The following is a 55712-nucleotide window of genomic DNA, read 5'->3' as shown; positions in this document are numbered from 1 at the left end:
GGAATGCCTGGCAGTCTCAGCCGCATTTCCTGGGGAGATGCGCGCCCCCAGCCGTATTTCCCTAAGGAGATGCGCGCCCCCAGCCGTATTTCCCTAGGGAGATGCGGACGAAGGGGGTCAGACGTCACCTGCGGTAGGTGAAGAGGGCCGCGACGGCGGCCCCGACGAGCGCGCCGAGGAAGAGCCCCAGGACGCTCATGTACCCGAGCGCGGCACCCGGGTCGTAGGTGATGTCGAAGCCCTCGTTGCGGTTGGGGCCCAGCCAGGAGACGACCCCGAAGACGACGAAGCCGATGACCGCCCCCGTCACGACGAAGGGGATCGGCTTGGGGTTGCTCCGGGGACGCTTGCTCACCCCACCATCGTAGGTTGGGCCCATGACCGACCCGCGCCCGCATGCCGACGTCCCCGGCATGAAGCTGCCCACGCCGCGCACACCCGACCCTGCGAGCGCCCCCGGGCTGCGGTGGGGTCTGCTCGGGGCGGGGTGGATCGCCGAGCAGATGACCATCGCGCTGCAGGGCACGAGCCAGCAGGTCGTCGCCGTCGGGTCCCGCGATCTGGGGCGGGCGCAGGCCTTCGTCGCCGCGCACGCGCCCGGTGCCCGCGCGCACGGTGACTATGCGTCGCTCGTCGCCGACGACGAGGTCGACGTCGTCTACGTCGCGAGCCCGCACAGCGAGCACCTCGAGCACGCCCTGCTCGCGATCGGCGCCAACAAGCACGTGCTCGTCGAGAAGCCCATCGCGCCCACCGCGGCCGAGGCGGCCCAGATCGCCGCCGCCGCCGGCGAGGCGGGCGTGTACTGCATGGAGGCGATGTGGACACGCTTCCTGCCGCACATCGACGTCCTGCGCCAGGTGCTCGACGCCGGTCTGCTCGGCGAGGTGAGCACCGTGCTCGCCGACCACTCGATCCAGCTGTGGCCCGACGGCCCCGAGCGCCTCGCCGACCCCGACCTCGCCGGGGGCGCCATGCTCGACCTCGGCATCTACCCCCTGTCCTTCGCCTCGCTGTGCCTCGGCGGCATCACGTCGGCGACGGGGCTGGGCTCGCTGACCGACCGCGGGGTGGACCGGCGCCTCGCCTGGGTCGCGCAGGGCCCCACGGGAGCGGTCGCGTCCCTCGCGACGGACATGTCGGTCTCGTCGCCGACGACGGCCTCGGTCAACGGGACCTGGGCCCGTCTGGAGCTCGACACGATGTTCTACACCCCGACGACGATGCGGCTCGTCGGCGCCGACGGGGTCGTCCTCGACGAGATGGTCGGCGACCCGATCGAGCAGCACCGCGGCCTGCGGCACGAGGCGACGGAGGTCGCGCTGCGGGTCACGGCCTGCGAGACCGAGTCGCCGGTCATGCCGCTGGAGGAGTCGGTGCACCTCATCGGTGTCGCCGAGGCGCTGCTGGCCTCCCTTCGCCCCGCATCTACCTAGGCACATACGGAGGACATGCGCATTTCCCTAGGGAAATACGGAGGACGTGCGCATTTCCCTAGGGAGATGCGAGGGGGAGGTGGGCCGAGAGGTCCGTGCGCTGCCCGCTGACCCTGACCCGCCCCGCGGCGACGCCCTCGGCCCAGTCGAGCTCGCCGGTGGCCAGCTCCAGCCAGGTCTGCGCGTCGGTCTCGACGACGGCCGGCGGGGTGCCGCGGGTGTGGACCGGCCCCTCGACGCACTGCACGGCGGCGAAGGGAGGCACCCGCACCTCGACGCTGCGCCCGGGCGCGGCGTCTGCGAGCTCGGCGACCGTGTGCCGCACGGCCGTCGCCACGACGGCGCGGGGCAGCGTCGCGCGATCGTCACTGGCCGACCACGCGGCGAGCGCGGCCCACCCTTCGTCCACGGGGATCCGACGTCGTCCAGCCACGGGACCAGTCTCGCACCGCCTACCGTTCACCCACTGGCCAGCCTCCGGCCCCGTCTCGTCATGCGAAGGCCCCCGAGCTCGGGCACAGTCTGCTGGTGAGGCCCACCCCTTGCCGGGCCCCGCCACACCGTTGTGCTCTGGGAGGAACCCCGAATGACCCTCAAGAACAAGGGCGCGTCCCTGCTCGTCGGAGCGGGTGCGGTCGCCGCACTCGTCGCGACGTCCGGTGCCGCGCACGCCGCCGACCCCGTCGAGCCGGGAGCGATCGACCCGTCGCTCACGACCGTCAACCTGCTGAACGTCAACGACTTCCACGGTCGGATCGACGCCGACGGCACCGGCAAGAGCGGCAAGGCCTTCGCCTGCACCGTCGTCACCACCCGCGCCGAGCTCGGCGAGGACAGCACCGCGCTGCTGTCCGCCGGCGACAACATCGGGGCCTCGCCCTTCACCTCCGCCTCGCAGGAGGACAACCCGACGATCGCCTTCCTCAACGCCCTGGGCCTGCGCGCCAGCGCCGTGGGCAACCACGAGTTCGACCGCGGCTTCTCCGACCTCACCGGTCGGGTCGACCAGGCGGCGGACTTCGAGCTGCTCGGCGCGAACGTCTACGAGCGCGGCACCACGACGCCGGCGCTGTCGGAGTACGAGATCGTCGAGGTCGGGGGGATCAAGGTCGGCGTCGTCGGCGCCGTCACCCAGCAGACGCCGACGCTCGTCTCCCCGCAGGGGGTCGCCGGCCTCGACTTCGGTGACCCGGTCGCCGCGGTCAACCGCGTGGCGGCCCAGCTCAAGGACGGCGACGCGACCAACGGCGAGGCCGACGTGGTCATCGCCGAGTACCACGAGGGCGCCACCGAAGGCGATGCCCTGAGCACTCTCGAGGACCAGGTGGGCGCCGGTGGCGCCTTCGCCAAGATCGTCGAGGACACCACGGCCGAGGTCGACGCGATCTTCACCGGCCACACCCACAAGCGCTACGCCTGGGACGCCCCCGTGCCCGGTGGCGACGGCACCCGGCCGATCATCCAGTCCAACTCCTACGGCGACACCCTCGGCCAGCTGCAGCTGGGCATCGACCCCGAGACCGGTGAGGTCGTCGAGTACTCGGCGACCAACGTCCCCGTCGCCCCGGCCACCGAGGAGTGCGCCGGCGACCCGACGTACACGACCGCCGCGGGCATCGTCGACGACGCGGTCGAGGAGGCCGACGAGCTCGGCAAGGTCGTCATCGGCGAGGTGAGCGACGACATCACGACCGCCCACAAGGACGGCAACCGCGACGACCGGCTGCGCGAGTCGACGCTCGGCAACCTCACCGCCGACATCTGGCTCGACGCCCTCAACCAGCCCGGGCGCCCCGGCGCCGACATCGGCATCATGAACCCCGGCGGCCTGCGCGACGAGCTCACCTACGAGCCGACCGGCGACGAGGAGCCCGGCGAGGTCACCTACGCCGAGGCCGCCGCGATCAACCCCTTCGCCAACACGCTGATGACGGTCGACCTCACCGGCGAGCAGTTCACCACCCTGCTCGAGCAGCAGTGGCAGCCCGAGGGCAGCTCGCGGCCCTTCCTCAAGCTCGGCCTCTCCGACAACGTCACGTACACCTACGACCCGGACGCCGCTGCCGGCAGCCGGATCACGTCGGTGAGCATCGAGGGCGAGCCGATCGACTCGGCCGGCACCTACACGGTGGCGTCCGGTTCCTTCCTCATCGGCGGCGGCGACAACTTCTCGGTGCTCGCCGAGGGGGCCGACCGCAAGGACACCGGCCTCATCGACACCGACGCCTTCGTCAACTACTTCTCCGCCCGCGACGTCGTCGACCCGGACTTCCGCAAGCAGGCTATCGCCGTGAGCGACGCGCCGAGCGAGCTGACCGAGGGTGACGAGGTCTCCTTCACCGTCTCCGACGTCGACCTGACCTCGCTGGGCGCGCCCGACAACACGGAGGTCGAGGTCTTCGTCGGCGACACGTCGGTCGGCACCTTCCCGGTCTCCTCCGAGTCGATCGACGGCACGCCGACGCGCAAGGGCAGCGCCGACGTCAGCTTCACCGTGCCGGACGGCCTGGAGGCTGGGGCGGCGACGCTGCGCATCGTCGCCGCGCCGAGCGACTCCCAGGCGACCCTGCCGGTGACGGTCGTGACCGACGACGAGCCGACCTCGACGACGACCTCGACGTCGAGCACCTCGACGAGCTCCACGTCGAGCACCTCGACGAGCTCGAGCACCTCGGGCACCGGGACGAGCACGAGCGGCACGACGACCGCGACGGGCACGGCCACGTCGACCGACGACGGTGGCGACGCCACCGGCCCGGTCGTCGAGACTGACCGCCCGGGCGGCCCGATGGACACCGGCGTCGTCGGCTCGGGCCTCGGCCTGGCGCTCCTGGCCGGCATCGCGCTGGCGATCGTGAACGCCCGCCGCACCGCCTCGCGTCGCCACTGACGCACAGCCCGAAGGGGGTCACGGCCGCTGGTCGTGGCCCCCTTCGGTGCCCTTCGAGACGGCGCTGGCGCGCCTCCTCAGGGACCGTGGACGCGAGACGGCGCTGGCGCGCCTCCTCAGGGCCCGTGGACGCGAGACGGCGCTGGCGCGCCTCCTCAGGGACCGGTGAGGACAGGCGGCGCTGGCGCGCCTCCTCAGGGACCGTGGACGCGAGACGGCGTGGGAGGGTGGGGCCATGGCGGAGGTGGAGCTGGTCCTCGACGAGCAGGGCGGGGTCACCGTCATGCGCGACGGCCACCCGCAGAGCCATGTCGACGTCGACGACCCGGGGCACCTCGTCTTCGAGTACGTGCAGCACATCGCCGCCGTGCTCGACGCGGTCCACCCGGACCCCGACCCGATCGGGGTGACCCACGTCGGCGGCGCTGGCCTCACCCTCCCGCGCTGGGTGCAGGCGACCCGGCCCGGCTCCCCGCAGATCGTCATCGAGCCCGACGAGGCGCTCACCGCGCTGGTGCGCGCCGAGCTGCCGCTGCCGCGCGGGCACCGGATCCGGGTGCGTCCGCAGCTCGGGCGACCCGGGGTCGAGGCGCTCCGGGACGACGCCGCCCACGCCCTCGTCGTCGACGCCTTCGACGCGGGCCGGGTGCCGGCCGACCTGCAGACCGTCGAGTTCTTCGAGCAGGTGGCGCGGGTCCTGCGGCCCGACGGCGTGCTCGTCATGAACTCCCCCGACGAGCCCGGCTGGCGACATCTGGCCGACGTGGTCGCGGGAGCACGGGCCGCCTTCGGTCCCGACGGGTCGCTCGCGCTCGTCGCCATGCGCGATGTCATCAAGGGGCGCCGCTACGGCAATGTCGTGGTCGTCGCATCCCACCGGCCGCTCGACGTCGACGAGATCACACGGCAGGTGGGGCGCTGGCCCTTCCCCTCCGGGGTGCTCGCCGGGGCGGAGCTGGCCCGACGGACCGCGGCCGGGCGGGCGCTCACGGACGGGACGGCACGCCCTTCGCCCGCAGCGCCGGCCCCGGGGGGGCTGGCGGGTGCGCTGACCTCAGCCCACGCCGGCCAGACGGCTGACGACCGACGGCAGGTCGACCATGTCGCTGATGACCGCAGCAGCGTCGTCGAGCCAGCCAGTCGGGGTCATGTCGCTGTGGTAGCCGACGACCGGCATGCCCGCGGCGACGGCCGCCTCGACGCCTGCGCGGCTGTCCTCGACGACGACGCACCGGTCGGGGGCGTAGCCCATGGACTCGGCGGCGAGGAGGAAGACGTCGGGAGCCGGCTTGCCGCGCTCGACCTGCTCGGCGCTGAAGCGCGCGGACTCGGGGAAGAGCCCGTCGAGGCCGGTGCGCGCGAGCTTCGTGGCGATGGCCGCACGGAGCGAGCCGGAGGCGACACACACCTGCAGGCCGAGCTCGCGGATGGCCGCCGCCGCCTCGGCAGCACCCGGGACCGGCTCCAGTTGCTCCTGGCTGCGGGCGAACTCGGCCCGCCACGCGCGCTCCCACTCGGGGTCCGGCACGGCTCCGGTCAGCTCGGTCAGAGTGACTCGGTTGTCCTTGTAGGCCTTGCCGACGAAGGTCTCGACGGCATCGGCCTCGGTGAAGTCGACTCCGGCGTCGCGCATCATGCCGGTCCAGGTGCGCACGTTGAGGCGCTCGCTGTCGACGAGCACGCCGTCGCAGTCGAAGATGACGAGCCAGGGCGTGTCAGGCATGGACGGTCACCGGCTCTCGACGACGTCTGCAGCTGTACCCATGACCCCACGATATCGGCGAGGTGCGATGAGGTGCTCGGCCTGTCCATTCCCCCGCTGTGCCGTATGAGCGGGATATCTTTTCGTCATGTTCCATGCGCGTCCTGCCGTTCGCAGCGCAGACCTGGCCGGGCGCGGCCTGTCGCTGATCATCAACCGCGTCTACGGCCAAGGCGCGCCTCGTCCGCTGCATCCGCGCGGGCAGAGCAGTCGCGCGACCTGGCAGGTCACGGCGCAGGGGTTAGCCCCCCTCGGCGTCCCGGTGCTCGACGGAGGAACCCGTGACTGCGTGGTGCGCCACAGCCGCGCAGTCGGCTTGCCCGGCACGTTGCCGGACATCGAGGGTTTGGCCATACGGCTCGAGGGCCAAGACGGTGGCGACCTTCTCCTGGCCGGTACCGGGAGCGGCATCCTCACCAGATATGCGCTTGTCCCCCGCAGGAGGGACGGCGTGTGCTCCACCTTGCTGCCCATGCGTACCCCGACCGGTGCTGTGCTGCTCCGGGCGTCGCCAGCGCCCGCCGACAACGCCACGTGGCATCTGTCATGGGCGCGTCCAGCGGGCACCTGGCACACCTTCGGAAGGCTCACCCTCCACGCCGATGCAGTCCCTCCGACCCCTTTCGACCCGATCAACGGACTCCCCACGGGTCTCAGCCAGTACGACGTCGTCGCCCGGCTACGCAACCCGGCCTACATCAGGGCTGCCATGCAGCGCAGTTCCCCGGCCGGGTCCCCCCCACCACCGCCGCAGAACTCGACTGATCGCCGCCCGCCAACGAGCCGACGGGACGCTGGATCAGTCGACTGGGGTGCCGACGCAGGCCAAGAACTTGCGCACTGGAGGCCCCGAGATGGTTTGCGCCAGGCTCGAGCCCAGGGCTGCTGGCCGCCCTCGCACGGCCAGACTGCTCTCGAGAAGCATCTCGGTTCCGCCTCCTCGACGCTCCGTCAGAGTGAGGACGACGACCAGATCGGCGTGGCCGAGTCCGCGTGACTCATGTCCGCTGGAGCTGATCTCGGCACGGTGATGCGCCGTGTCCCGCACGGTCATGCTCCCCTCGGCCACGCCACCTGTGCGACGAGCAGCGCGCCGAGCAGGAAGAGCCCCAAGAGCGCGGCGCCGAGCACCAGTCCTTGCACGATCCCTCTGCTGGTCTGCCCGTCGCGCTCTCAGGCTCTGCCCACGTGCAGGGGCTCAGAGACCCAGGCGTTGGTCACGGTCCCGATGACCAAGGTCACGGCGACAGCCCACCGACGGCGCGTCACCGCCTGCACGCTCTCGCGATGGTCACGAGGGACAGGGGTCAGCAGGGCGGCCGAGACAAAGGCCCGCACGTCGTCGAGTGGATCGATCATGTGCAGCCCCACGTCGCGAAGACCGTCTGATCTCCGGGTCGAGCTCACACCTTGTGCGTCCCGTCGCACCACGGCAACCGGCCCGAGTTCCCACATCTGCACACCGCCACGACGGGTCGGCTCACCGCGTGGGCGGTGCCGTGCGCGTCGACGATCTCCTGCGCCCCGCGCACCAGGACCGGCCCGCCCGGGCAGGGCAGGATGTCCACATGAGCGCCGCAGTCCTCCGCTCGCACATCGCCGGCACGCGTGATCTCCACCCCGTCAGTCACGCCGCGCCCACCGCCGGCTGGAGCAACGCAGAGCGCGAGTCACGCCAGGCACCCACCGCGGCCTGAGCGACTCGACCCTCGAGATACAGCCCGCTGAGGAACCCGTAGAGCACCTTCTCCGTGCCGGCGGGGTCAGCGGCGGCCACCGCCGTGCACATCTGCCGGATCGCGATCTGCTCATGAGCGGCATCTGCCTCGACATGCTCACCGAAGTAGCGGTGGGCCTGCGCTGGCAGCTTCAGTCGCCGCGCTCCGGCGACGTACTCCTGGCAGGGCAGGGAGCTCGTGGTCTCGATGAAAGCCAGATGACCGGCCACCGCCCCGACCCATTCGCGTCGCGACGCCCACCACCCGAGCGCGGTGTTGGCGGCCAGCACCTCGCAGGGCCACGCGTCGCAGTAGTCCCCGTACCGATCCGACAGCTCCACCGACCGCATCGCCTCGGCGAAGATCCTCGAGTGCTGATCACTCAACCGGCCGTTGCCGTACTCGTCGAACTGGATCTCCAGCAGCGGCAACTTCGCCTCGTCGGGCAACCGCGGGATCGCGAAGGTGTGCGGGTCGCCCTCCTTGAGCTGATATGCCGACTTCAGGATCAACATCTCGCGCCACTGCTGATGACTCATCTCCCGCCGCGCAAAACTCGCGATGGACGGCGCCTCGGTGAACTCCGCCCGCGGAAGGTCGAACAACGTCCTCACCAGATCGTCCGTGGCTGAGGTCAAGTGCCGCGCCACGACGGGAGCAACCACCCGACTCAGGTCAGACTCCAGAGCATCCTCGAGAGCCAGACGCAAGGCCACGACGTCGGGGTCGACCTCGCACCTGGCGTCCACACCCGCGAAGCCGTGGCAACTCAGCCCCTGCGCCACCCACAGCGCCATCAGGCGGTCGTCGTCCGAGAGGATCCCGCTCCCGCGGACCACCTCGTCCGACGGCTGTGGCGTGGCGCTCGCCGCCTCGGACCACCCCAGCCGCTGCACAAGCCACTGCGACACCGGACCCCGCTGACGGGGCAACCGCGGCGCGGTCGGCGAGACGAGGGAAGCCATACTGACCAACCACTCTCATTGAGGGGACGGTGGATCCACTTGATCCTAGGGGCCCGTCCGCGGCTGGAGCCACCGGCGATGCGTACTCACGAGGACCGAGCACGCAGCGGCCCCCCGGTGCGCAGGTGCGCGGTGGCTCTCAGCCGAAGTAGCGCGCCATCGTCCCGGTGTGGGCGGCCCGCATCTCCTCGACCGGCAGGTCGAGCACGTCCTTGACCCGCAGCCGGTCGCCGTCGGTCGTGCCGAGGCGCGCCAGCGGGACCCCGTGGGCCTCGGCGATGCCGACGACGGCCGCCAGGTCAGCCTCGGAGCGCACCGTGACGACCACCCGGGCGGTGGACTCGGAGTACAGCGCGGTGAAGGCGTCGATGCCGTCGCGCTCGAGGACCGGGGCCAGGTCGATCGAGGCACCGGTGCCACCGGTGAGCGTCGACTCGGCGAGGGCCACGGCCAGACCGCCGTCGGAGAGGTCGTGCGAGCTGGCCAGCAGGCCGCGTCGCACGGCGTCGACGAAGAAGGAGGCGAGCGCCTTCTCGGCCGCGAGGTCCACGCGCGGCGGGGTGCCGCCGAGGTGGCCGTGCAGCGCGTGCGCCCACTCGCCGCCGTCGAGCTCGTCGCGGGTCTCGCCGAGCAGGAGGACGATCTCCCCCTTCGCGGCGAAGCCGGAGCCGACGGACGTCGCGACGTCGTCGATGACGCCGAGCACACCGACGACGGGCGTCGGGTGGACCGCGGTCTCGCCGGTCTGGTTGTAGAAGGAGACGTTGCCGCCGGTCACCGGGATGCCGAGCTCGAGGCAGGCGTCGAAGAGCCCGGCGATGGCCTGCTGGAACTGCCACATGACGCCGGGGTCCTCGGGCGAGCCGAAGTTCAGGCAGTCGGTGACGGCCAGCGGCAGGGCGCCGGAGGTCGCGACATTGCGGTAGGACTCGGCGAGCGCGAGCTGCGCGCCGGCGTAGGGGTCGAGCCGGCCGAAGCGGCCGTTGCAGTCCGTCGAGACCGCGACACCCAGGCCCGACTCCTCGTCGACGCGGACCACGCCGGAGTCGTGCGGCATGGCGCGCTTGGTGTTGCCCAGGACGTAGCGGTCGTACTGGTCGGTGACCCACGACTTGTCGCAGATGTTGGGCGAGGCGAGCAGCGCGAGCAGGTCGGCACCCAGGTCCGCGGGGCGGGGAAGGGAGGAGCTCGCGTCGGCCTGCACCGCGTCGAGCCACTCGGGCCGGGCGATCGGACGCTCGTAGACCGGACCGTCGTGGGCCACGGAGCGCGGCGGCACGTCGACGATCGTCTCGCCGTGCCAGGTGATGACGAGCCGGTCGCCGTCGGTGACCTCACCGAGCACGGCGGCCTCGACGTCCCAGCGGGTGGTGATCTCGAGGAAGGCGTCGAGCTTGTCGGGCGCGACGACGGCCATCATCCGCTCCTGCGACTCCGACATGAGGATCTCCTCCGCGCGGAGGGTGGAGTCGCGCAGCGGCACCTTGTCGAGCTCGATCTGCATGCCGCCGTCGCCGGCGGAGGCCAGCTCGGAGGTCGCGCAGGACAGGCCGGCACCGCCGAGGTCCTGGATGCCCTCGACGACGCCCGCGGCGTAGAGGTCGAGGCAGCACTCGATGAGGACCTTTTCGGCGAAGGGGTCACCGACCTGGACGGCGGGCCGCTTGGCGGGGCCGCCCTCCTCGAAGGTCTCGGACGCCAGGACCGAGACGCCGCCGATGCCGTCGCCGCCGGTCTTGGCGCCGAAGAGCACGATCTTGTTGCCCGTACCGGAGGCATTGGCGAGGTGGAGGTCCTCGTGGCGCAGCGAGCCGACGCACAGCGCGTTGACGAGCGGGTTGCCCTGGTAGCACTCGTCGAAGACGATCTCGCCGCCGATGTTGGGCAGACCGAGGGAGTTGCCGTAGCCGCCGATGCCCTTGACGACGCCGGGCAGGACGCGGGCGGTGTCGGGGTGGTCGATGGCACCGAAGCGAAGGGGGTCCATCACCGCGATCGGGCGGGCGCCCATCGCCATGATGTCGCGGACGATGCCGCCGATGCCGGTCGCCGCGCCCTGATAGGGCTCGACATAGCTCGGGTGGTTGTGCGACTCGACCTTGAAGGTCACCGCCCAGCCCTGGCCGATGTCGATGACACCCGCGTTTTCGCCGATGCCGGCGAGGGTCTTGCCCAGGGGCGTCTCGGAGGGCAGGTCACCGAAGCGCTTGAGGTGGACCTTCGAGGACTTGTAGCTGCAGTGCTCGGACCACATGACCGAGTACATCGCCAGCTCGGCGCTCGTCGGGCGACGGTCGAGGATCTCGCGGATGTGCTCGTACTCGTCGGCCTTGAGGCCGAGCTCGGCCCAGGGCTGCTCCGTGTCGGGGCTGCCCTGCGCGACGGCGACGGTGTCGAGGTTGCTGACGGTCACGCGGACACCACCTGCTCGAGGACGGACGTGAAGAAGGTGCGACCGTCGAGGCTCGGGCCGAAGCCCTCCTCGACGGCGTGCTCGGGGTGCGGCATGAGGCCGACGACGTTGCCCCGCTCGTTGGTGATGCCGGCGATGCCGCGGGAGGAGCCGTTGGGGTTGTCGCCGACGTAGCGGAAGGCGACCTGTCCCTCCCCTTCGAGCCGGTCGAGGGTGGTCTCGTCGGCGACGAACTGGCCGTCCTGGTTCTTCAGCACGATGCTGATCTCCTGGCCGGCCTCGAAGCCGGAGGTCCACGCGGTGCTCGTGCTCTCGACGCGCAGGACCTGGTCACGGCAGAGGAACTTGCGGTGGTCGTTTTGGATCATCGACCCGGGGAGCAGGTGCGACTCGGTAAGGATCTGGAAGCCGTTGCAGATCCCGAGGACCGGCATGCCGCCCTTCGCCGCAGTGATGACCTCCGTCATGACCGGGGCGAAGCGGGCAATGGCGCCGGCGCGCAGGTAGTCGCCGTAGGAAAATCCGCCGGGGACGACGACCGCGTCGACGCCGTGGAGGTCCGCGTCTCCGTGCCACAGGGCGACGGCCTCGCCGCCGCAGAGGGTGACGGCGCGGCGGGCGTCGGCGTCGTCGAGGCTGCCGGGGAAGGTGATGACGCCGATCTTCACGCGCCGGCCCCGGTGATCGGCGCCTGCTCCGGCTCGTCGCTCGTCAGCTCGTGGACGCTCACGACGTCCTCGATGACGGGGTTGGACAGGAGGGTCTCTGCGGCCTCGCGGGCCTGCGCGAGGTGCGCGTCGGTGACGTCGCCGTCGACGGACAGCACGAAGCGCTTGCCCTGCCGCACGTCGGTGAACTGGTCGATCCCCAGCCGGGGCAGCGCCCCGCGGACCGCCTGGCCCTGGGGGTCGAGGATCTCGGGCTTGAGCATGACGTCGACGACGATGCGTCCCACAGGGTGTCTCCTGGTGCGAAGGGGGTGGTCCGCTCGCGAGTCTAGTTGGCCCGGACACCTCGCTCCCCTGCGGTGCTATCCCCGGCAGGATGGAGCCATGAGCAGCCGCTACGCCGACCTCGTCCGCCTCCTGCTCCGGCATGCCCGGGGAGACCTGCTGGCCGGGGCGCAGGTGGACGGGCTCGGCGGTGGCGACGACCTGCCCGAGGGGTCGGACGCACGGGCGCGGGCCTTCGCCGAGGACCTCGAGTCGATGGGGCCGACGTACATCAAGCTGGGCCAGCTGCTTTCGACACGCTTCGACATGCTGCCCGCGGCCTACACCGACGCGCTCACCCGCCTGCAGGACACGGTCGAGCCCTTCCCCGTCGCGCAGGTGCACGAGATCGTCGAGGAGGAGCTCGGAGCGCGGATCAAGGACGTCTTCGCCTTCTTCGACGAGGAGCCGCTCGCGGCGGCCTCGCTCGGGCAGGTGCACCGGGCGACGACCCGCTCCGGGCGCGACGTCGTCGTCAAGGTGCAGCGCCCCGACGTGCGCGAGACGGTCCGGGGCGACATGGACGTCCTGGACACCGTGACCGGATTGGTCGACAAGCACACGAGCGTCGGCAGCTCCTACGGCCTCAACCAGCTGCTCCACCAGTTCCGCCGGTCCCTCATCGACGAGCTGGACTACCGGCGCGAGGCGCGCAACCTGCTGCGCTTCATCGACCTGACCGGCGGTCACGACCGACTCGTCGTTCCCGAGCCGCTGCTGCAGCTGACGACGACCCGGGTGCTGACGATGGACTACATCGAGGGCCGCAAGGTCACGGACCTGGGGCCGCTCGCCCTCCTCGACCTCGACGCGCGGCCGATCGTCGAACAGCTCTTCCACTGCTATCTGCAGATGATCCTCGACGACGGCGTCCTCCACGCCGACCCGCACCCCGGCAACCTGCTCGTCACCGACGACGGACGGCTCGCCCTGCTCGACCTCGGGATGGTCGCGACCGTCCCGCAGCGGGTGCAGGCGCACGTCACCAAGCTGCTGCTGGCGATCCACGACGGCGACGGCGAGGAGGCGGCGGTCGTGCTCGGCGACATGGGCCACGCCCTCGACGACTACGACGCCGCCGGATTCCGCGACGACGTCGCCCACCTCGTGAGCGAGGCGGTGACCACGGGGTCCGACCTCGAGGCAGGCCGGCTGCTCGTCGAGCTCTCGCGTGTCTCCGGGGTGCACGGGCTGCGCCCGCCGGCCGAGATGGCGATGATCGGCAAGGCCCTGCTCAACCTCGACCAGACGACCTCGCACCTGGACCCGGACTTCTCACCCGCCGACGCGATCCGGGACAACGTCTCTGACATCTTCGCCTCGTCGCTGAAGGTCTCCCCCGGCGGTGTGCTCGCGGCAGCGATCGAGGCCAAGGAGTTCACCGCGCTCCTGCCCAAGCGGGCAAACCGGATCCTTGACGCGCTCGCCCGCGGCGAGATGCGCGTGCACGTCGACGCGATCGACGAGCAGCGACTCCACCTCGTCCTGCAGCGCATCGCCAACCGGCTGACGCTGGGGATCATCATCGCGGCCACGATCATCGGCGCGGCGATGATGATGCGGGTCGAGACCGAGTCGACGGTCCTCGGGTTCCCCGTGATCGCGATGCTCTTCTTCACCATCGCGGTGCTCGCGGCGATCCTGCTCGGGGTCCACATCGTGCTCACCGACCGCAAGGTGGCCCAGCAGCACCCCGAGCCGCAGGAGCGCTAGCCCCACCGCCTCGCCAGCTCACGTACGACCGTCAGGTTGCGGTTGGTCCACACGCCCATCGCCCGGTCGTGCGCGGCGGGCAGCTTCACCTGGTGGTAGCGGTCCTTGCCGTCGAGCACGAGGTGGACGGCCCGGCCGCGGACGAGCGTGGCCTCCCCTTCGCCCTCGTGCGTGAGCAGCTCGACGGCCTCCGCCGATGGCTCCTCCCGCATGAAAGTCACGTAGTGCGCCGCCACGTCGAAGGGCGCCCGCCCGGCCACCTCCTCCGCGTCCGCGACGACGGCCACCAGCTCGGCCGGCGCGAGCACCACGGTCGGCACCTCGAAGCCCCGGTCGGCGAGGAAGGCCTTCTCCAACGTCGACTCCACCGCCGAGGTCGACCGCTGCCGGCTCGTCAGCCGGACGTTGCCGGTGTTGAGGTGCACGGCGACGTCGCACGCGCCGGTCTCCTCGACGACCCGCTGCAGGTCAGCCTTGGGGAACGTGCGCTTGGCGCCGAGGTTGATCGCGCGGAGGAAGGCGACGTAGGTGGCCATCAGCTGAAGCGCTCGCGCAGCTCTCGCTTGAGGATCTTGCCGCTCGGGTTCTTCGGCAGGGCCTCGAGGATCTCGACCCGCTTGGGCCGCTTGTAGCTCGCGAGCACCTGCGTGCAGTGGTCCTGGACCGACTCGGCGGTCAGCCCCGACCCCTGCTTGGCGACGACCGTCGCGGTGACGGCCTCGACCCACTTCGGGTCGGGCACGGCGAAGACCGCCACCTCGGCGACGTCGGGGTGGGCGTAGATCGCCTCCTCGACCTCGCGGGAGGCGACGTTTTCACCACCGGTCTTGATCATGTCCTTCTTGCGGTCGACGATCGTGATCCTCCCTTCGTCGTCCGCGATGCCGAGGTCGCCGGAGTGGAACCACCCTCCGGCGAAGGCCTCGGCCGTCTTCTCCTCGTTGCGCCAGTAGCCCGCCGCGATGTGCGGGCTGCGGTGCACGACCTCGCCGATCTCACCGACGGGCACCTCGTGGCCGGCGTCGTCGACGAGCCGGGTCTCGACCATGAGCACCGGCCGCCCCGCGGAGCCGGCGTGCGACAGCTGCTCGTGCGGCGGCAGGATCGTCGCGACGGGGGCGAGCTCGGTCTGGCCGTAGAAGTTCCACAGGTGGACGTCGGGCAGCCGCTCCCGGATCTCCTTGAGCACCTCGACGGGCATGGGTGAGGCGCCGTAGTAGCCCTTGCGCAGGCTGCTCAGGTCGGTCGTGTCGAAGTCGGCGTGCCGCAGCAGCGAGATCCACACCGTCGGCGGGGCAAAGTACTTCGTCACCCCGTGCTCGGCGATCTTCGCCAGCACCGTCGCCGGGTCGGGCGCGGGCAGGATGATGCTCGTCGCCCCGAGCATGATGTCCGGCCCGAGGAAGCAGTCGAGCTGCGCGCAGTGGTAGAGCGGCAGGGTGTGCAGGTCGACGTCGTCGCCGGTCATGCCGCCGTCGACGATCGCGCTGAGGTACTCCGCCTGCAGCGCGCGGGAGGTGAGCAGCGCTCCCTTCGGCCGGGACTCGGTGCCGGAGGTGTACATCAGGCGGATCGGGTCGTCGTCGGCGACGAGCGGCGGCTGCCAGCCGGTCGCGTCGGTGGCGACGAGGTCGGCGAAGGGGGTCCACCCGCCACGTGCGTCGCCGGTCACCACGCGGGTGCCGATCTCGAGCCCGCTGGCGTCGCTCGCCGCGTCGGCGGTGGCGACGAACTCCGGCTGGGTCAGCATGGCGACCGGCTCGCTGTTGCCGAGGATGAAGCCGACCTCGTCGGCGGTGAGCATGAAGTTGATCGGCACGAGGATCGCGCCGAGCCGCGCTGCCGCCCAGGCGATCGCGGCGAAGTCTGCGCTGTTGCGGCTGAGCAGGGCGACGCGGTCGCCCTTCGTCACGCCGCGCTCGGCGAGGCCCGCGGCCACGGAGGTGACGATCGCGTCGAGCTCGCGGTAGGTCCAGCGGACGTCACCGTCGATGATCGCGACCTTGTCCCGGTGGCGAGCAGCGCTGCGGCGCAACACCTCCCCGAGACCGTTGGCACGGGCGATGGCCATCTCCGTCGTCATCGACATGACGGCAGTCTGCCCACCGGAGGGGGTGAGCACCACCCCCGACCCGCTCAGACGGAGAAGGTCTGCCCGGTGAGCCGCTCGTAGGCCTCGACGTACTTGGCCCGGGTCTGCGCGACGACGTCCTCCGGGAGGGCAGGGGGCGCCTCGCCCGAGCTCTTGTCCCAGCCGCTCGCCGGCGAGGTCAGCCAGTCACGGACGTACTGCTTGTCGTAGCTCGGCTGCTGCCGGCCCGGCTCCCACTGGTCGGCGGGCCAGAAGCGGGAGGAGTCGGGGGTGAGCACCTCGTCGGCGAGGACGATCTCGTCGCCGCGCATGCCGAACTCGACCTTGGTGTCGGCGAGGATGATGCCGCGATCGGTGGCGATCTCGTTGCCGCGCTGCAGGATTCGCACGGTGAGGTCACGCACCCGCGAGGCGAGGTCCTCGCCGATCTCGGCCACGACGCCGGAGTACGGGATCGGCTCGTCGTGCTCGCCGACGGGTGCCTTGGTCGACGGGGTGAAGATCGGCTCCGGCAGGGGCGAGCCGTCGACGAGGCCGGCCGGCAGCTCGATGCCGCTCACGGCGCCGGTCGCCCGGTACTCCCCCAGCCCGCCCCCGGTGAGGTAGGCGCGGGCGACGCACTCGACGGGCAGCATCTCGAGTCGCTCGACGAGCACCGCGCGGCCGGCGACGGCCGCGGGGACGTCGGTCGAGACGACGTGGTGCGGGACGAGGTCGGCGAGCTGGTCGAACCACCACAGCGACATCTGGGTCAAGACCGCCCCCTTGTCGGGGATCGGGGTGTCGAGCACGAAGTCGTAGGCCGACATCCGGTCGCTCGCGACGAGCAGCAGCTGGTCCTGGCGCGGCTGGCCGTCGGTCCCGACCGGCGCGTACAGGTCGCGCACCTTGCCGGAGTAGACGTGGGCGTAGCCGGGGCAGCTCGAGGGGGGGCGTCGCTCGTCATGGGGTCATCTTGGCAGCGGCCCGGCTCAGCCGCGGCGGCGGGCCAGCCGGCGGGCGCCGGCCGCGCCGAGCCCGGCGGCCAGGAGCACGGCCCCGAGCGGGAGGAGGACGATCTCGTTGGCGATGCTGTACAGCGGGCTCTGGAGCGTGACCGGCCCCTCCCGCCCCAGCCTGGCGACGAGGCTCGCGCCCGACCGAGTGGTGACGTAGAGGCCGACGGCGAGGGTCGCCAGGCCGGCCACGGTCGTGCCCGACGACGACCACACGGTGAGCGCCGCCCACAGCGCGGCCGCGACGAGCAGCGCGACGACCCCGGCGACGAGCTCGCCCCAGCCGCGCTCGAAGCTGACCCGGTAGGCCAGCGCCGACCGGGCGACGAGCAGCGCCCCACCGACCGTCAGGAGCCACGGCAGCACCGCGGCGAAGGGCGTGACCACCCACGCGACGAGGCGGCCGCCACCCCCTTCGGTCCGGTCCTCGGCGCGCTGCGCGGCCGTCGTGGCGGTCGTGGTCTCCGGCTCCCCAGTCATGCGGACATGCTCCCACCAGCGGGCCCGCCGAAGGGGGCTCACGTCCCGCCCCGCAGCCCCTGCGGCCACCGCCGGGAAGCGCAGCGTCGGAACGCTCACCCCGGCACGCGCCGCGGTCTCGCCAATGGTCAGCAGCTCGCGCGTCCATGCCCTCGAGCTAGCGACTTGACCTCAAGCGCACGTGAGGTCAGAGCCTGTCGGCATGAGGACGACACCGCCGTGCCAGGTCGAGCCCGAGTTGTGGTTCTCCGAGGGGCTCGAGGAGGCCAAGAGCAGGTGCCGGGGCTGCCCCCGCAAGGACGTCGCCGCCTCAGGCGTGGATCTCGCCGCGGGAGGCGCGCAGGGCGATGTCGGTGCGGTGGTGCCCGCCCTCGAGCTCGACGAGGTCGACGGCCGCGTAGGCCCGCGCCCGCGCCTGCTCGAGGTCCTCGCCGAGCGCGACGACCGAGAGCACACGACCACCCGACGAGACGAGCCGGCCGTCGTCGGCCCAGGTCGTGCCCGCGTGCAGCACGTGCACGCTCTCGGCGAGGTCACCGGCCGCGATCTCCTCGAGGCCACCGATCTCAACGCCGGTGCGCGGCGCCGCCGGGTAGCCCTCGGCTGCGACGACGACCGTCACGCTGGCCTGCGGGCTCCACCGCAGCGGGTCGTGCTCGTCGAGACGACCGTCGGCCGCCGCCGCGAGCAGCACCGCCAGCGGCGACTCGAGCCGCGCGAGCACCGACTGGGTCTCCGGGTCGCCGAAGCGCACGTTGAACTCGATGACCCGCGGCCCCCGCGAGGTCAGCGCCAGGCCGACGTACAGCACCCCGACGAAGGGAGTCCCCCGCCGCGCCATCTCGTCGACGACCGGCTGGGCGACGCGGGCGACGACGTCGTCGACGAGCCCCTCCGGGGCCCACCCGAGCGGGCTGTACGCGCCCATCCCGCCGGTGTTGGGACCCTCGTCGCCGTCGAAGATCCGCTTGAAGTCCTGCGCCAGGTCGAGCGGCACGACGGTCGAGCCGTCGCAGATGCAAAAGAGGCTGGCCTCGGGGCCGTCGAGGTACTCCTCGATGACGACGCGGGCGTCGTCCCCCTTCGCCAGGCAGGCCAGTCCGTGCTCCATGGCCGCGGCGCGGTCCTCGGTGACGACGACCCCCTTGCCGGCCGCCAGTCCGTCGTCCTTGACGACGAAGGGGGCCCCGAAGGCGTCGAGCGCCGCGGCCAGCTGCTCCTCGCTCGTGCACACGTGCGCCATCGCGGTCGGCACCTCGGCGGCGGCCATGACCTCCTTGGCGTAGGCCTTGCTGCCCTCGAGGCGAGCGGCCTCGGCACCCGGGCCGAAGCAGCGGATACCGGCCTCCCGCAGTGCGTCGGCGACACCAGCGACGAGCGGCGCCTCCGGGCCGACGACGACGAGGTCGACCTCGTGCTGCTCGGCGAGGGCGACGACCGAGGCCGGATCGGTCGCGTCGACCGGCACGTTGAGCGCCAGCGCGTCGGTGCCGGGGTTGCCCGGGGCGGCGATGACCGCGGCCACGGTGGGGTCGAGGGTGAGTGCGCGGACGAGAGCGTGCTCGCGGGCGCCGGATCCGATGACGAGAACCTTCACGGGGGTGAGCCTACGGCCCGGAGGACGGAGAAGGGGCGCAGCTCTCGGCAGGCAGGGGGTATCTGCCGTGAGCTGCGCCCCCGGGGTCGCGGGTCCAGACATCAGGGGGGACACCGACCGCGCGACCGTCGACCGAAGCCGACGGGTTGATACTGACACTTCGTTGAGGGTGAAATCAAGACAGGCGAAAAAACTTCCGCGCCCGGCCGACCAGAGGTCGCGAGAGCACCCCCGCGAGGACCTAGACTGGATCCTTCCGCCGATCTGGAGGGGAGCAGGACGACACGTGACCGACACCCACGTCGACGCCGTGGCTGCGGAGATCGCCATCGAGCAGCAGCACCTGGACCGCGTCCACACCGAGCTGGCCAAGGCCGGCCAGCGAGCCGACCTCGTCGCTGTCGACGGCCTGTCCCGCGGCCGTACCGACCGCACCGGCGACGTCCGTGACGAGGAGATGTCCGGGCTCTTCGAGCGGGACGCCCTCGTCTACAACGCCGCCCGTCGCATGGCCCACCTCGAGCACCAGCACGAGGGCCTCGTCTTCGGCCGACTCGACCTCGAGCACGCCTCCGGCGCGGGCACCGAGCGGGAGATCCGCTACATCGGTCGCCTCGGCGTCCGCGACGACGACTACGAGCCGCTCGTCATCGACTGGCGCGCCCCCGCGGCCTCGCCCTTCTACCGGGCGACCCCCCGTCGACAACCACGGCGTCATCCGCCGGCGCGTGCTGCGCTGCCGCGGCGAGCAGGTCATCGGCGTCGAGGACGACCTCATGGTGCCCGAGGCCCCCGACGACCTCGTGGTCGTCGGCGACGGTGCGCTCCTCGCCGCCCTGACCCGCACCCGCGGCCAGCAGATGCGCGACATCGTCGCCACGATCCAGACCCACCAGGACGAGGCGATCCGGGCGAGCGACCGCGGCATCACCGAGATCAGCGGCGGCCCCGGCACCGGCAAGACGGTCGTCGCGCTGCACCGCGCGGCCTACCTCCTCTACGCCAACCGACGCCGCTACGAGTCCGGGGGCATCCTCGTCATCGGCCCCTCCTCGGCCTACACCGCCTACATCGAGCGGGTCCTGCCTTCGCTCGGCGAGGACTCGGTGACCCTGCGCTCGCTCGGCGACGTCGTCGACGTCATCACCGCCGTGCGGCAGGAGGCTCCCGAGGTCGCCGCGATCAAGGGCTCGCTGCAGATGCGCACGGTGCTCAAGCGACTGGCCGCGCGCGCGGTGCCCGGCGCCCCCACGAGCCTGCGCGTCATGGTCGGTGGCCTGCCCGTCCACCTCGACGAGCGGGCCCTCACCGACATCCGGCGCCGCGCGCTGCGCGACCGCACCCGCAACCAGGCGACCAAGCACGTCCGCGAGCTGCTCGCCGAGGCTGCCTGGCGGCAGGTGCGCGAAGGGGACCGCGACGAGTTCCTCGACGCCTTCGACGAGTCGCTCGCCGTCGACGACTTCGTCGCCCGGTGGTGGCCCCAGGTCGACCCCCGCGAGGCCCTCCTCTGGCTCGCCGACACCGAGCTGGCCTACGAGGTCTGCCGGTCGGTGCTCAGCCAGGGCGACGCCGCCGCGCTCGCCCACGCCGCCCGCGAGACCCTCGAGCTCGGCACGTGGAGCGTCTCCGACGTCGCGCTCGTCGACGACCTGTCGGTGCGGCTGGGGCAGGTCGAGCAGCCCGAGGCGGAGGAGCGCTCCTTCTACGAGATCGAGGAGCTCGACGGCGTCGAGGAGCTGCGCGCCATGGGCTCGGCGATCCGCGCCCCCGAGATGGCCCACTCCCTCACCCCGACGACGGCCCGCGAGCGGCTGCTCACCGGCACCGTCGGGCGCCCGGGCGAGTACGCGCACGTCCTCGTCGACGAGGCCCAGGACCTCTCACCGATGCAGTGGCGGATGATCGGCCGGCGCGGCCGCCGCGCCTCGTGGACCGTCGTCGGCGACGTCGCGCAGGCCTCGTGGCCCGACATCGCCGAGGCCGAGCGGGCCCGCGACGAGGCCTACGGCACCCAGCCCCGGCAGTCCTTCCACATGACGACCAACTATCGCAACGCGCAGGAGATCTTCGACTACGCGCGCGAGGTCATCCTCCCGGTCGTGCCCGACGCCGACATCCCCGATGCGGTCCGCGAGACGGGGGTCCGGCCCGTCGAGGTGACCTTCGGCGACGCCATCGACACCTCGCGCCCCGACGTCGGCGCCGTCGCGGCACAGGCCCTCGACGCCCTCGCCGCCGAGGTCGACGGGTCGATCGCGGTCATCACGCCGCAGCGTCACGCAGCAGCCGTGCTGCCGCTCGACGGCACGCACGACGGGCGGGTCATCGTCATCGACCCGCTGTCGACCAAGGGCCTGGAGTGGGACGCGACGCTCGTCGTCGACCCCGACGCGATCGTCCAGGAGTCCCCGGGCGGCGCCCGCGTGCTCTACGTCGTGCTCACCCGCGCGGCCCACCGGATGTCGGTGCTGCGCCCGACCGACTGAGGAGCCGCGGGCGAGGTCAGGGCTGCTCGTCGTGGAGCCATCGCAGCGCGCCCGTGAGGGCCCGGCCTCGCGGTCGACCCCACCAGCGGGCGTCCTGCAGCGCCGCGCGCGCCGCGAGGTGGCCGCAGCCGCCGTGCACACCGCCGCCGGGGTGGGTCGCCGCGCTGCCGAGGTAGAGCCCGCCGACGTGGGTGCGCGGCCCACCGAGACCGGTGACGGGTCGCCACAGCGCCTGCTGGAAGAGCTGCTGCGTGCCGCCGCCCACCGCACCCCCGACGAGGTTGGCATCGGCCCCCTCGAGATCGCCCGGGGTCTGCACCCACCGCCCGACCTCGTGCTGCGACCACCCCGGGGCGAGCGACTCGAGCAGCCGCTCGCAGCCCTCGACGGTCGCGGCCACCGCCGCGGCAGCGGCGGGCCGGTGCCGCGGCAGGTGCGTGTAGAGCCACAGCGCCTCGGTGCCCTCCGGCGAGCGCGAGGGGTCGATCGTGCTCATCTGCCCGACGAGGGCGAAGGGAGCCCCCGGCACCTCTCCCGCCTCGAGCTCCGCCGACCAGCGGATGAGGCCGGGCACGTCGTGGCCGACGTGGAGCACCCCGGCGCCCCGCGCCTGCGGCGCGGTCCAAGGCACCGGCGCGTCGAGGCGCAGGTTGAGCTTGAGCGTCGGCAGGTCCCAGGCGAAGCGCGCCAGTCGTCGGCGCAGCCCGGCCGGGACGTCGGCCGGGTCGAGCAGGTCCTCGTAGAGGCGCTGCGCGCTCGTGTCGGCCACGACCGCACGACGCACCCGCACGCGCCGCCCGTCGGACAGCTCCACACCGTGCACGCGCCCACCGGCCACGACGACCCGCCCGGCGCCGACCCCCCGTCTCGACCCGGGCACCAGCCGCCTCGGCCCGGAGCCGGAGCGCGCGGGCCAGCTGCCGGGTCCCTCCCCGCGGTGAGGGGAAGCCGACGTCCTGGCACAGCATCGTCATGAGCCAGCCGTAGAGGCCGCTGCCCGGTGCCGTGGGTGGGATGTCGGCGTGCATGGCATTGCCGGCGAGCAGCTGCGCGGCGCCGGCGCCCCCGAAGTGCTCCCGTGCCAGCTGGTGCACCGGCAGCAGCGCCATGCGGGCGAGATCCGGCGCCTCACGCAGCCCGATCCGGGCGACGAGGCGGGCGGCGTCGGCGACCGGGGGCCAGCGGGTGAGCAGGGCGCGGATCAGTGGCTCGCGCACCCGCTGCCACTGCTCGACCATCTCCAGCCAGGCGGCCCCGTCGCCCGGGTGCCCTCGGTCGAGGTCGGCGGCGGTGTCGAGCGGGTCGGCGTGCAGCGCGATGCCGTCACGGTCCCGGCCGGCGAGGTGCGCCAGCGGCCTCGGTGCGTGCGCCCACTCCAGCCCGTGGTGCTCCAGACCGAGGTCGCGCAGGACCGGTGAGGCGAGGGCCAGCGGGTGGCAGGCGCTGAACTCGTCCTCGACCCAGTCCCCGTCGACACGGCTGGCGACGGCCCCACCGACCTCGTCGCGCTCCTCGACGACGAGCACGTCCCAGCCCGCATCGGCGAGCAGGGCGGCGGTCACGAGGCCGTGGTGACCGGCGCCCACGACGACGGCGTCGACGGTCTGCATGCGGCCCCCTTCGTCCTATCCGGTCAGCCCGATCATGCCAGCGGGTCCGGCACGACCCCCGCAGTGCCCGTCAAGACGGCGCCGGGGCGCCTCCTCAGGGACCTCTCTCCGGGGGTCGCGTCGTGGAGTGTCGGTCAGCCGCTCTTGCGGCGGAACATCTGCTGGGTCGCGCTGGTCTCGGCGCGGTGTGCGTCCTCGACCTTGCCGTGCGCCCCGTGGGGCGAGACATCCGCTCCGCCGTGCGTCTGCTTCCGCTCCAGCGCCTCCCGGAACTTCGCCTTCACGTCCTCAGGAGCGCTCTCGTGCTTGCTCATGGGGCCTCCCTTCGTCGCCGGCCGTGACCGCGTGCGCGGCCCCGTCCCACCACCATGGTCCAGATGTCGGCCGCTGGCAACGGCTTTTTGGGACCGAGCGTCAGGCGTCGAGCAGCGAGTGGCCCCGCGTGCCCTGAGGAGCGAGGCCGTCCACGGCCGAGCGTCTCGAAGGGCAGGAACCGGCGGGTCAGGCGTCGAGCAGCGGGTGCCGCTGGATGATCTCCTCGCGGCCGGGGCCGACCCCGATCGCCGAGACGCGCGCACCGACGAGCTCCTCGACCCGCAGGACGTAGGCCTGGGCGTTGGCCGGCAGCTCCTCGAAGGTGCGGCACGCGGAGATGTCCTCCCACCAGCCGTCGAGGTACTCGTAGATCGGCGTCGCGTGGTGGACGTCGGACTGGTTGACCGGCATCTCCTCGACGCGCTCGCCGTCGATCTCGTAGGCGACGCAGATCGGCACCCGCTCGAGGCCGGTGAGCACGTCGAGCTTGGTGACGACGAAGTCGGTGACGCCGTTGATCCGCGTCGCGTAGCGGCCGACGACCGCGTCGAGCCAGCCGGTGCGGCGCGGCCGACCCGTCGTCGTGCCGTACTCGTGGCCGGTCTTGCGCAGGAACTCGCCGTCGTCGTCGAAGAGCTCGGTCGGGAAGGGTCCCTCGCCGACCCTCGTCGAGTAGGCCTTGAGGATCGCGATGACCCGGCTGACCCGGGTCGGCGGGATGCCCGAGCCGGTGCACGCCCCGCCGGCGGTCGCCGACGACGAGGTGACGAAGGGGTAGGTGCCGTGGTCGACGTCGAGCAGGGTCGCCTGACCGGCCTCGAGCAGGACGTTCTTGCCCTCGTCGAGCGCCTTCTCCAGCTCGAGGCTCGTGTCGACGACCATCGGGCGCAGCCGGTCGGCGTAGGAGAGCAGCTCGGCGACGACGGCGTCGACGTCGGCCGCGCGGGTGTTGTAGATCTTGGCGAGCACCTGGTTCTTGAAGTCGAGGGCCGCCTCGACCTTCTGCCGCAGGATCCCCTCGTCGAAGATGTCCTGCACGCGGATGCCGACACGGTTCATCTTGTCCGCGTAGGTCGGGCCGATGCCACGACCGGTCGTGCCGATCTTGCGCTTGCCGAGGAAGCGCTCGGTCACCTTGTCGAGCGTCCGGTTGTACGGCGCGATGAGGTGCGCGTTGGCACTGATGAGCAGCTTGGAGGTGTCGACGCCACGGGCGTCGAGGCCGTCGAGCTCCTGGAAGAGCACCTCGAGGTCGATGACGACGCCGTTGCCGATGACCGGCACGACGCTCGGCGTGAGGATGCCGGAGGGGAGCAGGTGGAGGGCGTACTTCTCCCCCTCGATGACGACCGTGTGGCCCGCGTTGTTGCCACCGTTGAACTTCACGACGTAGTCGACGTCGTTGCCCATCAGGTCGGTGGCCTTGCCCTTGCCCTCGTCGCCCCACTGGGCTCCGATCAGCACGATCGCCGGCATCGGGTCCTCCTCGCCCGCCGTGCGGCGGGTGTCGACAGCACGTCAGCCGCGGGGTCTCCCGCGGCTGCTCACGGGGTCAGTCTACTAAGGCGTGCTCTCGAGCCGGCCGTCGCGCTCCAGCGCGGCCCCCAGCTGGAAGCGGGTCCCGACGCCGTACTGGTCCATGAGGGCGGCGACCCGACGGCGCACCGTGCGCAGCCCCACGTGCAGCGTGCGGGCGATCATCTCGTCCTTGGCGCCGAGCGCGAGCATCCGGATCAGGGCGTCGTCGCTGCTGCGTTCGGGCACCTCGATCTCCGGCGAGAGGCTCCACATGAGGTCGAACCACGCTCCGAAGCAGGCGACGAGGCCGGGATTGCGGATGACGGTGTACGGGCTCGTCGGGTCGCCCCAGACCGACAGGGTGATGACGGCCTCGTCGCCGAGGACGATGAACTCGGTGCCGACGAGGTCGGAGACCCGCTGCTGCTGCCCTGCGCCGCGCTTGGCGGCCAGCTCGGATCGGGCCAGCTCCGTGGTCAGGCACGAGGGGTGGATGAGGACCCGCTGCTGCTGCCCCTCGACCGCGCGCGAGCGCTCGTGACGGCCGTTCACCTCCTCTCGCCCCGCACCGACCGCCAGATCGAGGATGACGTTGTCCGTCCGGTCGACGCTGCCCGCGATACGGTCGATCATCGGCGCCGCCATCTCCTGCGTCAGCACCTGGACGCCGGGGTCCTCGCCGAGGTTGATGTTGTGCATCCGCGCCCGCAGGGTCATCAGGGCGTCGCCGATGTCGATGAGCTTTTCGCGGCCCTGCTCGATGCGGATGGTGTCCTCGGCGAGATGGCGCTCCAGGCGCAGCAGCGGCTCGTCCTCGGGGACGGAGGGTGGCGACATGATTGGCATGTTACTGCCAGTGGCCTCCCCATGCCGTCTTCTGGCGACGTCGTGGGGCACAATGGCTCTGCGCAGGGGCGCTGCCAGGGATCAGGGGACCGACGGCAGCGCCCCGCGCCTCGCTTGATCCGGACACGGGACACCGGACCCCACGAAGGGCGTCACGACCACGGTCGTGACGCCCTTCGTGCGTTGTGTTGGGGTGAGGGTCAGCCGAGCAGGGCCCGCGCCGCCTCGAGGGAGGAGTCGGTGAGGAAGGTGCGGCAGCGCGCCTCCTCCTCGGTCTCACCGATCTCGCCGGCCGCCTGCGACAGGGCCGCGAGCGCCCGCAGGAAGCCGCGGTTGGGCACGTGCGCCCACGGCACCGGGCCCTGGCCCTTCCACCCGGAGCGACGCAGCGCGTCCAGACCACGGTGGTAGCCGGTACGGGCGTAGGCGTAGGCCTCGATGGAGCGGCCGCCGTCGAGGGCGGCCTCGGCGAGCACCGCCCACGGCAGGGAGGACGAAGGCAGGTCCGCCGCCACCTTCGCCGCGTCCTCACCCGCCTCGATCCGCGCGGTCGCCGGGTCCTCGGGCAGCTTCGTCTCGGGGATGCCGAGCAGGTTGTCCACCATCAGGCCTTCACCGACGTCCCGGCCGAGCGGAGGTTTTCGCAGGCCTCGACGATGCGGGCGGCCATGGAGGCCTCGGCCTCCTTGCCCCACGCGCGGGGGTCGTACATCTTCTTGTTGCCGACCTCTCCGTCGATCTTCAGCACGCCCGAGTAGTTCTCGAGCATGAAGCCGGCGACCGGGCGCGTGAAGGCGTACTGGGTGTCGGTGTCGACGTTCATCTTCACGACGCCGAAGTCGACGGCGTCGCTGATCTCCTGGGCCGTCGAGCCCGAGCCACCGTGGAAGACGAGGTCGAGCGGGCGCTCGCCGTGGTCCGTGCCGTACTTCGCGACGATCGCGTCCTGGCACTGCTTGAGGATCTCGGGGCGCAGCTTGACGTTGCCCGGCTTGTAGACGCCGTGGACGTTGCCGAAGGTCAGGGCCGTCATGTAGCGGCCCTTCTCACCGAGGCCGAGCGCCTCGACGGTGGCGAGCGCGTCCTCGGGGGTCGTGTAGAGCTGGTCGTTGATCTCATTGGCGACACCGTCCTCCTCGCCACCGACGACGCCGATCTCGACCTCGAGGATGATGTCGGCGGCCGCGCTCAGCTCGAGCAGCTCCTGCGCGATGGTGAGGTTCTCGTCGAGCGGGACGGCCGAGCCGTCCCACATGTGCGACTGGAAGATCGGCAGGCCGGTGGCGTCCCGGCGCTCCTTGCTCGCGGCGAGCAGCGGCCGGACGAAGCCGTCGAGCTTGTCCTTGGGGCAGTGGTCGGTGTGCAGGGCGATGTTGACGTCGTAGTTCTTCGCCACCTCCTGCGCGTAGGCGGCGAGCGCGAGCGAGCCGGTCACCATGTCCTTGATCGTCGGGCCGGAGAGGTACTCGGCGCCGCCGGTGGAGACCTGGACGATGCCGTCGCTGCCGGCCTCGGCGAACCCGCGGATCGCAGCGTTGAGCGTCTGGCTGGAGGTGACGTTGATCGCCGGGTAGGCGAAGGACCCGGCCTTCGCGCGGTCGAGCATGTCGCGATAGACGTCGGGAGTGGCGATGGGCATGGCGTGGAGCCTCCTGGCGCGGTGATCGGTGGTCTTGGCGCCGATCCTCGCAGATCACCCCCCGCCCGACCACGCACCCTTTGCTAGGTTCGGTCGCGCGACCGGGGGGGGACGCGCCCCTCGCCACGTCACGACGAAGGGGAACCACGTGCACTTCCGTACCCGACGCCGCCTCGGGGCCGCTGCCGCCACCGCCGCCGTCCTCCTGACCGCCGCCTGCGGTTCCGGCTCCTCCGGGGAGGAGTCCTCGACCTCCCCTTCGTCGTCGTCGGGCGCGGCCACCTCCTCCGGGGACGGCGGCGAGGCCACCGGATCCAACACGATCGTCGTGGACGGCACGACGATCGAGGCCCCCTGGAAGCCCGCCTGCCAGCGCAGCGACGACGGCACCAAGGGCGCGATCGACCTGCTCGACATGCCGAGCCTGGAGGAGGTCGAGGAGTCGGGCGAGATCGACAGCACCATCGTCGGCGCCGACTTCGACCTCGACGGCGACGAGGCGACGCTCACGGGCTTCCGGGTGACCAACGGCTTCCAGGAGGACCTCATCGCCGACCGCTTCGGGGACCTCGTCGGCAACCAGGACGACATGACGATCACCTACTCGGACAAGGCCGTCCGCGTCGAGGGCACCGCCCAGGGCGAGGTCGACGGCACAAAGCGCGAGGACATCCCCTTCGTCATGGACGTCGGGTGCACCACCTGGATGGGGCTGACCAATGAGGGCGACGTCGCCCCGCCGAGCTGATCGCGGACGGGTCCTTCCTCAGGGCGCGAGCCGGCTCATCGGCGGGCGCCCGGGGAGCGTCGGGAGTCCTGCCAGGCGATGATCCGCTCGAGCGCCTCGGCGATGGCCTCGGGACCGGCCGCCAGTGACAGGCGCACGCAGTGCGATCCCTCGACCGGGTCGAAATCGCCGCCGGGTGTCACCGCGACCCCGGTCGCCTCGAGCAGCGCCGACGCGTACTCCCGGGCGTCGGCGAAGCCCGCGAGCTGGTCACCCAGGTCGGCCCAGTAGTAGAAGGCACCGTCGGCCGGCGCCGCTGCGCCCCAACCGAGCTCGGGCACCCGCTCGAGCAGCAGCTCGCGTGCCCGGCCGAAGTCGACGAGCGCCGCCTCGCACTGCCGGTAGGACTCCTCGGAGAAGGCCGCCACCGCCGCCTCCTGCGCCGCCGCCGGCGGGCAGAGCGCGATGTTGCCGGCGAGCGCGTCGACCGCCGCCCGCAGGTCCTGCGGCACGAGGAGCCAGCCGAGACGCCACCCGGTCATGCCCCAGTACTTGCTGAAGGAGGAGACGACGATCGCGTGCTCGTCCACCTCGCGCGCGCAGACCCCCTTCGCGTCGGGACCCTCGCCGTAGGTGACGCCGTGGTAGATCTCGTCGCTCACCAGGCGCACGCCGTGGGCGGAGCACCACGCGGCGATCGCGGTGAGCTCGCCGCGGTCGAGCATCGTCCCCGTCGGGTTGGCCGGCGAGGCGAGGACGAGCCCCGCCAGGGGTGAGCGGGCGTGCTCGACCTCGAGCTGGGCGACGGTCGGCTGGTAGCGCTCGGCGGGACCGGTCGCGATGTCGACGACCTCGCAGCCCAGGCCCGCGAGGATGTTGCGGTAGGCCGGGTAGCCGGGCCTGGCGAGCGCGACGCGGTCGCCGTGGTCGAAGGCCGCGAGGAAGGCCAGGACGAAGCCGCCCGAGCTGCCCGTCGTCACCGCGACCTCGGTCGGGTCGACGTCGAGGCCGTACCAGCGGCGGTAGTGGCCGGCGATCGCCGCGCGCAGCGCCGCGGTACCGAGCGCGGGGGTGTAGCCCAGCGGCCTCCCTTCGGCATGGATCGCGGCCGCCGCCGCCTGGACCGGCCCGGGCGCGCCCTGGCTCGGCTCCCCCGCGCACAGCGAGATGACCTCGCGACCCTCGGCGCGCATGCGGGCGACCGTGGCGAGGACGTCCATGACCTCGAAGGGAGCGACCGCGGACCGGGAGGAGGGGGCGAAGGGAGAGGTCATGTGGTCATGGTCGCACTGTGATACAGGCCACGTGCGGGTGTACTGTCGCCCGGCCACACCTTCCAGAGAGGACCCCCGTGTCGGAGACGACCTACCAGCTCATCGCCACCGGCGTGTACTTCGCGGCGATGCTCGCCATCGGCTACTACGCGTACACCCGCACCCGCAACATCGACGGGTACATGCTCGCCGAGCGTGGTCTCCACCCGGCTGTCGCCGCCCTGTCGGCCAATGCCGCCGACATGTCCGGCTGGCTGCTCATGGGCCTACCCGGAGCGATCTACGCCTCCGGCCTCATCGAGAGCTGGATCGCCATCGGTCTGACGATCGGCGCCTGGCTCAACTGGAAGTTCGTCGCCCCACGGCTGCGCGCCTACACCGAGATCGCCGGCGACTCGATCACGATCCCGAGCTACTTCGGCCGTCGGCTGCGCGACCGGACCAACGTCCTGCGCGTCGTCGCCGCGCTCGTCATCCTCGCCTTCTTCACCTTCTACGTCTCCTCCGGCATGGTCGCCGCCGGCAAGTTCTTCGAGAGCTCCTTCGGCTGGACCTACCTGCACGGCGTGCTGCTCGTCGCGGCGATCACCCTCGTCTACACGCTCTTCGGCGGCTTCCTCGGGGCGACGCTCACCGATGTCGCGCAGGGCCTGCTGATGTTTGCTGCCCTCGTCGCCGTGCCGATCGTCGCCGTCTTCAAGGTCGGCTCGCCGGGCGAGATCGCCGACGGGGCCCGCGCCGTGAACCCCGATGTCTTCAACCTCTTCGCCGGCGACGACGGTGCCGGCCTGCTCGCGCTGAGCATCTTCTCCACGGCCGCGTGGGGCCTGGGCTACTTCGGCCAGCCGCACATCATCGTGCGCTTCATGGCGCTGCGCACCCCCGCCGACGCCCACTACGGCCGCATCGTCAGCACGACGTGGATGATCATCACCGCGCTCGGCGCGATCACGACCGCCCTCATCGGCATCGCGTACTTCAACGGCCCCGACCCGGCCAAGCAGATCGACGACCCGGAGACGGTCTTCCTGCTCCTGTCGCAGATCTTCTTCCACCCGCTCGTCGCGGGCTTCGTCCTCGCGGCCGTGCTCGCCGCGATCATGTCGACGATGTCGAGCCAGCTCGTCGTGTGCTCCTCCGCGCTCGTCGAGGACCTCGTCAACCTCACCGGCCGCAAGGCCTCGGACAAGGCGCTGCTCGTCTACGGCCGCATCGGCGTCCTCGTCGTCGCGCTCGTCGGGCTCGTCCTCGCGCTCGACCCCGACTCGGCGATCCTCGAGCTCGTCGCCTTCGCCTGGGCCGGCTTCGGTGCCGCCTTCGGCCCGATCGTCCTGCTGTCGCTCTACTGGCGCCGCCTGACCGCCCACGGCGCGCTCGCCGGCATGATCGTCGGTGCCGTCACGGTCTTCGTCTGGGGCAACATCGACAGCCTGAGCGACCGGATGTACGAGATCCTCCCGGGCTTCCTGCTCAACCTGCTCGTCGCCGTCGTCGTCTCGCTGGCCCAGCGGACCGACGAGCCGGGCATCGGCGAGGAGTTCGACCGGATGGAGCGCGACCTCGCGCGCGATCGGGGCGACATCGACCTGACGGCCGCCCCGTAGCCGGGCCCGGCCCCTCGAGACGGTCGCTGCGCGACCTCCTCGGGGAGCGTGGGCCCGGGGTGAGTATCGGGTCCCGGGGACCTGAGTACTCGCGCGGATCCCCCCTTCGTCGCGGGTCGGGAGTCTGGTCGGCATGGACACGACGACGATCTCCCGCCTCGCGGCGGCCACGCCCGACACCCGCAACCGGGTGGTCGACCTCTACCGTGCCGTCGCCATCGGCGTCGTCGTGCTCGGTCACTGGCTCATGGCGGCCGTGGTCGTGCGCGACGGCGAGCTGGCGATGGCCAACACGCTCGACCTCGTACCGCCCCTCCAGGGCCTCACCTGGGTGCTGCAGGTCATGCCGCTCTTCTTCCTCGTCGGCGGGTACGCCAATGCGACGTCGTGGCGCTCCGCGCGGGCGAAGGGGGACACCTGGGCGACGTGGCAGCGCGCCCGACTGCGCCGGCTGATGACGCCGGTGCTACCGCTGCTCATCGCCTGGCTGGCCATCTGCTCGGTCGGGGTCGCCGCCGGCGTCTCCCCCGACCTGCTGCGCACCGCGAGCCAGTCGGCGCTCGTGCCGACGTGGTTCCTCGCCGCCTACGTCCTCGTCGTCGCCGTGGCACCGGTGACGCTGGCGCTCTGGGAGCGGTACGGCTGGTGGAGCTTCGTCGGCGGCATGGCCGTCGCCGCGGTCGTCGACCTCGTCTCGATCTCGACCGGCTCGATCCTCGTCGGCTTCCTCAACTACCTCTTCGTGTGGGCGAGCGTCCACCAGCTCGGCTACGCCTGGCGTGACGGCGCCCTCGACGGCGCCCGCCGCCGGCTCGCTCTGTCGGCCCTCGGCCTCGCCGCCGTCTCAGCGCTCGTGTGGGTCGGCCCCTACCCGGTCGGCATGGTCGGCACCGGGCAGCCGGTGGAAAACTCCTACCCGGCCCGCGTGACGCTCCTCTTCCTCGGGATGTTCCAGATCGGGCTGGCGCTGCTCGCCGAGCGCCGACTCCAGGCCTGGCTGCAGCGACCGGCCGCGTGGCGGGCGACGATCGCCGTCAACGCCCGGATCATGACGCTCTACCTCTGGCACATGACGGCGATGCTCGGCCTCGTCGGCCTGTCGCTCGCCCTCGGCGGGCGCGGCCTGCACCTCGAGCCGGCCACCGGCGCCTGGTGGGCCACCCGACCGGTGTGGTTCGCGGTCTGCGGCGTCGTCACCGTCGCCCTCATCGCGGTCTTCGGCCGGCTCGAGGACCCGAGCGTCGACCTGCGGCCCGCCCCCCGCGTGTGGCGCCCCCTCGTCGCGACGGTCGCGGTCTGCGGCGGCCTGGCCGTCATGGCGAAGTCGGGCATCGTCTCCGCCGACGGCGTGCACTGGGTCTGGCCGGTGCTGCCGGTCGCGGCCCTGCTCCTGCTGCGGATGGTGCCGCTGCGCTCGCTCGCGCCGCGGGCCTGACCCCGGTGCCCCGCGGCGACCTCAGGGAGTCGTGGGGCGCTGGCCGAAGGTGTGCCGCCGCACCCAGGCGTGCATGGCGATGGCTGCCGCGGCGCCGGCGTTCATCGATCGGGTCGAGCCGAACTGGCTGATCTCGAGCACGACGTCGCAGGCGGCGAGCATCTCCGGGGAGATGCCGGGGCCCTCCTGCCCGAGGACGAGGACGCAGTCGCGGGGCAGGTCGTGGGTCTCGATCGGGACCGAGCCCGGCACGTTGTCGATGCCGACGACGCGAAGGGGGGTCCCACCTTCGCCCGCCGTCGCCGCCCACTGCGCGAAGGCCGCGACGTCGGGGTGGTGGTGCTCCACCTGGTAGCGGTCGGTCACCATCGCCCCTCGCCTGTTCCACCGCCGCCTGCCGACGATGTGGAAGGCCGCGGCGCCCAGGGCATTGGCCGTGCGCACGACGGAGCCGATGTTGAAGTCGTGCTCCCAGTTCTCGATCGCGACGTGGAAGGCGTGCCGCCGCGTCGCCAGGTCGGCGGTGATCGCCTCGTGCGACCAGTACCGGTAGCGGTCCTCGACATTGCGCCGGTCGCCCTCACCCAGCAGCTCGGGGTCGAGCCGCGGGTCCTGCGGCCACGCGCCCTCCCACGGCCCCACGCCGTGGCTCACAGCCGGCGCGAAGGGAGCGCCCGTAGCCTTGTGTCGATCATCCGGGGTGCTCACGGGCCCCCACCGTAGACGTCACCGCCTCGGAAGGGCCGCATGAACACCATCGTCGAGTGGGTCCTCGACCTCATGGACCGGATCGGGGGGCCCGGCATCGCGCTCGGCATCTTCCTCGAAAACGTCTTCCCACCCATTCCCAGCGAGGTGATCCTGCCGCTCGCGGGCTTCACGGCCGCCCAGGGGCGCTACTCGATCGTCGAGGCAGTCCTGTGGGCGACCTTCGGCTCCGTGGCCGGGGCGCTCCTGCTCTACGGCATCGGCGCGGCCCTCGGCCTGGATCGGCTCAAGGTCATCGCGCACAGGATGCCGCTCGTCGACGTCGCCGACATCGACAAGACCGACGCCTGGTTCAGCAAGCACGGGCCCAAGGCGGTCTTCTTCGGCCGCTTCGTCCCCGGCATCCGCAGCCTCATCTCGATCCCGGCCGGCATCGACCGCATGCCCGTGACGAAGTTCCTCGGCTACACGACCGCCGGCTCGCTCATCTGGAACACCCTCTTCGTGTGGCTCGGCTACCAGCTCGGCGACCGCTACCACCTCGTCGAGCAGTACATGGACCCGATCAGCAAGGTCGTCTACGTCCTCATCATCCTCGCCGCCCTCGGGGTCGTCGTGTGGATGTGGCGGCGCTCGGTGCGCCGGCGCCACGACCCGGACGACCACATCGACGTCGAGACCCTGCAGTAGCCCCCGAGCCTCGGAGGGAAATCCGCTGGGCGCTGTCGGTGCCGCCCCGTAGCGTTGCCAGCATGACCTCCCCCGTGATCGAGGCTCGCGGCCTCGTCAAGACCTTCGGCGACGTCGTCGCCGTCGACGACGTGAGCTTCGAGGTGCCTCGCGGCACCGTCTTCGGCCTCCTGGGGCCCAACGGCGCCGGCAAGACGACGACGGTGCGCATGATGACGACGCTGGCCACCCCGACGCGGGGGACGGCGACCGTCGCCGGCCACGACGTCGTGCGCGAGCCCGACGCGGTGCGGGCGAGCATGGGCCTGACCGCCCAGGGGGCGACCGTCGACGACCTGCTGACGGGGCGCGAAAACCTCCGGCTCATCGGCGACCTCTACGGCCTGCCCGGGCGCGAGGTGCGACGCCGGGTCGAGGACCTCCTCGAGCGCTTCTCGCTCACCGAGGCGGGCGACAAGGTCGTCAAGGACTACTCCGGCGGCATGCGCCGGCGCATCGACCTCGCGGTCAGCCTCATCGCGCACCCGTCGGTGCTCTTCCTCGACGAGCCGACGACGGGTCTGGACCCGCGCAGCCGGGTGGAGCTGTGGGAGGTCCTGCGTGACCTCGTCCGTGAGGGCACGACCCTGCTGCTCACGACCCAGTACCTCGACGAGGCCGACCAGCTGGCGGACCAGATCTGCGTCATCGACCACGGGAGGATCATCGCCCAGGGAACCCCGCTCGAGCTGAAGAACCAGTCTGGGGCGACGAGCCTCGTCGTCACCGTCTCCCGCCACGACGAGGTCTCCCGCGCCGCGGAGCTCGTCCGCGGCGCCGTCGGCGAGGTCCACGTCGACGCGGACGCGCGGCGGCTGACGGCGCCCGGTGCGGGTGTCGCCGACCTGACCCGCATCGCCGGCGCCCTCGACGGCGCGGGCATCGAGGTCGACGACCTCGGCATGCAGCGGCCGAGCCTTGACGACGTCTTCCTCTCCCTCACCGGTCACGCGGCCGAGGAGGCCACCAACCAGGAGGCACCGGCATGACCGCCCACGCAGAGGCAGCACCCGCGGAGGCCGTCGCCCCGCGACCGACCGGCGCCGGTCGGGTCCGGCAGATCACCACCCTGGTCCGCCGCAACCTGACCCACATCAAGCGGCAGCCCGAGATGCTCACCGACGTGACGATCCAGCCGGTGATGTTCGTGCTGCTCTTCGCCTACGTCTTCGGTGGCTCGATCCAGATCCCCGGCGTCGACTACAAGCCCTGGCTGCTGCCCGGGATCATGGCCCAGACGATCGCCTTCAGCGCCTTCATCGTCGCCATCGGGCTCAACACCGACATCGGCAAGGGCATGGTCGACCGGCTGCGGTCGCTGCCGATCCGTCGCTCGTCGATCCTCATCTCGCGCAGCATCGCCGCGCTCATCCACTCGAGCATCGGCGTCGCGGTCATGTCGGTCACCGGGCTCTTCATCGGGTGGCGGCTGCACGACGGCGTGGTCAACGCGCTCATCGGCTACGGGCTGCTCCTGCTCTTCGGCTTCGCGATGATCTGGATCGGGATCCTCGTCGGGTCGGCCATGCGATCGGTCGAAGCGGTCAACGGTCTGATGTTCACGACGATCTTCCCGATCACCTTCCTGTCCAATGCCTTCGCGCGGACCGACGTCATGCCGAGCTGGCTGCGCACCGTCGCCGAGTGGAACCCGATCTCAGCCCTCAGTCAGGCGATGCGTGACAACTGGGGCGTCGCGGGTCAGCCGCTGCGCGCCGACGCCCCGTGGCCGCTGCACCACCCGGAGCTGGCCACGATCATCTGGTCCGTGGGCATCACCCTGGTCATCGCGCCGCTCGCACTGCGGGCCTTCAACGCACGGACGACCGACTGACCCGGCCGCGCGACCGGGTTGCCGTAGAGGGCTCAGCCCGCCCCGGGTCAGCGCGACCGGCGGCCGAGGACCAAGGTCGCCAGCTGCGTGCGTGAGCGCACACCGCTCTTGCGGTAGATCCGCGTCAGCGTGCCCTCGACGGTCTTGACGCTCAGGTGCAACCGCTGGGCGATCTCCCGGTTGCTCGCGCCGTCGGCGACCAGCCCGGCGACCTGCTGCTCGGTGAGGGTGAGCTGGGCCAGCGGGTCGGCGCCCTCGGGCTCCTCCGGCTCCAGCGAGTGCAGGGCCGCGCCCTCCGGGAAGCGGGCCTGCACCCAGGCGGCCCACGGGTCTGCGTGCAGTGGCCGCAGCACCTCGCGGGCGCGGGCCGCCGCCTCGAGGCTGCGGCCCGTACGCCGGGCCCGACGCTCGATGTGCGCCAGGGCCACGAGCGAACGGGCCTGCTCGATCGGCAGGCGACGCTCCGCCGCCGCCGTGGCGGAGCGGGTCACCAGCAGCCGGGCACCGTCGAGGTCCCCCTCGGCAGCCGCGATCTCGGCCTCGGCGCGATCCGCGGCGATCCCCGTGCCGGGGGCACCGAGACCCACCTCGACGGCCGACCGGACCTCGGCGAGCAGCGCCGCCGCCTCGTCGGTCTCCCCGACGAGTGCGAGCGCCGTCACCGCATCGGTGTGCCAGCGCAGGGCGGTCACGTCGCGGATGCCGCTCGCCGCGTCGATCCGCCGCAGCTCGCGGTACGCCGCCACGGCCGCATCGAGCTCGTCGAGGTGCAGACGAGCCAGCCCCAGCTGGGCCAGCTGCCGGCGCAGGTAGCGCTCGTCCCCCTGCTCCCGAGCGAGGTCCACGCCACGCGAGCTGATGAGGGCCGCCCGCTCGAAGGTGCCCCCGACGAGCTCCGCCAAGGCCTCGATGTACCAGGTCGTCGCGACCGGCGTGTGGAAGTGTGAGGCCGCACGGGTGGCCCGCGCCGCCAGTTCGAGTGCCTCCCGGCCCCGACCCTGGCGGGCGACGACCTCGACGAGGCTGCGCAGCACGTGCACCGTGTCGTACCCGGCGTCCGGGCCGACCCCCGCCAGCAGGTCGACGAACTCGGACCGGGCGCGGCGCAGGTCGTCGTCGTGGAGGGCGAAGCGGGCGGCGATGTAGCGCGGGGAGGTGTGCACCTGGCCCGGGCGGGGCGGTCCGGCGAGCGAGGCCGCCTGCTCGATGAGCTCGCGGGCACTCCCTTCGCCGAGGGACCGGCTGACGGAGGCGGCCACCGTGAGCGCCTCGACCTCGATGTCCGGGCGGCCCGCGCGCCCCGCCAGGTCGACGGATCGCCGCGCCAGGTCGAGCGCGGTGCGCAGCTCGTGCGTGCCGAGGAGGATGCGGGCGCGCTGGAGGAGCACCCGCGCCTGCAGCTCGGGGTGGCGCTCGGAGGCGTGCAGCGCGGCGATGAGCACCTCGTCGGGCGAGCTGTCGTCGAGCTCGAGCAGGGCGAGGTCGGCCCGCACTCGCTGGTGGGGCTCGGTGAGTTCGGCAGCGCCCTCGATGGCCCGGTGCAGCACACGGGTCTCCTTGCCGATCACCGCGTTTTCGAGGCAGCAGGTGAGCCACTCGGCCCGCTGCGGGGTCCCGGCGTCGGCGGCGAGCAGGTAGAGGTGCGCCGCGAGGTCGTGCTCGCCACGCGCTGCGGCAGCCGCGGCGGAGGAGGCCAGGTCGGCCGGCCGCGTCGACGGATCGCCCGCCAGGGCGCGGTGGTAGCGGGTCAGTGCCTCGCTCCCGGCGTGGTCGGCCAGCTCGCGGTGCAGCCGGACGAGCTCGTCGCTGTCGACCGACTCGAGCAGGACGTCGGCGAGCGCCCCCGGCGTGAGACGCAGGTAGTCGTCCTCGTCGACGACGAGGGCCAGGGCGCGGGCCGTGCGGATGCTCTGCGCGGCTTCCCGGCCCCCGAGGCGGATGAGCACCTCGACGGTCGGCTGGTGCATGACCGCGATCCGTCGCAGGGTGGCGAGCACCACCTCGGACAGCGGCTGCACCCGCTCACGAGCCCGCGCGTACTCGGCCCGGGAGACGGTCGACGGCGAGAACTCGTCGGCGGTCGCGGCGATCTCGTGCGCGATCCCGGGGTTGCCACCGGACTCGCGGTGCGCCCACAGGGCGGTGTCGGTCGGCACGCCGACGGCGGCGAGCATCTCGACGGTGTCGGCCCCGGCGAGCGGCTCGAGGTCGATGTGCAGCACCGGCACCTCGCGCACCTGGCCGGGGGTGGGGACGAAGCCGGCGCTCCCGACCGGCTCGCCCGGCCCCACCCCGAGGAGCATGCCGACCGCGCCGGGCCCGAGTGAGCGCCCCGCGGCCACCCGCAGGGCGGTGAGGCTGGACTCGTCGAGGTGCTGGGCGTCGTCGACGACGAGGACGAAGGGGGCCCGCGACGCCCGCGCGGTGAGCAGCTCGGTCAGTGCATCGGCCAGCCGGCTGCCGGGGGCGTCGGCCCGGGCCTCGGCGTCGAGGAGCACCGTCCGCATGCTCGCGGGCAGCTCGTCCAGGACGTCGTCCTCGAAGGCCTGCGCGATGAGCGTCGCGCCGTGGCCGGCGACGCCCGGGCGCTGCAGGCGCACGGCGACGACCTGGGGCAGTCCGGCGGCGACGAGGTCGAGGAAGGTGCTGCGTCCCATGCCCCGTGGGCCGTGGACCGCGATCGCCTGTCCGTCGAGGACGCGCGCGGTGACGGCGGCGACCAGCCGGGCACGTCCGACCGGGGCGGGGACTCCGCCCAGGTCGTGCTGCGCAGCGAGATGCACGCGAGCTCCTCCGTCGTCGGACCCCTCCAACGTAGCCCGCAGGCCTGCGCGGGCTACACCGCGGGTCGGTCGAGCGGGTGTCACCGGGGGGAGATGACCTCGGTGCCGAGGAAGGGTTGCAGCGCGCTCGGCACCCGGACCGATCCGTCGGCCTGCTGGTGGTTTTCCAGGATCGCGACGATCGGGCGAGTGCTCGTGATGGCGGTGCCGTTGAGGGTGGCGACCGTCCGGGTGCCACCTCCGTCGGCCTGACGCTCGCGGATGCGCAGCCTGCGCGCCTGGAAGGTCGTGCAGTTGCTCGTCGACGTCAGTTCGCGGTAGCTGCCCTGGGTGGGGACCCACGCCTCGCAGTCGTACTTGCGCGAGGCGGGACCGCCGAGGTCGCCGGCGGCGACGTCGATGACGCGGTAGGGCAGCTCGAGGGCCTCGAGCACCCGCCGCTCGATGCGCAGCAGGTTGTCGTGCTCGGCCTGGGCGTCCTCGGGCCGGCAGAAGACGAACATCTCGGTCTTCTGGAACTGGTGGACCCGGAAGATGCCGCGGGTGTCCTTGCCGTAGCTGCCCGCCTCGCGGCGGTAGCAGGTCGAGGTCGCGGCATAGCGCAGCGGGCCGTCGCGCAGGTCGAGGATCTCGTCGGCGTGGTAGCCGGCGAGCGCGACCTCGGAGGTGCCGGTGAGGTAGAGGTCGTCGGCGGGCAGGTGGTAGACCTCGTCGCCGTGCGCGTCGAGGAAGCCGGCGCCGGCCATCGTCTCGGCGCGCACGAGGTTGGGGACGACGAGCTGGGTGAAGCCCTCCTCCGCGGCGATCTGCTGGGCCAGGCTCATGAGAGCGGTCTCGAGCCGGGCGCCGATGCCGGTGAGGTAGTAGAAGCGGCTGCCGCTCACCTTGGCCCCACGCTCCATGTCGATGGCGCCGAGCAGCTCACCGAGCTCGAGGTGGTCCTTGGGCTCGAAGCCCTCCGCGGCAAAGTCGCGCGGGGTCCCGACCTCCTCGAGCAGGTCGAAGTCCTCCTCGCCGCCGGCGGGGACTCCCTCCTGGATGACGTTGCCGATCTGACGAAGGGAGGTGTCCAGCTCCCCCTTCGCCGCCTCCGCCGCGGCCTCGAGCTCCTTGACCCGGGCCGACAGCGCCGCGCCCTTGTCCCGCAGCGCGGCAGCCTCGGCCTCGAGCTCGGCCACGAGCGTGACGTCCTCGCCGGCCTTCTCGGCCTTCTTGAGCCGGCCCATGAGCGGGCCGAGCTCCTTGCTCGCCGCCTTTTGCTCCGCGCGCGCTGACTCGAAGGCACCGATGGCCTCGCGGCGGCGCTCGTCGGCCGCGAGGACGGCGTCGACGAGGGACTCGTCCTCGCCACGGGCGCGCTGGCTCGCGCGGACGGCATCGGGCTGGTCACGCAGGAACTTGAGGTCGATCACGTGACGCAGGATATCCGCGATGGGCCGCGGGCCCTCCCGCCCTCGTCGGGCGCGAGCGCGACGCCACCGCGACGGCGTGGGTCGGGTAGCGTCACGGCCGTGTCGGACTGGACCCTCTTGGCGCTCGCGCTCGCCCTCTCGCTGGCCCTCGTCGGCGTCATCATCGCCCTCGTCCTCGCCGGCCCCGGCGCGGCTCGCGCCCGTCACGCGCGGCCACGCCCGACCCGCGGCAGCTTCCGCCGCGACGGCGCGCCGGAGCGCCCTCGCCGCGCGGCGATCATCATCAACCCGACGAAGTTCGACGACGTCGCGGCGACCCGCCGTGAGCTGACGGCGGCGAGCGCCGCGCTGGGCTGGTCCGAGCCGCTCTACATCGAGACGACCGCCGAGGACCCCGGGACGGGGCAGGCCCGCGAGGCCCTCGAGGCCGGCGTCGACGTCGTCTGCCCGCTCGGTGGCGACGGCACGATCCGCGCCGTGGCGGTCGCCCTCGCCGGGACCCGGACCCCGATGGGGCTGCTGCCCCGCGGCACCGGCAACCTGCTCGCCCGCAACCTCGACATCCCCGTCGCCGGCGACCTCACCGAGGCCCTGCGCGTCGCCTGCAGCGGGCGCAACAAGGCGATCGACGTCGCGTGGCTCGAGCTGGACCCCGCGGAGGAGGCGGCCACCGACGACTCCGGCCAGGCCGAGGAGCCGGTCGAGGGCCCACCCGTGGACCGGCACCCCTTCCTCGTCATGGCCGGCATGGGCTTCGACGCGGCGATCATGGGCAACACGAGCGAGCAGCTCAAGGCGCGGGTCGGCTGGTCGGCCTACTTCGTCACGGGCATCAAGAGCATCTTCATCCAGCGATTTCGCGTCCGGTGGAGCATCGACGGCCGGGAGCAGCGGCCGGTGCTCGCCCGCACGATCCTCTTCGGCAACTGCGGCACCCTCACGGGCGGCATCCAGCTCATCCCCTCGGCCCGTCTCGACGACGGCCTCGTCGACGGGATCGTCGTCGCGCCCAAGACCCTCGTCGGGTGGGGCTCGATCGCGGTGCGGGTCCTCGGCCGCTCCGACAAGGCGGGTCAGGAGCTCATCCGCACGAGCGGTGCCGAGTACACCGCGGTCGTCGACGAGCCGCACCCGGTACAGGTCGACGGCGATGTCATCGGCGAGGCATCGCGACTGCGGGTGACGGTCGACCGGCAGGCGCTCGTCGTGCGGGTCTCGGGGGTCTGAGCCCCGGGCGGGCAGGCCTCTGGCGAAGGGGGTCAGCGCGCGGGGACGACCTGCGCCATGACCTGGTCGACAAGGTCGTCGGGCGCGGCGGTGAGGTCGAGCTCTAGGCCGTCCTCGTCGGGCTCGAGGTCCTCCAGGGTGTCGATCTGCGACTGGAGCAGCGAGGCGGGCATGAAGTGCCCCTTACGCCCCGAGAGCCGCTCGGCGATGACCTCCGCCGAGCCGTCGAGGTGCGCGAAGACGACCCGGTGACCGGCCCCGAGGGCGGCCACGTCGGCGCGGAGCACGTCGCGGTAGACCCGCTTGAGCGCTGAGCAGGTGATGACGGTGTCCTCACCCCGCGCCGCGTGCTCGGCCATCCAGGCCGCGAGGTCGCGCAGCCACGGCCACCGGTCCTCGTCGGTGAGCGGGATCCCCTGCGACATCTTGTCGATGTTGGCCTGCGGGTGGAAGGCATCGGCCTCCGCGAAGACCCAGCCGGTCCGCTCGACGACGCCCTCGGCCACGGTGCTCTTGCCGCTGCCGGAGACGCCCATCGCGACGACGTGGACGCTCATCACAGCACCAGACTCAGCGCGAAGGCGAGGACGAAGCCGATGCCACCGATGAGGGTCTCCATGACGGTCCACGTCTTGAGCGTCGTCTTTTCGTCCATGCCGAGGAAGCGGCCGACGAGCCAGAAGCCCGAGTCGTTGACGTGCGAGAGCACGGTGGCGCCACCGGCGATGGCGATGACGACGAGCACGAGATCGATCGAGGTCAGGCCCGACGAGGCCTCGATCGTCGGGGCCATGAGACCCGCGGCGGTCGTCAGCGCGACCGTGGCGCTGCCCTGGGCGACGCGCAGCGCCGCGGAGACGACGAAGGCGGCGACGATGACCGGCAGCCCGGTGGACTCGAGGGTCTCGGCGAGCGCCTGGCCGATGCCGCTCGCGCGCAGCACACCACCGAACATCCCACCGGCACCGGTGATGAGGATGATGGCGCAGACGGGGGCGAGGGCGTCGTTCATGATCGTCTCGACGTCGGCCATCGAGCGGCGCCGCCAGCCGAGGACGACCATCGCGAAGAGCGTCGTGATGAGCAGGGCGATCGGCGTCTTGCCGATGATCCGCAGCGCGGCCACCCACGTCGCGTCACCGTCGACGACGCCCTGCGTCGCGAGGGTGTTGAGGCCGGTGTCGACGAAGATCAGCACCATCGGCAGCAGCAGCACGGCGAGGACCAGGCCGAAGGAGGGCAGGCGGGTCTCCCCCTTCGTCTCGGGGACGGGGCCACCGGAGAGCAGGTCCGGCACGTCGACCATGTAGCGGCTGCCGGCCCACACGCCGTAGAGGTAGGACGCGAGGAACCACGTCGGCAGGCCGACGAGGAGGCCGAAGACGAGGAGCAGGCCGATGTCGGCGCCGACGAGGTCGGCCGCGGCGACCGGGCCGGGGTGCGGCGGGACGAAGGCGTGCATGACGGCGAAGGCACCGGCGGCGGGGAGGGCATAGCGCAGGACCGACCCGCCGAAGCGTCGCGCGACACTGAAGATGATCGGCAGCATGACGACGAGGCCGGCGTCGAAGAAGATGGGGAAGCCGAAGAGCAGCGAGGCCACACCCAGCGCGAAGGGAGCCCGGTCCTCGCCGAAGCGGGTGATGAGGGTGTCGGCGAGCACCTGGGCGCCGCCGGTGACCTCGAGCAGGCGACCGATCATCGCGCCGAGCCCGACGAGCAGCGCGACCGAGGCCAGGGTCGTCCCGAAGCCGTCGGTCAGGGTGGTCACGACGTCGGCGGGAGCGATCTTCGTCGCGAGGGCGGTGAGGAAGCTGACGAGCACCAGCGCGACGAAGGCGTGCACCTTGAAGCGGATGATGAGCAGGAGCAGCAGCGCCACGGCTGCCGCGGCGATCGCGAGCAGCGGGCCGGACCCGTAGGCGGGCTCGGGCACGGCATCCTCGACGAGAAACATCTTCGGTCCTCCGGGTGAACAAGGGAGTCGGGCGGGCGCCCAGCGGACTCACTGTGGCAAACGTATGCTTATTGTGCAAGCAATCGTCATCTCATTCCTTGGAGGAGCGCCATCACGCATGGGACAATCCGGCGCATGACGAGGACGCAGGGCGGGGGCCTGCACCACAGCGTGCTGACGCAGATCGGCGCCGACCTCACCTCGGGCACGCTCGCCGCAGGGGACGTCTGCTCGATGGAGCAGCTCGAGGGTCGCTACGGCGTCTCCCGCACCGTCGTGCGCGAGGTCGTCAAGGTGCTCGAGTCGCTCGGCGTCGTCACCTCACGCCGCCGCGTGGGGGTGACGATCCAGCCCGAGAGCGCCTGGGAGGCGCTGAGCCCGGTCATCATCCGCTGGCGCCTCGAGGGCCCGCAGCGACTCGCACAGCTGCGCGAGGTGAGCGAGCTGCGCCGCGGTGTCGAGCCGCAGGCCGCCTGGCTGGCCGCCCAGCGGGCGACCCCCGAGCAGGCCACCCGTCTGCGCGAGGCCGCCGAGGGGATGGCCGCCACCGGACCGGAGGGCGACCTGCAGGCCTACCTCGCCCACGACATCGTCTTCCACCAGACCCTGCTCGAGGCGTCGGGCAATGCACTGCTGTCGGGCTTCGCCCCCTTCGTCGCCGAGGCGCTCACCGGACGGACGGAGCACGACCTCATGCCCGCGATCCCCGAGCAGGGCGCGATCGACTGGCACGCGGAGGTCGCCCGCGCGATCGCCGACGGCCACCCCGACCTGGCGGAGGAGACGACCCGGCGGATCGTCACCGAGGCGCAGGACGCGATGGACGAGATCGACGCCGTCGGCTGACCTCGGCGGTCACTCGCCGTACTCGACGACCTCGTCGTCGTCGACGTCCGCCGCGTACCAGCGGTCCTCGACCGGCACCCGCCCGTCGGGATAGGTCAGGGCCAGCTCGGCCAGGGTCGGCCGCGGGGGCGTGCGGACCTCGTCGGGCAGCAGGTCGGTGATGGCGTCGAAGACCCGCTCCATGTCGCGCGGCACCGACCGGTACTTCAGCTCGACCGGCTCGCCGAAGGTCACCGTCACCTCCGGCCGGGTCAGCGGGTTGGTGAGCATCCGCGGCAGCTTGGCGCTGCGCGGCCAGACCTTTTCGGTCCCCGTGATGGCGAAGGGGATGACCGGCGCATGGGTGAGGTGGGCCAGGCGGGCCGCCCCCGGGAAGCCGGTCATGCCGGGCTCGAAGAAGGGGATGCCGCGCGGGATCGTCCCCTCCGGCATCATCGCGACGAGCTCGCCGCCGCGGATGGCCCGCACCGCCGAGGCGAAGGCGTCGGGGCTGTCGGGGTCGTCCTGGCGCCGGTCGACGCTGATGCCACCGCCGGCCCGGAAGACCGTGCCCAGGCCGGGCACGTCGAAGAGCTCCTTCTTGCCGAGGAAGCGCGCCGAGCGGGGCGTGCGGCGGAAGGCGACGGCCATCGCGACGAGGTCGAAGTAGGAGCGGTGGTTGCCGACGAGGATCGCCGGCCCGGCGTCCGGGATGTGCTCGGTCCCGCGGACGGTGAACTTCGCGTACGGGAAGACCTCGGGTCGCGAGAGCAGGGCGATGGCACGCTGCAGCTCCACGCCGATGACCGGCAGCTTCATCACGCCGGGCGAGGTGTCGAAGTGCAGGACCGGCCAGCGCGCGGCGATGGCGAGGGCCTGCAGGCGCGGGTCGGGGTTGACCGCGCCGGGGTTGCCGACGGCCCGCAGCAGGGGCGCGTCGTAGATCGAGTCGGAGTAGGCAAAGGAGGCGTCCAGGTCGATGCCCTCCTCCTCCGCGAAGTCGCGGACGGCGGCGATCTTGCCCATCGACCACACGAAGTGCCCGTCGTTGCGTCCCGTGAAGCGCCCGTCGTCACCGACCTCGTAGCGGGTGGCGATGACGTAGTCGATGCCGAGCCGCTCGGCGAGCGGCAGGACGAGGTGCTCCGGCGTCGTCGTCGCGAGGACGACCGGGCGCCCGGCCTCGTGGTGCTCGTCGATCAGCATCCGGGCGAAGGGCCCGACCATCGGCTCGAGAACGTCGGCCGCGAGCTGCGCGGCGTCGTCGAAGGCGTCGGCCGGCTTGCCTTTGGCCACGAGGACCGCCTGGCGGGCGAGCGCGATCGACCCGAGGGACTCGCCGAGGAGGTTGAAGTAGCCGAAGAGGAGCGCCTCGCCGGGCATCCGGGCCGAGACGACCCCGGTCTGCCGCATGGCTGCGGACAGCGCCGGACCGGAGGCCTTGGGCAGCAGGGTGCGGTCGAGGTCGAAGAAGGCAGCACCGGTCATGTCGCGAGGCTATCGACGTGAGGGACTCACGGACACCCGCGCGACGTCTAACGTGGATCACATGAGCGATGACGCCAGCACCGTCCTGACGAGCACCCAGGTCGACGACCGCGCCCCCCCGCGGGTGGCGCGAGGTCGACGGCATGCTCCGGACCCGGCTGCGCACGGCCGGCTACACCGAGGCGGTGGAGCTGGTGACCCGGATCGCCGCGGCGGCCGACGAGGCGGACCACCACCCCGACATCGACCTGCGCTACAACTGGGTCGGCCTGCGCCTCGTCAGCCATGACGTCGGCGGCCTCACCGAGCGCGACATCGAGCTCGCGGGCGAGATCAGCCGGATCGCCGACGACCTCGGCGCGCAGGCCACCCCCGAGGTCGCCGTGTCGATGACCATCGGCATCGACACCGCCGACCCCGACGCGATCCGTCCCTTCTGGTCCGCCCTCACCGGGCACCGTCCGGCGAAGGGGGACCCCGACGTCCTCCCGTCCCCGGACGGGCAGCTGCCGGAGATCTGGTTCCAGCAGAGCGAGCCCCGCGAGGGGCGCAACCGGCTGCACCTCGACGTGTACGTGCCGCACGACGAGGCCCTCGCCCGGGTCGAGGCGGCGGTCGCCGCCGGTGGACGGCTCGTGACGGACGACTTCGCCCCCTCGTGGTGGGTCCTCGCCGACGCGGACGGCAACGAGGCGTGCGTGTGCACCTGGCAGCACCAGCGCAACGACCCGCGACCGCGCCCCTGACGCAGGCAAGTCGTGAGAACCTGTGGGCGCGACCTCCCTCCGACACCGAGACGACGAAGACGACCCACATGACGCGTGCCGCCCGCCGCCTGGCCCCCATCGCCGCCCTCTCCCTCGCCCTGACGCTCGCCGCCTGCGGAGACTCCGACGACCCGCCGCCGGCCGAGACCAGCGCATCCGCGAGCCCGCAGGGCGAAAGCGGCGAGGCCGGTGGGGAGGCGGAGCAGGAGGAGAGCCTCGACAAGCCGGAGCAGCAGCAGGTCGACTCGGCGACGGCCAAGGCGGCCCTGCCGACCGTCGAGGACATGCCGGGTGACGGGTGGGGCATCGACGTCTCGACCTTCAGCACCGACCCGCCGAAGTACGACCCGGCCGGCTGCGCCGCCGTCGAGCTCGACAACGACGAGGACCGGGCCTTCACGAAGGACCACCGCAAGGTCAAGGAAAACATCCGTTTCAGCCGCTCCAACGGCGACAACCTGGAGATCACGGCCGTCTACATCGACTCCTACGACGAGCCCTACCCGCTGTCGGTCTTCGATGCCGCCGGCGAGCAGGTGACCTCGTGCGAGAGCTACCGCTGGCAGCGGGGCAACGGCGACACCACCCGCCACGTGAAGCCGCTCAGCACGCCCGCGGTCGGCGACCGCGCCTTCGCCGTGCGCCTCACGAGCGACGGCAGCCCCGGCGCCACCGACCGTCTCTACGTGCGCAGCGGGCACAACGTGCTGACGATCATGGGCGAGGGCGACGACGACGGCTCGGACGGCACCCTGCTCGCCGACATCGCCCAGGACATCCTCGACGAGCTGAAGAAGACCCCATGACGACCCGCCGCGCCACCCCCTTCGCCCTCGCCTGCATCGCGGCCCTGGCCCTCACCGCCTGCGGCGGCGACGAGGAGTCACCGGCCTCGGGTGCCCCGACCGTGACCGTCACCGAGACGACCGAGGCCGCGGAGGCCCCGACCGCGCCGGAGCAGCAGGAGCTCACCGCGGCCCAGATCAGCGCCGCGCTCCCCCGCGAGGAGGACATGCCCTCCGGCTACGCGGAGCACCCCGACGGCTTCGACGCCGACTCGACCTCGGAGCGCAGCGCCGACCCCGAGTCGTGCATGGCCCTGTACATGTCGACCGAGGAGATGCGCACCTTCAGCAAGGAGCACTCGACCCAGGGCGAGGGCGTGCGCTACCAGCGGCAGCAGCAGAAGGGCTACGCCCCGAGCATCGTCGTCGCCGTGTGGACCTTCGACGAGCCGTACCCGGCGAAGTTCTTCGACCAGGCCGGCTCGGCCCTGGCCGAGTGCGCCACCTACGACACCCGCTTCGAGCCCGAGGCCAACAGCGTGCGCAATGCCGCCACGGCGATCCCGACCCCCACGGTCGGCGACCAGAGCTTCGGTGTACGCCTCGGCGACCCGCAGATGGACCTCGGCGTCGACTACCTGTGGGTGCGCAGCGGCCACAACCTCATCAGCGTGCGGATGACGACGACCTGGCGCATGGACAACGACCAGGACCTCGACACCTACGCGCAGGGCGTCATCGACGAGCTGAAGAAGACGCCGTGACCCTGCCTGCCCGACGCCTCGCACCGGCCCTGGCCGTCGTGGCGCTCGGCCTGTCGGCCTGCGGGGGCGACGAGCCCACCCCCGCCCCCTCGAGCAGCGCCCAGAGCAGCACCGGGAGCTCCGGCGAGGGCACGACGAGCAGCCCGGGCAGCTCGTCGTCGACGGCGTCGAGTCGCGCGCAGCGCGAGCTGACCCAGGCCGAGGTCGACGCCGCCCTGCCCGGCGAGGACGAGGGCCCCTACCCGGTCGACTCGGACGGGGTGACCTTCGCGAACGCAGGGAAGCTCAGGACCGAGCCCGCGGACTGCTCGGCGATCTACCTCGACTCGCCGGAGGCGCGAGCCTTCGCCGACGGGCACCGGACCGCCCGCGGCGGCATCCTCTACACCGAGCCGCGCGACCAGTTCTCCCCCCAGCTGTCCGTGCGCATCGTCAGCCACGACGCGCCCTACCCGCAGGAGATCTTCGACGCGGCCGGCGCCGCCGTGGGCGAGTGCGCCACGCACGACAGGGCGCTCACCGAGGAGGACGCCCTCGGCGAGTGGGAGGCGACGAGCATCCCGACGCAGGCCATCGGCGACCAGGCCTTCGGCGTGCGCATCGGACGGCCGCAGTTCGACGCGGCCGTCGACTACCTGTGGGTGCGCAGCGGGCACAACCTCATCAACGTCCGCATGGTCTCGGGCTACTCGCAAGACAACGACACCCGACTCGGCACCTATGCGCAGGGCGTCCTCGACGCCCTCGACTGACCGCCCGCGCCCTACACTCGGGGCGGCGGACGAAGGGAGACACATGGGGCACCCCCGCACCGCAGCCCGCGGACTCGTGATGCTCGGCGCGCTCGCGCTCGTCGCAGGCTGCATCCCCACGCTCGCCGACGACGACCCCACCGGCGACCCGAGCACCGCCAAGGTCGGGGCCGGGCAGCTGACGGAGGAGCAGATCGCCTCGGTGCTCCCCGGCGAGGACGAGATCCCCGAGGGCTTCAGCCCTGAGACCGACGAGGGCGCCCCCTCCGACCCCGAGGCGACGGCCTACCCCGCCACCTGCCTCGACGTGCGCCTGGCCGGCACCGCCGGCAAGGAGCTGGGCACCCACCGCACGGCACGCCGCACCGCCAACTTCGTCGGCAGCGAGGGCGGCTACCTCAGCGTGACCGTCTCCAGCCACGACCAACCCGTCCCGGCGCAGCTCTTCGACGACGCCGGCGCCGCCGAGAGCCAGTGCGGCACCTTCCAGCTCATCGACAAGGAGGGCACGACGTCGTGGAAGCTCTCGCGCGTCGCCTTCCCCCAGCTGGGTGACCGCACCTACACGACCCGGGTCGAGGCCACGACGGAGGGCGACATCTTCCGTGGCGGGGTCATCCAGATCGCGGGCGTGTCGGTCGGCAACAACCTCGTCTACGTCGTCTACAGCGCCGGCCCCGCCTCGAGGTACGAGCCGACCGCCGTCGAGACCTTCGCCAAGACCACCGTCGACAACCTCGACGCGTTGTGAGCCTCCGCCGACCGGTCGCCCTGGCCGCCGCAGCATCCCTGGCCCTCGCCGGGTGCGGCCTGCGCGACCGGATCCAGCCGACGACGACGGGCACGTCGACGCCCGACCCGGGCAGCTCCCAGGGCAGCGAGGGCGAGGACCTCGGCACCCTCACCGGATCCGGTCGCCCGCTGGACGAAGGGGGACTGCGCGCGGCCCTCCCTTCGGCCGACGAGGTGGGCGACGGCTGGGGAGAGGACCCCGTCACCACGGTCACCGAGACGCAGAGCGCCGACGTCACCCCGGCGACCTGCGCGCCCCTGCTGCAGAAGGGGCCGGGCTGGGACTCCGTCCGGGCCACGCAGCGGGCCCGGGTCCAGACCAACCTGCGGCGCACCGACAACCCCCAGCCCCCGGGGACCGAGCGGCACCACATGGGGGTGTGGGCCTACTCCTTCGACGACCCCTACCCGTCGCAGCTCTTCGACGAGGCCGGGCAGACCATCACCGACTGCGCGAGCTTCGACGTCAAGCAGCGCGACACCGGCAACACGAGCAGCTACGAGGCCGAGCCGCTGGCCTTCCCCACCCTCGGTGACCGCACGCTCGCCATGCGGCTCACCGTGCGCCAGACGATGGAGACCTTCACCATCGACTTCGTCGTCATCAAGATCGGCCACAACACCGTCACCATCGCCAACGGCACCTACAACGGCACCCCCGACTCGCAGGTCACCGAGTCCGCGGCCCGCGCGGCGGTCGACGGACTGGAGCAGTCGTGAGCCGCCCCGCCAGCCCCCGCCGGATCACCGCCGGTCTCGCCGCAGCCCTCACCATCCCGCTCGCCGGGTGCATCCCGACGCTCGCGACGGACGACCCCAGCAGCTCATCCCCTTCGTCGAGCTCGGCGAACATCGGGCCGCAGCACGAGCGGGCCGGGCGCGAGCTGAGCCAGGCCGACGCCGAGGCGGCCCTGCCCGAGCGCCCGCAGGGAGCGCAGGAGCGCTCGACCGAGGTCACCGCGAGCCACCGCAAGACCGACCCCGAGTCCTGCCTCGAGGTCCTGCGGATCGGGCCGACCTACGACGAGCTGATCACCGACCGCGTCGCCTCGGCCACGACGGCCTGGTACGTCCAGACCGACGGTGGCCGCCAGATCAGCGTCGGGATCGACTCCTTCCCCGACGAGATCGGCCCCGACCTGCTCGACCGGGCCGGCGCGGCGCTCGGCGAGTGCTCGGCCTTCAGCATGACCGGGCTGGGTGACACGGGACGGTTCGACGACCGCCTCTGGGCCGACGGCCGCCCCGCACCACCGCTCGGCGACCAGGGCTTCGCCGTCCGCATCACCCAGCTGGCCCAGCAGGACCGCAAGACCGTGCGGCTCTACAACGACTACCTCGTCGTCCGGGCTGGCCACAACCTCATCACCGTCACCGTCTCCCACTGGGACGAGAGCATGACCTTCCAGGTGCTGCAGGACCACGCGACGACCGTGCTCGACCAGCTGGAGCACCAGTGACCGTGCTCGGCGCGTGAGCCGCCGCCGCGGCCCTGCTCACGGGTGCGCGCCTCCCTTCGCCAGCGACGACGAGACCACGTGCAGGGCCCAGACCAAGGACCACGGCCGGCAGCTCACCCAGGCGGAGGTGGACGCCGCCGTGCCCGACCTGCCCGCGGGCGCCGTCACCACCGCCTGCGTGGCCTCCTCCACACGGGGTCTCACCGCGGACCGTCGACCCCGTGGGCGAGCAGACCTCCACCGTCCGGAGCGCGGCCGAAGAGGTCATCGGCGGCACCGACCTCGAGCAGTACGCCCGCGAGGCCCTCGACAACCTCGCGACATAGCACGGCACCACGCTCGGCGAGCTCCCCGCACCTAAGGTGGGTACGTGACCATCCGCGTAGCCCTCGAGCACCGCACGTCCTACGAGTTCGCCGAGCCGGTGCACGTCTACCCGCACACGATCCGGCTGCGGCCGGCGCCGCACTCGCGCACGCCGATCCCCAGCTACTCCCTGCGGATCGAGCCGGCCGGCCACTTCCTCAACTGGCAGCAGGACCCCTTCGGCAACTGGCTGGCCCGCGTCGTCTTCCCCGACAAGGTCTCCCGGCTCGAGATCACCGTCGACCTCACGGCGGACATGACGGTCATCAACCCCTTCGACTTCTTCGTCGAGGACTGGGCCGCGACCTTCCCCTTCGCCTACCCGCAGCAGGTCCGCGACGACCTCGCCCCCTACCTCCAGCCCGTCGACGACGCCGGCGAAGGGAGCGGACCCGCCCCCGAGGTCACCGCTTGGCTCGAGCGCGTGCTGCCGACTCTCCTCACCGCGCCGCGCGATGCCGCGCCGGGCGAGGGCACCCGCATCGTCGACTTCATCGTCGCCCTCAACCGGGCCGTGCGCGAGAGCGTCGACTACACCGTGCGGCTCGAGGCCGGCGTGCAGACACCGCAGCACACCCTGGAGCGCGGCATCGGCTCCTGCCGCGACAGCGCCTGGCTGCTCGTCTCCGCGCTCCGGCAGCTCGGGCTCGCGGCCCGCTTCGTCTCCGGCTACCTCGTGCAGCTGACCTCCGACCTGAGCGCCGTCGGCGACGACAGCCTCAATGGTCCGGCCGAGGACTTCACCGACCTGCACGCCTGGGCCGAGGTCTACGTCCCCGGCGCCGGGTGGATCGGGCTCGACGCGACCTCCGGCCTGCTCTGCGGCGAGGGGCACATCCCCCTCTCGTGCACGCCGCACCCCGCGTCGGCCGCCCCGATCAGCGGCGCGACCGCCCCGACGCAGGTGACCTTCGACTTCGCCAACACGGTGACCCGCTTCGCCGAGGACCCCCGCGTCACCCACCCGGTGAGCGACGAGCAGTGGGCCGCGATCACCGCGCTCGGCGAGTCCGTCGACGAGCTCCTGACGCAGGGCGACGTCCGCCTGACGATGGGCGGCGAGCCGACCTTCGTCGCGGCCGGCGGGACCAAGGACCCGCAGTGGCACACCGCCGCCGACGGCGACGAAAAGCGCGAGCTCGCCATGGCCCTGGCCCGCCGCCTCTCCGGGCCCGGCACGCTGCGCCACCACGGCCAGGGCAAGTGGTACCCCGGCGAACCGCTGCCGCGCTGGCAGATCGGCCTCGCCGAGCGCGTGGACGGCGAGCCCCTGTGGCACGACCCCGACCTGCTCGACGACCCGTGGGGCCCCGTGCGTCAGGAGTCCGGGAGCAGCACGGCCGCCGGTCTCGCGCGCGACCTGGTCGTCGGCGTCGCCCGCCGCCTCGGTGTGCCCACCGAGCAGCTCGTCGCCGCCCTCGAGGACCCCCTCCAACAGCTCGTGCTCGAGGCCCGACGCCCCACCGGCGAGGCCCCGACGCCCGGCGACCTCGCACCCGACGACGAGGCGGCCTCCGACGAGGCCGCCCGAGCCGCAGCCCTCGCCGAGATCGACACGCAGGTCGACCCCGACACCCCCGCGGCCTGGGTCCTGCCGATCTTCCCGGCGCCAGACGGCGAGGGCTGGGCCACGACGACCTGGCGCACCCGCCGCGGCTTCCTCGCCCTCGTGCCCGGTGACTCCCCTGCCGGGCTACGGCTGCCCTTGTCCTCCATCGCCTGGAGCGAGGGACCCGCGGTCCCCGAGCGGTCCCCCCTTCGAGCCACGCGGAGCGCTGCCCGCCCTCGACCCGAGCACGCTCCCGGACGTCGCCGTCGACCCGGCGCAGGTGCTGCCGATCGACGAGTCGCCGCGGACCGCCCTCGTCGTGCAGCACCGCGACGGGCACCTCTTCGTCTTCCTGCCGCCCGTCGAGCGCTTCGAGGACGCGCTGCAGGTCGTCACCGCCGTCGAGGCTGCCGCCGCCGAGCTCGGGGTGCCCGTCGTCCTCGAGGGCTACCCCCTGCCCGGCGACGACCGCGTGCGCACGATGTCAGTGACGCCCGACCCGGGCGTCATCGAGGTCAACGTGTCGCCGACGAGCTCGTGGGGCGAGCTCGTCAGCCAGACCGAGTCGCTCTACGAGCACGCTCGCCAGATCCACCTGTCGACGGAGAAGTTCGACCTCGACGGCTCGCACACCGGCACCGGCGGAGGCAACCACCTCACCCTCGGTGGCACGACCGCCGCCGACAGCCCGATGCTGCGCCGCCCCGACCTGCTGCGCTCGCTCGTCACGTACTGGCAGCACCACCCCGCCCTGAGCTACCTGTTTTCGGGGCGCTTCATCGGGCCGACCTCACAGGCGCCACGCGTCGACGAAGGGCGCGCCGACACGCTCTACGAGCTCGAGATCGCCTTCGCCCAGCTCGAGCACGTCATCGCGATGGAGCACGACGTCGAGGCGATCACCGAGCCCCTCGACGAGGACCACCGCCCCAAGCGGCACACGCGCCCGTGGCTCGCCGATCGGCTGCTGCGCCACCTGCTGACCGACATCACGGGCAACACGCACCGCTCGGAGTTCTGCATCGACAAGCTCTTCGCGCCCGGCTCGGAGCGCGGCCGGCTCGGGCTGCTCGAGATGCGCGGCTTCGAGATGCCGCCCCACCCGCGGATGGCGCTGCTGCAGGCGCTCCTCGTGCGCGCCCTCGTCGCCCGCTTCTGGGCGGAGCCGTACACCGCACCCCTCGTCCACTGGGGAACCCGGCTGCACGACCGGTACCTCCTGCCGGCCTTCGTCGCCGCAGACCTGCGCGACGTGCTCGACGACGTCAACCGCTACCTCGAGAGGGCCGGGGCCGGCCGCATCGACCCGGCGTGGTTCGACGCCTTCCTCGAGTTCCGCTTCCCGCGGCTCGGCGACACCGTCGTCGGCGGCGTCGAGCTCGAGCTGCGCACCGCCATCGAACCCTGGCACGTACTCGGCGAAGAGGTCAGCCAGTACGGCACCGCCCGCTACGTCGACTCCTCGGTCGAAAAGGTCCAGGTCCGCGCCGTCGGCCTCGTCGAGGGGCGGCACGTCGTCACGTGCAACGGCGTGCCCGTGCCCATGGTCCCCGTCGCCGAGCAGGGCTGGGGCGGGCCCGTCGGGGCGAAGGGGAGCACCGGCGCCTTCGTCGGTGGCGTGCGCTACCGGGCCTGGGCTCCCCCGTCGGCACTCCACCCGACGATCGGCGTGCACGGCCCGCTCGTCTTCGACCTCGTCGACCGGTGGTCGGGGCGCTCGCTCGGCGGCTTCACCTACCACGTGACCCACCCCGGCGGCGTCTCGTACGACACCTTCCCCGTCAACGCCGCCTCGGCCGAGTCGCGCCGCGCCGCGCGCTTCGTCACCGCGGGGCACACCCCCGGGCCGGTCGACGTCGCCGCGCTGCCCGACCCGATGCGGGGCTTCGGCCCGGCGGTCACCGACTTCCCGGTCACGCTCGACCTGCGCCGCTTCCCCGGCACGGACCGGCAGCCGGCGACGGAGGACGACTTCGCGACGCCGCCCCCGGAGGCCGTCGACGCGGGCATGCCGCCCACGGACGGCGAGCCGGTCGTCGAGATCACCGCAGAGGGGCCGGTCGCCGAGCGCTGACGAGCACGTCGGCTGCTGCTACTTTCGTCCCAACCATCGACCGGGGGGCCGTCATGAAGCATCCATTCATCCGCCGTCTCAGCGTCACCGCGGCAGCCGTCGTCACACTCGTCCTCGCCGGCTGCTCCGGTGACTCCGACGGGGGCGGGGGTGAGTCCGGTTCCTCCGGTGGCGGTGGCGGGGAGGAGTCGACCCAGGTCGTCAACGACGCCGGCGTCGAGGACATCGACCTCGACGACGCGGCGGCCACCCAGACGGTGAAGAACCCCGGCAGCGACATCGAGATCGAGCTGCGCGTCTTCCCGCTCGAGGTCGAGGGCAAGGTCCAGACGCTGCGCATCGCCGTGACCCCGAAGTTCGAGGGCGGCGACACGGTGAACCTCTACCGGATCTTCGCTCAGACCCCCTACAGCCCGCAGCTTGTCGACCGGGACAACCTCAAGGTCTACTCGGTCATCAGGGAGCTGAGCGACAGCTGGGCCATCGACGAGGTCAAGACCGACGCAGCCAGCGGGGAGACGATCATCGCCTGGTCGCAGCACGCCGCCCCCGAGGACGACGTCGACAGCTTCGACGTGCTGGTCAAGGACGGGTGGCCTGCCTTCACCGACGTGCCGGTCAAGCGATGAGCACGACTGCGTGGCTGCTCGCTGCGGCGGTCACCCTGGGAACCGGAGCAGCCAGCGATGGTCCCGATGACCTGCCCGAGCCCCGCCAGGAGCTGATCGATGAGTCCGTGCACACGTGGACGGACGAGCACATCGAGCGCTCCGTGCGCACCTGGTCCGTCGACGACTCCGTCCAGCCCCTCGTCGACACCGTCACGACCGGCAGCACGACGACGGTGACCTTGCTCAGCGACATCCTCTTCGACTTCGGTACCGCGAAGATCGACGCGACCGCGCGCAAGGCCGTGGAGAACGTCCGCGC

Annotated in this window: 49 protein-coding genes and 5 pseudogenes; 26 read left to right on the top strand and 28 right to left on the bottom strand. The window is 72.2% G+C overall.

The window, feature by feature from the left end:
* Positions 1-124 precede the first annotated feature (124 nt).
* On the bottom strand, positions 125-355 hold the full coding sequence (locus tag B277_RS07615; RefSeq protein ID WP_007926900.1) for a hypothetical protein: 231 nt from the start codon (positions 353-355) through the stop codon (positions 125-127).
* A 22-nt stretch (positions 356-377) separates the two neighbouring features.
* On the opposite strand from B277_RS07615, the gene B277_RS07610 reads away from it, so the two are divergent.
* Positions 378-1436, top strand: a complete 1059-nt coding sequence (locus B277_RS07610; protein WP_007926898.1) for a Gfo/Idh/MocA family protein — start codon at positions 378-380, stop codon at positions 1434-1436.
* Between the two features lie 58 nt (positions 1437-1494).
* On the opposite strand, the gene B277_RS07605 is transcribed toward B277_RS07610, so the two are convergent.
* Positions 1495-1869 carry a sterol carrier family protein gene (locus B277_RS07605; RefSeq protein ID WP_040881113.1) on the bottom strand — a complete coding sequence of 125 codons (375 nt, stop codon included), beginning with the start codon at positions 1867-1869 and terminating at the stop codon, positions 1495-1497.
* 153 nt (positions 1870-2022) lie between these two features.
* Here B277_RS07605 and B277_RS07600 point away from each other — a divergent pair, with 153 nt between their 5' ends.
* Positions 2023-4326 (top strand): bifunctional metallophosphatase/5'-nucleotidase, encoded by a 2304-nt coding sequence (locus tag B277_RS07600; protein WP_007926894.1) that lies wholly within the window; start codon positions 2023-2025, stop codon positions 4324-4326.
* A 235-nt stretch (positions 4327-4561) separates the two neighbouring features.
* Positions 4562-5176: pseudogene (locus B277_RS17930) on the top strand (spermidine synthase); the annotation flags it as partial.
* A 204-nt stretch (positions 5177-5380) separates the two neighbouring features.
* Here B277_RS17930 and B277_RS07595 read toward each other — a convergent pair.
* The 6 genes from B277_RS07595 to purS all read right to left on the bottom strand — a co-directional run bounded on the left by B277_RS07595 (position 5381) and on the right by purS (position 12139).
* On the bottom strand, positions 5381-6049 hold the full coding sequence (locus tag B277_RS07595; protein WP_007926892.1) for an HAD family hydrolase: 669 nt from the start codon (positions 6047-6049) through the stop codon (positions 5381-5383).
* A gap of 1442 nt (positions 6050-7491) precedes the next feature.
* The gene (locus B277_RS07585) at positions 7492-7719 is read right to left on the bottom strand and encodes a CDGSH iron-sulfur domain-containing protein (RefSeq protein WP_007926888.1); all 228 of its coding nucleotides are present in this window, start codon (positions 7717-7719) and stop codon (positions 7492-7494) included.
* Entirely contained in the window at positions 7716-8771 is a 1056-nt protein-coding gene (locus B277_RS07580; protein WP_007926883.1) for an iron-containing redox enzyme family protein, read from the bottom strand. Before B277_RS07580 ends, B277_RS07585 begins: the two co-directional genes overlap by 4 nt.
* Before the next feature lie 139 nt (positions 8772-8910).
* Positions 8911-11184: a phosphoribosylformylglycinamidine synthase subunit PurL gene (purL, locus tag B277_RS07575; RefSeq protein ID WP_007926881.1), complete on the bottom strand. Its 2274-nt coding sequence runs from the start codon at positions 11182-11184 to the stop codon at positions 8911-8913.
* Positions 11181-11852 (bottom strand): phosphoribosylformylglycinamidine synthase subunit PurQ, encoded by a 672-nt coding sequence (purQ, locus tag B277_RS07570; protein WP_007926879.1) that lies wholly within the window; start codon positions 11850-11852, stop codon positions 11181-11183. Before purQ ends, purL begins: the two co-directional genes overlap by 4 nt.
* Positions 11849-12139 carry a phosphoribosylformylglycinamidine synthase subunit PurS gene (gene purS, locus B277_RS07565; protein ID WP_007926877.1) on the bottom strand — a complete coding sequence of 97 codons (291 nt, stop codon included), beginning with the start codon at positions 12137-12139 and terminating at the stop codon, positions 11849-11851. The genes purQ and purS overlap by 4 nt, the downstream gene beginning before the upstream one ends.
* Positions 12140-12236: 97 nt before the next feature.
* Here purS and B277_RS07560 point away from each other — a divergent pair, with 97 nt between their 5' ends.
* Complete coding sequence (locus B277_RS07560; protein ID WP_007926875.1) at positions 12237-13889, top strand: ABC1 kinase family protein; 1653 nt, start codon at positions 12237-12239, stop codon at positions 13887-13889.
* On the opposite strand, the gene B277_RS07555 is transcribed toward B277_RS07560, so the two are convergent.
* The 6 genes from B277_RS07555 to B277_RS19850 form a co-directional block, all read right to left on the bottom strand.
* The gene (locus B277_RS07555) at positions 13886-14425 is read right to left on the bottom strand and encodes a DUF1697 domain-containing protein (RefSeq protein ID WP_007926873.1); all 540 of its coding nucleotides are present in this window, start codon (positions 14423-14425) and stop codon (positions 13886-13888) included. The two genes, B277_RS07560 and B277_RS07555, sit on opposite strands and share 4 nt — an antisense overlap.
* The gene (locus B277_RS07550) at positions 14425-15978 is read right to left on the bottom strand and encodes a fatty acyl-CoA synthetase (RefSeq protein WP_040881118.1); all 1554 of its coding nucleotides are present in this window, start codon (positions 15976-15978) and stop codon (positions 14425-14427) included. Before B277_RS07550 ends, B277_RS07555 begins: the two co-directional genes overlap by 1 nt.
* Before the next feature lie 47 nt (positions 15979-16025).
* The gene (locus B277_RS07545; RefSeq protein ID WP_007926869.1) at positions 16026-16868 is read right to left on the bottom strand and encodes a phosphoribosylaminoimidazolesuccinocarboxamide synthase; all 843 of its coding nucleotides are present in this window, start codon (positions 16866-16868) and stop codon (positions 16026-16028) included.
* Between the two features lie 84 nt (positions 16869-16952).
* A complete protein-coding gene (locus B277_RS07540; protein WP_007926867.1) occupies positions 16953-17456 on the bottom strand; it encodes a hypothetical protein in 504 nt (167 codons plus the stop codon).
* A 310-nt stretch (positions 17457-17766) separates the two neighbouring features.
* Positions 17767-19053 carry a phosphoribosylamine--glycine ligase gene (purD, locus tag B277_RS07535; RefSeq protein ID WP_007926865.1) on the bottom strand — a complete coding sequence of 429 codons (1287 nt, stop codon included), beginning with the start codon at positions 19051-19053 and terminating at the stop codon, positions 17767-17769.
* 241 nt (positions 19054-19294) lie between these two features.
* Positions 19295-19621, bottom strand: coding sequence for a hypothetical protein (locus tag B277_RS19850; RefSeq protein ID WP_338009746.1), 327 nt, complete (start codon positions 19619-19621; stop codon positions 19295-19297).
* Positions 19622-19781: 160 nt separating this feature from the next.
* On the opposite strand from B277_RS19850, the gene B277_RS07530 reads away from it, so the two are divergent.
* Positions 19782-21542, top strand: a complete 1761-nt coding sequence (locus tag B277_RS07530; RefSeq protein WP_338009745.1) for a HelD family protein — start codon at positions 19782-19784, stop codon at positions 21540-21542.
* Between the two features lie 16 nt (positions 21543-21558).
* Here the strand turns inward: B277_RS07530 and B277_RS19015 are convergent, their stop codons facing one another.
* A complete protein-coding gene (locus B277_RS19015) occupies positions 21559-22365 on the bottom strand; it encodes a phytoene desaturase family protein (protein WP_238539384.1) in 807 nt (268 codons plus the stop codon).
* Between the two features lie 199 nt (positions 22366-22564).
* Here B277_RS19015 and B277_RS19845 point away from each other — a divergent pair, with 199 nt between their 5' ends.
* Positions 22565-22960: a hypothetical protein gene (locus B277_RS19845; protein WP_338009747.1), complete on the top strand. Its 396-nt coding sequence runs from the start codon at positions 22565-22567 to the stop codon at positions 22958-22960.
* Positions 22961-22978: 18 nt separating this feature from the next.
* Here the strand turns inward: B277_RS19845 and B277_RS19840 are convergent.
* The 6 genes and pseudogenes from B277_RS19840 to fbaA form a co-directional block, all read right to left on the bottom strand.
* A pseudogene (locus tag B277_RS19840) lies at positions 22979-23152 on the bottom strand (FAD-dependent oxidoreductase); the annotation flags it as partial.
* A 134-nt stretch (positions 23153-23286) separates the two neighbouring features.
* Positions 23287-23466, bottom strand: coding sequence for a DUF5302 domain-containing protein (locus B277_RS07520; RefSeq protein ID WP_007926862.1), 180 nt, complete (start codon positions 23464-23466; stop codon positions 23287-23289).
* Positions 23467-23653: 187 nt separating this feature from the next.
* On the bottom strand, positions 23654-24943 hold the full coding sequence (locus tag B277_RS07515) for an adenylosuccinate synthase (RefSeq protein WP_007926861.1): 1290 nt from the start codon (positions 24941-24943) through the stop codon (positions 23654-23656).
* Positions 24944-25027: 84 nt separating this feature from the next.
* Positions 25028-25822 (bottom strand): helix-turn-helix domain-containing protein, encoded by a 795-nt coding sequence (locus tag B277_RS15940; RefSeq protein ID WP_007926860.1) that lies wholly within the window; start codon positions 25820-25822, stop codon positions 25028-25030.
* Positions 25823-26031: 209 nt separating this feature from the next.
* Positions 26032-26436 carry a DUF3151 domain-containing protein gene (locus B277_RS07505; protein WP_007926859.1) on the bottom strand — a complete coding sequence of 135 codons (405 nt, stop codon included), beginning with the start codon at positions 26434-26436 and terminating at the stop codon, positions 26032-26034.
* Complete coding sequence (gene fbaA, locus B277_RS07500; protein ID WP_007926858.1) at positions 26436-27470, bottom strand: class II fructose-bisphosphate aldolase; 1035 nt, start codon at positions 27468-27470, stop codon at positions 26436-26438. The genes B277_RS07505 and fbaA overlap by 1 nt, the downstream gene beginning before the upstream one ends.
* Before the next feature lie 148 nt (positions 27471-27618).
* On the opposite strand from fbaA, the gene B277_RS07495 reads away from it, so the two are divergent.
* Positions 27619-28218 carry a lipoprotein LpqH gene (locus tag B277_RS07495; RefSeq protein ID WP_007926856.1) on the top strand — a complete coding sequence of 200 codons (600 nt, stop codon included), beginning with the start codon at positions 27619-27621 and terminating at the stop codon, positions 28216-28218.
* Positions 28219-28253: 35 nt separating this feature from the next.
* Here the strand turns inward: B277_RS07495 and B277_RS07490 are convergent, their stop codons facing one another.
* Entirely contained in the window at positions 28254-29471 is a 1218-nt protein-coding gene (locus B277_RS07490; protein WP_007926854.1) for a pyridoxal phosphate-dependent aminotransferase, read from the bottom strand.
* Between the two features lie 77 nt (positions 29472-29548).
* On the opposite strand from B277_RS07490, the gene putP reads away from it, so the two are divergent.
* Positions 29549-31075 carry a sodium/proline symporter PutP gene (gene putP / locus B277_RS07485; protein ID WP_007926853.1) on the top strand — a complete coding sequence of 509 codons (1527 nt, stop codon included), beginning with the start codon at positions 29549-29551 and terminating at the stop codon, positions 31073-31075.
* A gap of 133 nt (positions 31076-31208) precedes the next feature.
* Entirely contained in the window at positions 31209-32510 is a 1302-nt protein-coding gene (locus tag B277_RS07480) for an acyltransferase family protein (RefSeq protein WP_007926852.1), read from the top strand.
* 21 nt (positions 32511-32531) lie between these two features.
* Here the strand turns inward: B277_RS07480 and B277_RS07475 are convergent, their stop codons facing one another.
* Positions 32532-33218, bottom strand: coding sequence for a TrmH family RNA methyltransferase (locus B277_RS07475; protein WP_051987936.1), 687 nt, complete (start codon positions 33216-33218; stop codon positions 32532-32534).
* A gap of 39 nt (positions 33219-33257) precedes the next feature.
* Between B277_RS07475 and B277_RS07470 the strand changes: the two genes are divergently transcribed.
* The 3 genes from B277_RS07470 (at position 33258) to B277_RS07460 (ending at position 35781) form a co-directional block, all read left to right on the top strand.
* On the top strand, positions 33258-33908 hold the full coding sequence (locus tag B277_RS07470) for a DedA family protein (RefSeq protein ID WP_007926850.1): 651 nt from the start codon (positions 33258-33260) through the stop codon (positions 33906-33908).
* 62 nt (positions 33909-33970) lie between these two features.
* Positions 33971-34936, top strand: coding sequence for a daunorubicin resistance protein DrrA family ABC transporter ATP-binding protein (locus B277_RS07465; RefSeq protein WP_040881108.1), 966 nt, complete (start codon positions 33971-33973; stop codon positions 34934-34936).
* On the top strand, positions 34933-35781 hold the full coding sequence (locus B277_RS07460; protein ID WP_007926846.1) for an ABC transporter permease: 849 nt from the start codon (positions 34933-34935) through the stop codon (positions 35779-35781). Before B277_RS07465 ends, B277_RS07460 begins: the two co-directional genes overlap by 4 nt.
* Before the next feature lie 47 nt (positions 35782-35828).
* Here B277_RS07460 and B277_RS07455 read toward each other — a convergent pair whose 3' ends face one another.
* Entirely contained in the window at positions 35829-38564 is a 2736-nt protein-coding gene (locus B277_RS07455; RefSeq protein ID WP_007926844.1) for a helix-turn-helix transcriptional regulator, read from the bottom strand.
* An 80-nt stretch (positions 38565-38644) separates the two neighbouring features.
* On the bottom strand, positions 38645-39976 hold the full coding sequence (serS, locus tag B277_RS07450) for a serine--tRNA ligase (RefSeq protein ID WP_007926842.1): 1332 nt from the start codon (positions 39974-39976) through the stop codon (positions 38645-38647).
* A 99-nt stretch (positions 39977-40075) separates the two neighbouring features.
* On the opposite strand from serS, the gene B277_RS07445 reads away from it, so the two are divergent.
* Complete coding sequence (locus B277_RS07445; protein ID WP_040881107.1) at positions 40076-41203, top strand: diacylglycerol/lipid kinase family protein; 1128 nt, start codon at positions 40076-40078, stop codon at positions 41201-41203.
* A gap of 32 nt (positions 41204-41235) precedes the next feature.
* On the opposite strand, the gene B277_RS07440 is transcribed toward B277_RS07445, so the two are convergent.
* The gene (locus B277_RS07440) at positions 41236-41760 is read right to left on the bottom strand and encodes a gluconokinase (protein WP_007926840.1); all 525 of its coding nucleotides are present in this window, start codon (positions 41758-41760) and stop codon (positions 41236-41238) included.
* Positions 41760-43160, bottom strand: coding sequence for a GntP family permease (locus B277_RS07435; protein WP_007926838.1), 1401 nt, complete (start codon positions 43158-43160; stop codon positions 41760-41762). The genes B277_RS07440 and B277_RS07435 overlap by 1 nt, the downstream gene beginning before the upstream one ends.
* A 135-nt stretch (positions 43161-43295) precedes the next feature.
* On the opposite strand from B277_RS07435, the gene B277_RS07430 reads away from it, so the two are divergent.
* On the top strand, positions 43296-44006 hold the full coding sequence (locus B277_RS07430) for a FadR/GntR family transcriptional regulator (RefSeq protein ID WP_007926836.1): 711 nt from the start codon (positions 43296-43298) through the stop codon (positions 44004-44006).
* 9 nt (positions 44007-44015) lie between these two features.
* On the opposite strand, the gene B277_RS15935 is transcribed toward B277_RS07430, so the two are convergent.
* Positions 44016-45473, bottom strand: a complete 1458-nt coding sequence (locus tag B277_RS15935) for an HAD-IB family hydrolase (RefSeq protein ID WP_007926833.1) — start codon at positions 45471-45473, stop codon at positions 44016-44018.
* A 131-nt stretch (positions 45474-45604) separates the two neighbouring features.
* Here B277_RS15935 and B277_RS19530 point away from each other — a divergent pair.
* From B277_RS19530 to B277_RS07375, 12 genes and pseudogenes are all read left to right on the top strand, one after another.
* A pseudogene (locus B277_RS19530) lies at positions 45605-45808 on the top strand (4a-hydroxytetrahydrobiopterin dehydratase); the annotation flags it as partial.
* Between the two features lie 54 nt (positions 45809-45862).
* A complete protein-coding gene (locus tag B277_RS19525) occupies positions 45863-46219 on the top strand; it encodes a VOC family protein (RefSeq protein ID WP_274517173.1) in 357 nt (118 codons plus the stop codon).
* Positions 46220-46287: 68 nt separating this feature from the next.
* Positions 46288-47046, top strand: a complete 759-nt coding sequence (locus B277_RS07415) for a hypothetical protein (RefSeq protein ID WP_007926829.1) — start codon at positions 46288-46290, stop codon at positions 47044-47046.
* Positions 47043-47789, top strand: coding sequence for a hypothetical protein (locus B277_RS07410; RefSeq protein WP_007926821.1), 747 nt, complete (start codon positions 47043-47045; stop codon positions 47787-47789). The genes B277_RS07415 and B277_RS07410 overlap by 4 nt, the downstream gene beginning before the upstream one ends.
* Positions 47786-48541, top strand: coding sequence for a hypothetical protein (locus tag B277_RS07405; RefSeq protein WP_007926820.1), 756 nt, complete (start codon positions 47786-47788; stop codon positions 48539-48541). The genes B277_RS07410 and B277_RS07405 overlap by 4 nt, the downstream gene beginning before the upstream one ends.
* 43 nt (positions 48542-48584) lie before the next feature.
* On the top strand, positions 48585-49292 hold the full coding sequence (locus B277_RS07400) for a hypothetical protein (RefSeq protein WP_007926819.1): 708 nt from the start codon (positions 48585-48587) through the stop codon (positions 49290-49292).
* Positions 49289-50053, top strand: a complete 765-nt coding sequence (locus B277_RS07395; protein WP_007926818.1) for a hypothetical protein — start codon at positions 49289-49291, stop codon at positions 50051-50053. Before B277_RS07400 ends, B277_RS07395 begins: the two co-directional genes overlap by 4 nt.
* On the top strand, positions 50050-50793 hold the full coding sequence (locus B277_RS07390; protein WP_007926817.1) for a hypothetical protein: 744 nt from the start codon (positions 50050-50052) through the stop codon (positions 50791-50793). Before B277_RS07395 ends, B277_RS07390 begins: the two co-directional genes overlap by 4 nt.
* Before the next feature lie 370 nt (positions 50794-51163).
* Positions 51164-52921 (top strand): annotated as a pseudogene (locus tag B277_RS20290) (transglutaminase family protein); the annotation flags it as partial.
* A 67-nt stretch (positions 52922-52988) separates the two neighbouring features.
* Positions 52989-54782, top strand: coding sequence for a transglutaminase family protein (locus B277_RS19520; protein WP_007926814.1), 1794 nt, complete (start codon positions 52989-52991; stop codon positions 54780-54782).
* Positions 54783-54835: 53 nt separating this feature from the next.
* Positions 54836-55411: a hypothetical protein gene (locus B277_RS18150; RefSeq protein ID WP_007926813.1), complete on the top strand. Its 576-nt coding sequence runs from the start codon at positions 54836-54838 to the stop codon at positions 55409-55411.
* A pseudogene (locus tag B277_RS07375) lies at positions 55408-55712 on the top strand (hypothetical protein); the annotation flags it as partial. The gene B277_RS18150 and the pseudogene B277_RS07375, both read left to right, overlap by 4 nt.

Origin of the sequence: Janibacter hoylei PVAS-1 (assembly GCF_000297495.1) — a bacterium.
GTDB lineage: Bacteria > Actinomycetota > Actinomycetes > Actinomycetales > Dermatophilaceae > Janibacter > Janibacter hoylei.
This window is presented reverse-complemented; position numbering and strand designations above follow the sequence as displayed.

Excerpts from the sequence above, each read along its gene's own strand:
- B277_RS07610 (WP_007926898.1), top strand. The coding sequence starts at position 378 with ATGACCGACCCGCGCCCGCATGCCGACGTCCCCGGCATGAAGCTGCCC.
- B277_RS07600 (WP_007926894.1), top strand. The coding sequence starts at position 2,023 with ATGACCCTCAAGAACAAGGGCGCGTCCCTGCTCGTCGGAGCGGGTGCG.
- B277_RS07595 (WP_007926892.1), bottom strand. The coding sequence starts at position 6,049 with ATGCCTGACACGCCCTGGCTCGTCATCTTCGACTGCGACGGCGTGCTC.
- B277_RS07580 (WP_007926883.1), bottom strand. The coding sequence starts at position 8,771 with ATGGCTTCCCTCGTCTCGCCGACCGCGCCGCGGTTGCCCCGTCAGCGG.
- B277_RS07560 (WP_007926875.1), top strand. The coding sequence starts at position 12,237 with ATGAGCAGCCGCTACGCCGACCTCGTCCGCCTCCTGCTCCGGCATGCC.
- B277_RS07555 (WP_007926873.1), bottom strand. The coding sequence starts at position 14,425 with ATGGCCACCTACGTCGCCTTCCTCCGCGCGATCAACCTCGGCGCCAAG.
- B277_RS07550 (WP_040881118.1), bottom strand. The coding sequence starts at position 15,978 with ATGTCGATGACGACGGAGATGGCCATCGCCCGTGCCAACGGTCTCGGG.
- B277_RS07540 (WP_007926867.1), bottom strand. The coding sequence starts at position 17,456 with ATGACTGGGGAGCCGGAGACCACGACCGCCACGACGGCCGCGCAGCGC.
- B277_RS07520 (WP_007926862.1), bottom strand. The coding sequence starts at position 23,466 with ATGAGCAAGCACGAGAGCGCTCCTGAGGACGTGAAGGCGAAGTTCCGG.
- B277_RS07515 (WP_007926861.1), bottom strand. The coding sequence starts at position 24,943 with ATGCCGGCGATCGTGCTGATCGGAGCCCAGTGGGGCGACGAGGGCAAG.
- B277_RS15940 (WP_007926860.1), bottom strand. The coding sequence starts at position 25,822 with ATGTCGCCACCCTCCGTCCCCGAGGACGAGCCGCTGCTGCGCCTGGAG.
- B277_RS07505 (WP_007926859.1), bottom strand. The coding sequence starts at position 26,436 with ATGGTGGACAACCTGCTCGGCATCCCCGAGACGAAGCTGCCCGAGGAC.
- fbaA (WP_007926858.1), bottom strand. The coding sequence starts at position 27,470 with ATGCCCATCGCCACTCCCGACGTCTATCGCGACATGCTCGACCGCGCG.
- B277_RS07490 (WP_007926854.1), bottom strand. The coding sequence starts at position 29,471 with ATGACCTCTCCCTTCGCCCCCTCCTCCCGGTCCGCGGTCGCTCCCTTC.
- B277_RS07480 (WP_007926852.1), top strand. The coding sequence starts at position 31,209 with ATGGACACGACGACGATCTCCCGCCTCGCGGCGGCCACGCCCGACACC.
- B277_RS07470 (WP_007926850.1), top strand. The coding sequence starts at position 33,258 with ATGAACACCATCGTCGAGTGGGTCCTCGACCTCATGGACCGGATCGGG.
- B277_RS07465 (WP_040881108.1), top strand. The coding sequence starts at position 33,971 with ATGACCTCCCCCGTGATCGAGGCTCGCGGCCTCGTCAAGACCTTCGGC.
- B277_RS07460 (WP_007926846.1), top strand. The coding sequence starts at position 34,933 with ATGACCGCCCACGCAGAGGCAGCACCCGCGGAGGCCGTCGCCCCGCGA.
- B277_RS07440 (WP_007926840.1), bottom strand. The coding sequence starts at position 41,760 with ATGAGCGTCCACGTCGTCGCGATGGGCGTCTCCGGCAGCGGCAAGAGC.
- B277_RS07435 (WP_007926838.1), bottom strand. The coding sequence starts at position 43,160 with ATGTTTCTCGTCGAGGATGCCGTGCCCGAGCCCGCCTACGGGTCCGGC.
- B277_RS07430 (WP_007926836.1), top strand. The coding sequence starts at position 43,296 with ATGACGAGGACGCAGGGCGGGGGCCTGCACCACAGCGTGCTGACGCAG.
- B277_RS15935 (WP_007926833.1), bottom strand. The coding sequence starts at position 45,473 with ATGACCGGTGCTGCCTTCTTCGACCTCGACCGCACCCTGCTGCCCAAG.
- B277_RS19525 (WP_274517173.1), top strand. The coding sequence starts at position 45,863 with ATGACCATCGGCATCGACACCGCCGACCCCGACGCGATCCGTCCCTTC.
- B277_RS07415 (WP_007926829.1), top strand. The coding sequence starts at position 46,288 with ATGACGCGTGCCGCCCGCCGCCTGGCCCCCATCGCCGCCCTCTCCCTC.
- B277_RS07410 (WP_007926821.1), top strand. The coding sequence starts at position 47,043 with ATGACGACCCGCCGCGCCACCCCCTTCGCCCTCGCCTGCATCGCGGCC.
- B277_RS07400 (WP_007926819.1), top strand. The coding sequence starts at position 48,585 with ATGGGGCACCCCCGCACCGCAGCCCGCGGACTCGTGATGCTCGGCGCG.
- B277_RS18150 (WP_007926813.1), top strand. The coding sequence starts at position 54,836 with ATGAAGCATCCATTCATCCGCCGTCTCAGCGTCACCGCGGCAGCCGTC.